The sequence below is a fragment of the Microbacterium longlingense genome (assembly GCF_058349825.2).
The window spans coordinates 505,944-563,614 of record NZ_JBYRJA020000001.1; the positions used below are offsets into that span (position 1 = coordinate 505,944).

The 57,671-nt window shown below is 71.3% G+C and carries 46 protein-coding genes (2 of these 46 cut by a window edge); 15 read left to right on the plus strand and 31 right to left on the minus strand.

Annotated elements, in window-relative coordinates:
- Both AC3RXY_RS02395 and AC3RXY_RS02400 read right to left on the minus strand, forming a co-directional pair.
- Positions 1-128: the 5' portion of a serine hydrolase gene (locus AC3RXY_RS02395; protein WP_491509277.1), read on the minus strand. The gene continues 790 nt to the left of window position 1, outside the view; only the first 128 of its 918 coding nucleotides appear in the window; the start codon lies at positions 126-128; its stop codon lies off the left edge, out of view.
- Between the two features lie 210 nt (positions 129-338).
- The gene (locus tag AC3RXY_RS02400) at positions 339-2,327 is read right to left on the minus strand and encodes a M13 family metallopeptidase (RefSeq protein ID WP_491509278.1); all 1,989 of its coding nucleotides are present in this window, start codon (positions 2,325-2,327) and stop codon (positions 339-341) included.
- 190 nt (positions 2,328-2,517) lie between these two features.
- Here AC3RXY_RS02400 and AC3RXY_RS02405 point away from each other — a divergent pair, with 190 nt between their 5' ends.
- The 6 genes from AC3RXY_RS02405 (at position 2,518) to AC3RXY_RS02430 (ending at position 8,379) form a co-directional block, all read left to right on the plus strand.
- Complete coding sequence (locus AC3RXY_RS02405; protein WP_491509279.1) at positions 2,518-3,864, plus strand: MATE family efflux transporter; 1,347 nt, start codon at positions 2,518-2,520, stop codon at positions 3,862-3,864.
- Positions 3,865-4,058: 194 nt separating this feature from the next.
- Entirely contained in the window at positions 4,059-4,313 is a 255-nt protein-coding gene (locus tag AC3RXY_RS02410; protein WP_491509280.1) for a hypothetical protein, read from the plus strand.
- A complete protein-coding gene (locus tag AC3RXY_RS02415; protein WP_491509281.1) occupies positions 4,310-4,651 on the plus strand; it encodes a DUF1801 domain-containing protein in 342 nt (113 codons plus the stop codon). The genes AC3RXY_RS02410 and AC3RXY_RS02415 overlap by 4 nt, the downstream gene beginning before the upstream one ends.
- A 578-nt stretch (positions 4,652-5,229) precedes the next feature.
- Positions 5,230-5,433, plus strand: coding sequence for a cold-shock protein (locus AC3RXY_RS02420; RefSeq protein ID WP_491509403.1), 204 nt, complete (start codon positions 5,230-5,232; stop codon positions 5,431-5,433).
- A 186-nt stretch (positions 5,434-5,619) separates the two neighbouring features.
- Entirely contained in the window at positions 5,620-6,699 is a 1,080-nt protein-coding gene (locus tag AC3RXY_RS02425; RefSeq protein ID WP_491509282.1) for a fatty acid desaturase family protein, read from the plus strand.
- Between the two features lie 177 nt (positions 6,700-6,876).
- Positions 6,877-8,379: a CoA-acylating methylmalonate-semialdehyde dehydrogenase gene (locus AC3RXY_RS02430; RefSeq protein WP_491509283.1), complete on the plus strand. Its 1,503-nt coding sequence runs from the start codon at positions 6,877-6,879 to the stop codon at positions 8,377-8,379.
- Positions 8,380-8,422: 43 nt separating this feature from the next.
- On the opposite strand, the gene AC3RXY_RS02435 is transcribed toward AC3RXY_RS02430, so the two are convergent.
- The gene (locus AC3RXY_RS02435) at positions 8,423-9,961 is read right to left on the minus strand and encodes a PucR family transcriptional regulator (RefSeq protein WP_491509284.1); all 1,539 of its coding nucleotides are present in this window, start codon (positions 9,959-9,961) and stop codon (positions 8,423-8,425) included.
- Positions 9,962-10,102: 141 nt separating this feature from the next.
- On the opposite strand from AC3RXY_RS02435, the gene AC3RXY_RS02440 reads away from it, so the two are divergent.
- Together AC3RXY_RS02440 and AC3RXY_RS02445 are read left to right on the plus strand one after the other, a co-directional pair.
- Positions 10,103-11,410 (plus strand): aspartate aminotransferase family protein, encoded by a 1,308-nt coding sequence (locus AC3RXY_RS02440; RefSeq protein WP_491509285.1) that lies wholly within the window; start codon positions 10,103-10,105, stop codon positions 11,408-11,410.
- A gap of 56 nt (positions 11,411-11,466) precedes the next feature.
- On the plus strand, positions 11,467-12,615 hold the full coding sequence (locus tag AC3RXY_RS02445) for a polysaccharide deacetylase family protein (RefSeq protein ID WP_491509286.1): 1,149 nt from the start codon (positions 11,467-11,469) through the stop codon (positions 12,613-12,615).
- Between the two features lie 18 nt (positions 12,616-12,633).
- Here the strand turns inward: AC3RXY_RS02445 and AC3RXY_RS02450 are convergent, their stop codons facing one another.
- On the minus strand, positions 12,634-13,785 hold the full coding sequence (locus tag AC3RXY_RS02450; protein WP_491509287.1) for a glycosyltransferase: 1,152 nt from the start codon (positions 13,783-13,785) through the stop codon (positions 12,634-12,636).
- Between the two features lie 152 nt (positions 13,786-13,937).
- Here AC3RXY_RS02450 and AC3RXY_RS02455 point away from each other — a divergent pair, with 152 nt between their 5' ends.
- Together AC3RXY_RS02455 and AC3RXY_RS02460 are read left to right on the plus strand one after the other, a co-directional pair.
- Complete coding sequence (locus AC3RXY_RS02455) at positions 13,938-14,201, plus strand: glutaredoxin family protein (RefSeq protein ID WP_491509288.1); 264 nt, start codon at positions 13,938-13,940, stop codon at positions 14,199-14,201.
- A gap of 28 nt (positions 14,202-14,229) precedes the next feature.
- Positions 14,230-15,969 (plus strand): aldehyde dehydrogenase family protein, encoded by a 1,740-nt coding sequence (locus AC3RXY_RS02460; protein ID WP_491509289.1) that lies wholly within the window; start codon positions 14,230-14,232, stop codon positions 15,967-15,969.
- A 118-nt stretch (positions 15,970-16,087) separates the two neighbouring features.
- On the opposite strand, the gene fdhA is transcribed toward AC3RXY_RS02460, so the two are convergent.
- Entirely contained in the window at positions 16,088-17,308 is a 1,221-nt protein-coding gene (gene fdhA, locus AC3RXY_RS02465) for a formaldehyde dehydrogenase, glutathione-independent (RefSeq protein WP_491509290.1), read from the minus strand.
- A gap of 150 nt (positions 17,309-17,458) precedes the next feature.
- On the opposite strand from fdhA, the gene AC3RXY_RS02470 reads away from it, so the two are divergent.
- Positions 17,459-18,721, plus strand: coding sequence for a helix-turn-helix transcriptional regulator (locus AC3RXY_RS02470; protein WP_491509291.1), 1,263 nt, complete (start codon positions 17,459-17,461; stop codon positions 18,719-18,721).
- Between the two features lie 51 nt (positions 18,722-18,772).
- Here AC3RXY_RS02470 and AC3RXY_RS02475 read toward each other — a convergent pair whose 3' ends face one another.
- From AC3RXY_RS02475 to ypfJ, 8 genes are all read right to left on the minus strand, one after another.
- The gene (locus AC3RXY_RS02475; RefSeq protein WP_491509292.1) at positions 18,773-19,585 is read right to left on the minus strand and encodes an ABC transporter ATP-binding protein; all 813 of its coding nucleotides are present in this window, start codon (positions 19,583-19,585) and stop codon (positions 18,773-18,775) included.
- The gene (locus AC3RXY_RS02480; RefSeq protein ID WP_491509293.1) at positions 19,582-20,640 is read right to left on the minus strand and encodes a FecCD family ABC transporter permease; all 1,059 of its coding nucleotides are present in this window, start codon (positions 20,638-20,640) and stop codon (positions 19,582-19,584) included. Before AC3RXY_RS02480 ends, AC3RXY_RS02475 begins: the two co-directional genes overlap by 4 nt.
- Positions 20,637-21,686: an iron chelate uptake ABC transporter family permease subunit gene (locus AC3RXY_RS02485; RefSeq protein ID WP_491509294.1), complete on the minus strand. Its 1,050-nt coding sequence runs from the start codon at positions 21,684-21,686 to the stop codon at positions 20,637-20,639. Before AC3RXY_RS02485 ends, AC3RXY_RS02480 begins: the two co-directional genes overlap by 4 nt.
- Positions 21,686-22,447: a siderophore-interacting protein gene (locus AC3RXY_RS02490; protein WP_491509295.1), complete on the minus strand. Its 762-nt coding sequence runs from the start codon at positions 22,445-22,447 to the stop codon at positions 21,686-21,688. The genes AC3RXY_RS02485 and AC3RXY_RS02490 overlap by 1 nt, the downstream gene beginning before the upstream one ends.
- A gap of 30 nt (positions 22,448-22,477) precedes the next feature.
- A complete protein-coding gene (locus AC3RXY_RS02495) occupies positions 22,478-23,467 on the minus strand; it encodes an ABC transporter substrate-binding protein (protein ID WP_491509296.1) in 990 nt (329 codons plus the stop codon).
- A 268-nt stretch (positions 23,468-23,735) separates the two neighbouring features.
- On the minus strand, positions 23,736-24,512 hold the full coding sequence (locus tag AC3RXY_RS02500; RefSeq protein ID WP_491509297.1) for an AraC family transcriptional regulator: 777 nt from the start codon (positions 24,510-24,512) through the stop codon (positions 23,736-23,738).
- 21 nt (positions 24,513-24,533) lie between these two features.
- Complete coding sequence (gene pip / locus AC3RXY_RS02505) at positions 24,534-25,499, minus strand: prolyl aminopeptidase (RefSeq protein ID WP_491509298.1); 966 nt, start codon at positions 25,497-25,499, stop codon at positions 24,534-24,536.
- Between the two features lie 121 nt (positions 25,500-25,620).
- Complete coding sequence (gene ypfJ, locus AC3RXY_RS02510; protein WP_491509299.1) at positions 25,621-26,502, minus strand: KPN_02809 family neutral zinc metallopeptidase; 882 nt, start codon at positions 26,500-26,502, stop codon at positions 25,621-25,623.
- Positions 26,503-26,638: 136 nt separating this feature from the next.
- On the opposite strand from ypfJ, the gene AC3RXY_RS02515 reads away from it, so the two are divergent.
- Both AC3RXY_RS02515 and AC3RXY_RS02520 read left to right on the plus strand, forming a co-directional pair.
- Complete coding sequence (locus AC3RXY_RS02515) at positions 26,639-27,649, plus strand: malate dehydrogenase (RefSeq protein WP_491509300.1); 1,011 nt, start codon at positions 26,639-26,641, stop codon at positions 27,647-27,649.
- Between the two features lie 126 nt (positions 27,650-27,775).
- Positions 27,776-28,255 carry a recombinase family protein gene (locus tag AC3RXY_RS02520; RefSeq protein WP_491509301.1) on the plus strand — a complete coding sequence of 160 codons (480 nt, stop codon included), beginning with the start codon at positions 27,776-27,778 and terminating at the stop codon, positions 28,253-28,255.
- A gap of 22 nt (positions 28,256-28,277) precedes the next feature.
- Here AC3RXY_RS02520 and AC3RXY_RS02525 read toward each other — a convergent pair whose 3' ends face one another.
- The 5 genes from AC3RXY_RS02525 to AC3RXY_RS02545 form a co-directional block, all read right to left on the minus strand.
- Complete coding sequence (locus AC3RXY_RS02525; protein ID WP_491509302.1) at positions 28,278-28,457, minus strand: hypothetical protein; 180 nt, start codon at positions 28,455-28,457, stop codon at positions 28,278-28,280.
- A gap of 59 nt (positions 28,458-28,516) precedes the next feature.
- Positions 28,517-29,170: an IMPACT family protein gene (locus AC3RXY_RS02530; RefSeq protein ID WP_491509303.1), complete on the minus strand. Its 654-nt coding sequence runs from the start codon at positions 29,168-29,170 to the stop codon at positions 28,517-28,519.
- Positions 29,171-29,251: 81 nt separating this feature from the next.
- Positions 29,252-29,824, minus strand: a complete 573-nt coding sequence (locus AC3RXY_RS02535; RefSeq protein ID WP_491509304.1) for a DNA-3-methyladenine glycosylase I — start codon at positions 29,822-29,824, stop codon at positions 29,252-29,254.
- Positions 29,825-29,848: 24 nt separating this feature from the next.
- Positions 29,849-31,207: an O-acetylhomoserine aminocarboxypropyltransferase/cysteine synthase family protein gene (locus tag AC3RXY_RS02540; protein ID WP_491509305.1), complete on the minus strand. Its 1,359-nt coding sequence runs from the start codon at positions 31,205-31,207 to the stop codon at positions 29,849-29,851.
- Positions 31,204-32,181 (minus strand): LLM class oxidoreductase, encoded by a 978-nt coding sequence (locus AC3RXY_RS02545; RefSeq protein ID WP_491509306.1) that lies wholly within the window; start codon positions 32,179-32,181, stop codon positions 31,204-31,206. The genes AC3RXY_RS02540 and AC3RXY_RS02545 overlap by 4 nt, the downstream gene beginning before the upstream one ends.
- A 236-nt stretch (positions 32,182-32,417) precedes the next feature.
- Here AC3RXY_RS02545 and AC3RXY_RS02550 point away from each other — a divergent pair, with 236 nt between their 5' ends.
- Entirely contained in the window at positions 32,418-33,719 is a 1,302-nt protein-coding gene (locus tag AC3RXY_RS02550) for an NtaA/DmoA family FMN-dependent monooxygenase (protein WP_491509307.1), read from the plus strand.
- A gap of 87 nt (positions 33,720-33,806) precedes the next feature.
- On the opposite strand, the gene AC3RXY_RS02555 is transcribed toward AC3RXY_RS02550, so the two are convergent.
- Genes AC3RXY_RS02555 through AC3RXY_RS02570 form a run of 4 tightly spaced genes read right to left on the minus strand, consistent with a single transcriptional unit; the run spans position 33,807 to position 39,040 of the window.
- A complete protein-coding gene (locus AC3RXY_RS02555) occupies positions 33,807-35,558 on the minus strand; it encodes a dipeptide ABC transporter ATP-binding protein (protein ID WP_491509308.1) in 1,752 nt (583 codons plus the stop codon).
- The gene (locus AC3RXY_RS02560) at positions 35,555-36,460 is read right to left on the minus strand and encodes an ABC transporter permease (RefSeq protein ID WP_491509309.1); all 906 of its coding nucleotides are present in this window, start codon (positions 36,458-36,460) and stop codon (positions 35,555-35,557) included. Before AC3RXY_RS02560 ends, AC3RXY_RS02555 begins: the two co-directional genes overlap by 4 nt.
- Positions 36,457-37,410: an ABC transporter permease gene (locus AC3RXY_RS02565; RefSeq protein WP_491509310.1), complete on the minus strand. Its 954-nt coding sequence runs from the start codon at positions 37,408-37,410 to the stop codon at positions 36,457-36,459. Before AC3RXY_RS02565 ends, AC3RXY_RS02560 begins: the two co-directional genes overlap by 4 nt.
- Before the next feature lie 10 nt (positions 37,411-37,420).
- Positions 37,421-39,040 (minus strand): ABC transporter substrate-binding protein, encoded by a 1,620-nt coding sequence (locus tag AC3RXY_RS02570; protein ID WP_491509311.1) that lies wholly within the window; start codon positions 39,038-39,040, stop codon positions 37,421-37,423.
- A gap of 289 nt (positions 39,041-39,329) precedes the next feature.
- On the opposite strand from AC3RXY_RS02570, the gene AC3RXY_RS02575 reads away from it, so the two are divergent.
- Complete coding sequence (locus tag AC3RXY_RS02575) at positions 39,330-40,451, plus strand: LLM class flavin-dependent oxidoreductase (RefSeq protein ID WP_491509312.1); 1,122 nt, start codon at positions 39,330-39,332, stop codon at positions 40,449-40,451.
- Positions 40,452-40,677: 226 nt separating this feature from the next.
- Here the strand turns inward: AC3RXY_RS02575 and AC3RXY_RS02580 are convergent, their stop codons facing one another.
- The 9 genes from AC3RXY_RS02580 to AC3RXY_RS02620 form a co-directional block, all read right to left on the minus strand.
- Positions 40,678-41,937: an acyl-CoA dehydrogenase family protein gene (locus tag AC3RXY_RS02580; RefSeq protein WP_491509313.1), complete on the minus strand. Its 1,260-nt coding sequence runs from the start codon at positions 41,935-41,937 to the stop codon at positions 40,678-40,680.
- Positions 41,938-42,086: 149 nt separating this feature from the next.
- Positions 42,087-42,803 carry an FHA domain-containing protein gene (locus tag AC3RXY_RS02585; protein WP_491509314.1) on the minus strand — a complete coding sequence of 239 codons (717 nt, stop codon included), beginning with the start codon at positions 42,801-42,803 and terminating at the stop codon, positions 42,087-42,089.
- Positions 42,800-44,638: a serine/threonine-protein kinase gene (locus AC3RXY_RS02590; RefSeq protein WP_491509315.1), complete on the minus strand. Its 1,839-nt coding sequence runs from the start codon at positions 44,636-44,638 to the stop codon at positions 42,800-42,802. The genes AC3RXY_RS02585 and AC3RXY_RS02590 overlap by 4 nt, the downstream gene beginning before the upstream one ends.
- Positions 44,635-46,086 carry an FHA domain-containing protein gene (locus AC3RXY_RS02595; protein ID WP_491509316.1) on the minus strand — a complete coding sequence of 484 codons (1,452 nt, stop codon included), beginning with the start codon at positions 46,084-46,086 and terminating at the stop codon, positions 44,635-44,637. Before AC3RXY_RS02595 ends, AC3RXY_RS02590 begins: the two co-directional genes overlap by 4 nt.
- On the minus strand, positions 46,086-46,937 hold the full coding sequence (locus tag AC3RXY_RS02600) for a PP2C family protein-serine/threonine phosphatase (RefSeq protein WP_491509317.1): 852 nt from the start codon (positions 46,935-46,937) through the stop codon (positions 46,086-46,088). Before AC3RXY_RS02600 ends, AC3RXY_RS02595 begins: the two co-directional genes overlap by 1 nt.
- 151 nt (positions 46,938-47,088) lie before the next feature.
- Positions 47,089-49,410: a transglutaminase-like domain-containing protein gene (locus tag AC3RXY_RS02605; protein WP_491509318.1), complete on the minus strand. Its 2,322-nt coding sequence runs from the start codon at positions 49,408-49,410 to the stop codon at positions 47,089-47,091.
- A complete protein-coding gene (locus AC3RXY_RS02610; protein ID WP_491509404.1) occupies positions 49,407-50,735 on the minus strand; it encodes a DUF58 domain-containing protein in 1,329 nt (442 codons plus the stop codon). Before AC3RXY_RS02610 ends, AC3RXY_RS02605 begins: the two co-directional genes overlap by 4 nt.
- Entirely contained in the window at positions 50,735-51,706 is a 972-nt protein-coding gene (locus tag AC3RXY_RS02615) for an AAA family ATPase (protein ID WP_491509319.1), read from the minus strand. Before AC3RXY_RS02615 ends, AC3RXY_RS02610 begins: the two co-directional genes overlap by 1 nt.
- A gap of 53 nt (positions 51,707-51,759) precedes the next feature.
- Positions 51,760-57,671, minus strand: partial view of an Ig-like domain-containing protein gene (locus AC3RXY_RS02620; RefSeq protein ID WP_498224357.1) — the 3' portion only. The gene runs 139 nt beyond the window's last position; 5,912 of the gene's 6,051 nt are visible here — the last part of the coding sequence; its start codon lies off the right edge, out of view — the gene reads right to left on this strand; it ends in the stop codon at positions 51,760-51,762.

The window sequence follows — 57,671 nt, forward strand, 5'->3', positions numbered from 1 at the left end:
CGCTGCAGCGTGCGCAGGGTCGCGGGGAAGGAACGACGGTCGTCGTCCGCGCGCGGCGAGAGCTGGCGCCGCGGTGTCGCGGAACGCCGGCGCGCAAGACGCGTCGACGGCTCAGACGATCTGGCCACGCGAGCACCCCTCGAGAAGAGACGGACTTCGAGCGAGTCCACTGATGGTGTAGGCCCATCGTAGCGGTGCGCGGAGGCCTCCGCGCACCGCGCGAACCGCGGAACGTGCCGGGGCGACCGCCGGCTACGGGCACGCCGGGCGGGGTGGCGCCGCGGCGCCCTCCCGGCCGGCTGCGCGGAAGACCGCCGTCGGCGGCCGGGACGGCAGGATCACCAGATCTCGACGCGCTCCGCGGGGTCGATCCAGAGGGCGTCGCCCTCTGCGACGTCGAAGACCCGGTAGAAGTCACCGATGTTGCGCACGATCTGGTTGCACCGGAACTCGTTCGGCGAGTGCGGATCGATCGTGAGCAGCCGGATGGCCTCTTCCTCGCGGCTCTTCTGCTGCCACACCTGCGCCCACGACAGGAACACCCGCTGCACCCCTGTGTAGCCGTCGATCACCGGGCCGTCCTCCTGCCCAGGGCCGTCCTGCCCGGTGGCCTGGAGGTGCAGCCGGTACGCCTGGAGCGCGATGCCGAGGCCACCGAGGTCGCCGATGTTCTCGCCGATCGTCAGCGCGCCGTTCACATGGTGCTCCTCGCCGAGACCGGCGGGGACGAGCGCGTCGTACTGGGCGATGAGCGAGGCAGTGCGCTCCTCGAACGCCGCGCGGTCGGCATCGGTCCACCAGTCCTGGAGACGGCCGTCGCCGTCATAGCGGCTGCCCTGGTCGTCGAAGCCGTGGCCGATCTCGTGGCCGATCACCGCGCCGATGCCGCCGTAGTTGGCCGCGGCGTCGCGGCCGGCGTCGAAGAACGGGTACTGCAGGATCGCCGCGGGGAAGACGATCTCGTTCATGAGCGGGTTGTAGTAGGCGTTGACCATCTGAGGCGGCATGAGCCATTCCTCCCGGTCGATCGGCGCACCGACCTTGGCCAGGTGCCGGTCGTGCTCGAACGCGTTCGCCCGGCGCACGTTGCCGATCAGATCGGTCGGGTCGATCTCGAGCCCGCCGTAGTCGCGCCACACGCGGGGGTGACCGATCTTCGGGGTGAACGCATCGAGCTTGGCGAGGGCACGCTCGCGCGTCTCGGGACTCATCCATTCCAGCGTCGTGATGCTCTGCCGGTACGCCTCGATGAGATTGGCGACGAGCTCGTCCATCGACTCCTTCGCCGCGGAGGGGAAGTGCCGCTCGACGTAGACGCGCCCGATGGCCTCGCCCAGCGCGCCCTCGGTGACGGACACGCCGCGCTTCCAGCGCTCGCGGATGGTGGGCACGCCGCTGAGCTCCGTGCCGTAGAACGAGAAGTTCTCGGCGACGATGTCGTCGGTGAGGTACGGCGCGAGCGCGTGCACCGCGTGGCTGCGCAGCCAGGCCTTCCAGTCGTCGAGCCGCTCGGGAGCGAGCAGCTCGCCGAGCCCCGTCACAGAGCTCGGCTGGCACACCACGACCTCGGCGAAGGCATCGGGGTGACCGGGCGCCACGCCGTCGAGCCACGGGGAGAGGTCGAGGCCGATCAGCGTGTTCAGCTCGGCCCAGGTGAGCAGGTTATAGGTCTTCACCGCATCGCGGGAGGCCACGTTGTCCCAGTGGTGGCCGGCGATCTCGGTCTCCAGACCCATCGTGCGCTCCGCCACCTCAGCGGCGTCCGCCCGACCGGCCAGCGCGAGCAGGCGCTCGAGGTGCGCACGGAACGCGGTGCGGGTGCTCTCGAAGCCCTCCTGCCGGTAGTAGCTCTCGTCGGGAAGGGAGAGCCCGGCCTGCAGGATGAACGGCACCGCGCGCTCCGGGTTGCCCGGATCCGGCTCGACGAACATGCCGAGCAGCGCGAGCAGACCCTCCCGCTCGAGCTCGCCGATCAGGCGGAGCAGAGCGGGGATGTCATCGACCGCATCGATCCGCGCGAGCACGGCTTCCAGCGGAGCGAGACCGAGCGCGGCGATGCGCTCGGTGTCCATGAAGCTCGCGTACAGATCGCCGATCCGGCGCGCCGGGTCAGCCTCCGGCGCCCCCTGCGACTCCTCGATGATGGCTCGCACGTGCTTCTCGGCCTGCTCTGCGAGCAGAGAGAACGACCCCCAGCGGGCCTTGTCGCCCGGGATATCGGTGCGGGCGATCCAGGCGCCGTTCACGTGACGGAAGAGGTCGTCCTGCGGGCGGACAGCCTGGTCGATCTCGTCGAGGGCAAGGCCGGAAGGGAGCAGATCGGTCATGCGTTCCAGGATAGGTGCGGCGTCCGACATCTCGGCCCGTCCGAACCGTGATTCCCAACTCAGGCACGGGGGCGCCCTGCACCCCCGACACGCCGCGGCGCGGCCCGCCAGCCGTGGTCTCTCCTGAGTTCGGTCGCCGCGATCGCGGCGACCGAACCCCAAAGCCGGACGTCGACCATAGGCTCGTGGGGTGCCCGATGCCGCCTCCCGCCCCGCGCGCCGACCGCCGTCGCTGAACCGCGAGATCCTGCGCCTCGCCGTGCCCGCGCTCGGCTCCCTCATCGTCGAGCCCGCTTTCCTGCTGGTGGACGCCGCACTCGTGGGCCACCTCGGGACCGTTCCGCTCGCCGGCCTGGGCATCGCCTCTGCCGTGCTCCAGACGATCGTCGGCCTCATGGTCTTCCTCGCCTATTCGACGACCCCGGCCGTCGCACGCCGCTTCGGTGCGGGAAAGACCGGCGACGCCGTCTCGGTCGGGATCGACGGGATGTGGCTGGCAGTGGGCCTCGGGGCGATCCTCGCCGTCGCCGGTGTGCTCACCACGCCGTGGCTCGTCTCTCTCTTCGGGGCAACGCCCGAGGTCGCGGAGCAGGCCGAGATCTACCTCACGATCTCGATGTGGGGCCTGCCGGCGATGCTCGTCGTGTTCGCGGCGACCGGGCTGCTGCGCGGGATGCAGGACACCATGACACCGCTGTGGATCGCCGGGCTGGGCTTCGGGGCGAACGCCCTGCTCAACGCGGTGTTCATCTACGGCGTCGGGTGGGGCATCGCCGGCTCCGCCGTCGGCACCGTCGTCGCCCAGTGGGGCATGGTCGCCGCCTATGTGCTGGTGATCGGGCGCCTCGCGCGCCGGCACGGGGCGTCGGTCACAGCGCAGCGCGCGGGTATCCGCGGTTCCGCGCGCTCGGGCGGCTGGCTCTTCCTTCGCACCGTGAGCCTGCGCTTCGCGCTCCTGATCACGGTCGCCGTGGCCACCGGGCTCGGCACCACAGAGCTCGCGGGCTGGCAGGTGGTCTTCACCCTGTTCTCGACGGCCGCCTTCGCTCTCGACGCGCTCGCGATCGCGGCGCAGGCGCTGATCGGCAAGAGCCTCGGCGCCGGAGATCCCGCAGAAGCGCGGCACGTGCTCGGCCGCACGGTGCGCTGGGGACTGTGGTTCGGCGCGGCGGTCGGGGTCGTGCTGGGCGCACTGTCCGGGCTCGTCGGCCTGGTCATCACGGGCGATCCGGAGCTGGCCGCCCTCATCCAGCCCGCGATGATCGTGCTCGCCGTCTCGCAGCCCATCGCCGCGGTGGTGTTCGTCTTCGACGGTGTGCTCATCGGCGCGGGCGATGCCCGCTATCTCGCGCTGGCCGGCGTGCTGAACCTCGTCGCGTATCTTCCGGCGGTGTGGATCGTCGCCGCGGCCGCCGTACCGGGCGCCGCAGGGCTGGCCTGGCTGGCCACCGCCTTCTTCGGCGTCTATATGATCGCCCGCCTGGTGACGCTGGGCCTGCGCATCCGAACCGGCCGCTGGATCTTCGTCGGCGGCTGAGCACGACAACGCCGCCCGCGGTGTGGCTCTGGTCCGCGTGCCGCCGCGCCTGCCGCCGGCGCGTTCCGGTCCCGCCCGCTCTCCGCAACCGGCCCGCCGGTGACGTTATCCCCCTCTTCCGGCGACGGCCGGAACGAAGCGCAACACCTCTGGAAGCGTGGACAGGACGACGGCAGAATAGAGGAGTGTTGACGATGAACGAACCGCACGTATGGGTGCTGATCGGCGTCTTCGCCGCGGCGCTGTTCGGGATCCTGACCCTCATGTCGACGATGTTCGTGCGCGTCGTCCGTGCGGAGATCAGCGGCGTTCGGGGCGAGATCAGCGCGGAGATCAGCAGCCTGCGCGGCGAGGTCCGCGCAGTGCACACCCGGATCGACAGCCTCGACCGCGATGTCAGCGCGATCACCAAGCACATCTTCGGACTCGACAGAGGAGAGGGGGCATGACCACCGACTGGCGGGCGGAGCGCGTCGCGGCGGTTCGGGCCCTCATCCTGCGGGCGGCGCCCGACATCGTCGAAGAGGTCAAGTGGCGCAAGCCCTCGAATCCGGGCGGCGTGCCCACCTTCTCCCGGAACGGGCTGATCTGCACCGTCGAGACCTACCGCGAGAAGGTCAAGATCACCTTTGCCGCCGGAGCAGCACTCGACGATCCTCATGGCGTCTTCAACGCCAGCCTGGACGCCGGAACGCGTCGCGCCGTCGATCTGCGCGAGAACGACGATCTCGCGGAGGACGCCTTCGTCGACCTCGTCGCCCAGGCCGCTGCCCGCGGCGAAGAATAGCCCCAGGGCCACCCTCCGGAGAAAACAACCTCCCAGACCGGCCAGCGATCCTGTAAGGTAGGAGCACCGGTCGCGATCGCATCGCCATCTCCGGTTGTTCCCCGCTCATCTCGCCACACGATGCCCTTCTCGCGCATCAGGCCCGCTTCACCAGCTCAACGAGATCGCCAACGAAGGCATCTCCCCAGACGAATCGATTAGTCATCTCCCCAGCTCAACCCCCGCGGCTCGCCTCCTCGCTCCCCTGCGGGATCGCATGCGCAGCACCGCACCACCAGCGCAACCCGACCCTTCAGTGGCGTCAGGCCGCTGACGACGTGTTCACCGCCACGATGGACGGCGAGTACGGCGGTCACATCGTGGTCGCCGATGCGGACACACACACGGCCTTCGGGCCGACCGGACGCCCCCTCGGCGACCACCCCACCCTCGATGAGGCGCAGCGCGTCCTCGAGGACGCGCTGCTCGCGCCGGCCATCGCGGTCGACCCGCGCGCCGCCCACCGAACTCCCCGTCGCCGTCCGCGGCGGGGCCGCAAGGATCACAGCCGTGGTCCACGACACAGAAGGAATGACGTCATGGCCACTGGCACCGTCAAATGGTTCAACTCCGAAAAGGGCTACGGATTCATCGCCCCCGACGACGGCTCTGCCGACCTGTTCGCGCACTTCAGCGCGATCACCGGCAACGGCTACCGCAACCTCGAAGAGAACCAGAAGGTCGAGTTCGACACCGAGGCAGGCCAGAAGGGCCCGCAGGCGACGAACATCCGCGCTCTCTGAGAACGCAACCCGGAAGGGCCTGGACCACTCGGTCCGGGCCCTTCTGCATACCCGGCGCGGCATATGGATATCGGTAGCGTGAGGTAAGCGAACGGCACCCGCCCTTGGCTCCATCCCGACGAAGACGTCCCGCCGAGAACAGGTGCCATCATCGCCGCTTCTGCAACAACCGTTCCCGCCTCCCGGATGGGTCCGGTCCGCCAGACCTACGCCAGCAAAGACTCCTTCCCGCCGATCGGGCGGGCCTACACCCAGCTTTCGCAGGTCGTCCGGGAAACGGGCCTGCTCGGCCGGACTCCCTGGTTCTATGCGCTCGTCGGCGCAGCGATCGCCGGGGCGTTCGGCGGCGCGATCACCGGTTTCGTGCTGCTGGGCGACAGCTGGTTCCAGCTGCTGATCGCCGCCGCGCTCGGCGTGCTCTTCACCCAGGTCGCCTTCCTGGCCCATGAGGCCGCACACCGTCAGATCCTCCGCTCCGCGGGCGCGAGCGACCGACTGGCCAGAGTGCTGGCGTGCGGCGTGGTCGGCATGAGCTACTCGTGGTGGGATTCCAAGCACTCCCGCCACCACGCGAACCCCAACAGGGTCGGCAAGGACCCGGACATCGAGGTCGACACGATCTCGTTCCTCGAGACGGACGCGGCAGAGGCGCGCGGTCTGCGACGGCTGATCACCCGCAAACAGGGCTGGCTGTTCTTCCCGCTGCTCACGCTCGAGGGCCTGAACCTGCACTACATCAGCATCCGTCACCTGTTCAGCCGCGAGCCCGTGAAGGGACGGTGGATCGAGCTCGCGATGATCGTCACGCGCTTCGCCGTGGTGCTCACGCCGATCTTCCTGCTGCTCCCGCTCGGGATGGCCTTCGCGTTCCTGGGGGTGCAGCTGGCGGTCTTCGGTGTGTACATGGGCGCGTCCTTCGCCCCCAACCACAAGGGGATGCCGGTGATCGCACCGGACGCACGGCTCGACTTCTTCTCGAAGCAGGTGCGCACCTCGCGCAACATCCGCGGCGGATGGTGGGCGACCTGGCTGATGGGCGGATTGAACTACCAGATCGAGCACCACCTGTTCCCGAGCATGGCGCGACCGCACCTGGCCCGGACCCGCGAGATCGTGCGCGAGTACTGCCGCACGCTCGATGTGCCCTACACGGAGACGTCCCTCGGGCGGTCGTACCTGATCGTGATGCGCTATCTGAACGAGGTCGGCCTGGCCGCTCGCGATCCCTTCGACTGCCCGATGGTGGCGCAGTACCGGCGGGTGTGATCCGAACCCGCAGCGCACGAGCGGGATCGGCGGCCACTGCTCGGATCGGATTCGCCCGACGCAGAAGCCGCGACCGGCTGCCTCGATCCACCCGTGACTGACAGAATGGTGGCCCCGACGGCGAAGGATGCCATATTGGCACAGCGGTGGGATGCCGTTGCGCGCTTGACTTCCCCCATGACCGACGCTTCGCTCCCCCTCGTCCCGCACTGGATCTCCGGCGCAGAGCACCCGGGCGCCTCGACACGCCGTGGCCCGGTTTTCGACCCGGCGCTGGGTGTCCAGACCGCCGAGGTGCCGCTGGCCGACGCCGCCGACATCGACCTGGCCATCAGCACCGCCGCCGCGGCGTTCCCCGCCTGGCGCGACACCTCGATCGCCAAGCGGCAGGCGATCGTCTTCGCGTTCCGCGAGCTGCTCAACGCCCGCAAGGATGAGCTCGCCGCGATCATCACTGCTGAGCACGGCAAGGTGCTCTCGGACGCGGCCGGGGAGATCGCGCGCGGCTTGGAGGTCGTCGACCTCGCCTGCGGCTTCGCGCAGTTCCTCAAGGGCGAGTACAGCGAGCAGGTCTCCACCGGCGTCGACGTGTACTCGCTGCGGCAGCCGCTGGGCGTGGTCGGCATCATCTCGCCGTTCAACTTCCCGGCGATGGTGCCGATGTGGTTCTTCCCCATCGCGATCGCCTCCGGCAACGCCGTCGTCCTCAAGCCGAGCGAGAAGGACCCGTCCGCCGCCCTCTGGATCGGCCGGCTCTGGAAGGAGGCGGGTCTGCCCGATGGCGTGTTCACGGTGCTGAACGGCGACAAGGAGGCCGTCGACGGGCTCATCGAGGATCCCCGAGTGGCGTCGATCAGCTTTGTGGGGTCCACTCCGATCGCTCAGGCCATCTACGAGGGGGCCGCCCGGCACGGCAAGCGCGTGCAGGCCCTCGGCGGCGCCAAGAACCACATGCTGGTGCTCCCCGACGCCGACCTTGACCTCGTGGCGGACTCGGCGATCAACGCCGGGTTCGGTTCGGCAGGCGAGCGGTGCATGGCGGTCTCCGTCGTCATCGCCGTCGACCCGGTCGCCGACGCCCTGATCGAGAAGATCACCGACCGGATGGCCGCTCTGACCGTCGGCGACGGGCGCCGCGAGAGCGACATGGGCCCGCTCATCACGCGCGAGCACCGCGACAAGGTCGCCGGCTACATCGATGTCGCCGCGGCGGACGGCGCTGACGTCGTCGTCGACGGGCGCGGCGTCGCGGCCGACGGCGACGAGAACGGTTTCTGGCTGGGCCCGACACTGCTCGACGCTGTTCCCACCACCAGTCGCGCCTACACCGAGGAGATCTTCGGGCCGGTGCTCTCGATCGTTCGCGTGAACAGCTACGACGAGGGCCTGGACCTGATCAACTCCGGTGCGTTCGGCAACGGCACCGCGATCTTCACCAACGACGGCGGGGCTGCCCGTCGCTTCCAGCGCGAGGTCCAGGTCGGAATGGTGGGCATCAACGTGCCGATCCCGGTACCGGTCGCCACCCACAGCTTCGGCGGGTGGAAGGCCTCGCTGTTCGGGTCGAGCAAGGCGTATGGCAGGGCCGGCTTCGAGTTCTTCACGCAGGAGAAGGCGATCACCTCGCGCTGGCTCGACCCGATTCACGCCGGCATCAACCTGGGCTTCCCCCAAAACTGACCCCGCCCGCGAGCGGCCAGGGTGTGTCGTCATTTCACGAAAATTACGACACACCCTGGCCGCTCGCGCGGGTGAGTTCGAGGGCGGACCAGAGCTCGGAGCGCGCGCCGAAGGTCGACAGGTCCAGGTTCAGCACGTCGCCCAGGGTCTCGATGCGCGCGCGCAGCGTGTGCCGGTGGATGCCGAGACTCCGCGCCGCCGGGTCCCAGGCGCCGTTGGCATCGAGCCAGGTGCGCGCCGCCGCGAGGAGCCGTGATCGCTCCGGCTCATCGACGGTGTCGAGGGGCGTGAGCAGTCGTCGCGCGACGAGCTCTCCCCCGTTCGCGCGTGCGGCGCCGAGGATGCCCGCCTGCGCGGCGTCCTCGAAGCGGGCGAACGCGCCGGTATCCGCGGTGGCGGCCGTCTGCTGAGCCTCGGCCAGGGCGCGGCCGAAATCGGCCCAGCCCGCCGGCGCCGACAGGCCGACGGCGAGCCGGTGCCGCTGCAGCACCGGCTCCAGCGCGGCCATGCCCTCGTCGTCGGCGATCAGGATGAGGTCGCCGTCTCGCTCGGCGAAGAACAACCGACCACGGGCGCTCTCCGCCCGCCACTCCAGCTCGTCCAGGAGCGACTGCCCCGGCACGGGGCCCGCCGCGAGCGCGACACGGAACGGCTCGGCGGGCAGCTCCCCCCACACCGCCCGCGCAGACCGACGCGCGACGGCATCGGCACCCGCTGCGATGAGCTCGAGGATGCCGGTGCGCAGCCGGCGGCGTGAGGCGTCCAGGTTGCGCTGCTGCTCCAGGGCGATGCTGGCGAGCGCGATCACGCTGCCCACCAGGTCGTTCTCGGCCGGGCCCAGGGGCGCGTGAGCGCCGACCGCGAGAACGCCGCGCAGCCGACCACCCTGCCCGATGGTCTGCAGGGTCGCCTCCGACGCACCGCGCACCCGAACCGCCGCGGGCATTCCGCGGGCCAGGAGCGTGGCGACCTCCGCATCGACCTCCGCGGCGAGCGCCGCCGGCGGCGACACGAGCCCCGGCACCCGCACGCGGCCGCCGACCGCGTCGTAGAGGACCACCCAGGCATCCATGCGCCGGGCGAGCGTGCGCAGGATCTGCCGCAGCCCGTCGTCGCGCACCGCGGCGCGCGCGACCGCCCGCTGCGCTTCGAGCGACCAGGAGAGCCGGGCGCTGCGCTCCCCGGCGATCACATCGGCCACATGACGTGCGATGCCCATGAAGGGGATGCTGCCGCCCACCTCGAAGAGGGCGAGCCCGGCGTCGCGGCAGGCGGTGATCACCGTGTCCGGCACCTCGGGGTGGATGACCTCGCGCGACATGCCGAGCCCCACCGCACCGTGCGCACGGAGGCGGGCGACGTAGGCGAGCGGATCCGTCCCGCCGCGGCTGTCTGCGGCGCCGGCGAACTGTGCGCCATCGGTGAGGAGGAGCTGGCCCGGTTCCATCCAGGGGGTGGGGTCGGCGTGGTCAGAGCTGTGCACCCAGGAGATGGCTCGGTCGAGGGCGTCGTCGTCCGGAGTGTGCAGCAGGCGCAGCCCGAGCTGCCGTTCGGCGAGAAGGGCTCGCAGGGTGGCAGGCATGGAGCCTCCTTCCGGCGCAACGGGGTGTTCTGCCAGACCGGCGCGATCACCGGGGTGACTCGCCAGTCTGTCGATCCATCTCCGACAATATCGACAATTGCGCCAGCGCGACATCATCGCTGCGGGGCGCACACTGGGCCCATGACCGCTCCCACGAATGCCTCCGTCAGCGAACGCGACCGCCGCAGCGTCTTCCACTCCTGGTCGGCCCAGGGGGCGCTCAACCCCATGCCGTTCGCCGGTGGCGAGGGCAGCGAGCTGTGGGACGTCGACGGGCGCCGCTACCTGGACTTCTCGAGCCAGCTGGTCAACACCAACATCGGGCACGCGCACCCGAAGGTCGTCGAGGCGATCCAGCGGCAGGCCGCGACCCTCGCCACGATCGCCCCGGCCAACGCCAACGAGACCCGCGCACACGCGGCAGAGCTCATCCTCGAACGAGCGCCGGAAGGCTTCACCAAGGTCTTCTTCACCAACGGCGGCGCCGATGCGATCGAGAACGCCATTCGCCTGGCGCGCATGACCACGGGACGCGACAAGGTGATCTCGCGCTACCGCTCGTACCACGGCAATACCGGGGCGGCGATTGTGGCGACCGGCGACTGGCGCCGCATCGAGAACGAGTACGCGACCGGTCACGTACACGTGTTCGGTCCGTACCTGTACCGCACCGAGTTCTGGGCCGCCTCGGAGCAGGAGGAGTCCGAGCGGGCGCTGCGCCACCTCGAACGCACCATCCAGGCCGAAGGCCCCGAGACGATCGCGGCGATCCTCCTCGAGACCATCCCCGGCACCGCCGGGGTGCTCGTGCCGCCGCCCGGATACCTCCGCGGGGTGCGCGAGATCGCCGACCGGTACGGCATCGTGTTCATCCTCGATGAGGTCATGGCGGGCTTCGCCCGCACCGGAAACTGGCTCGCGCTGGATGCGTTCGACGTGCGCCCCGATCTGATCACCTTCGCGAAGGGGGTGAACTCCGGGTACGTACCGGTGGGCGGCGTGATGATCTCGGAGGCGATCGCCTCGCAGTTCGAGGACCGCGTCTTCCGCGGCGGCCTGACATACTCCGGCCACCCGCTCGCGATGGCGAGCATCGTCGCATCGATCACCGCGATGGCCGAGGAAGGCATCGTGGAGAATGCCGCGCGGATCGGCGCAGAGGTCATCGGCCCCCGTCTCACGGCGATCGCGGAGAGCGAGCCGCTGGTCGGCGAAGTGCGCGGTTCCGGCGTGTTCTGGGCCGTCGAGCTCGTGACGGACCGGGAGACCCGCGAGCCGCTGCCCGCGTCGGGGATCGCGGCGCTGAAGAGCGCGATGCTCGAACGCGGTGTGGTGGGCTTCTTCGCGGAGAACCGCCTGCATGTCGTGCCGCCCGCGATCATCACACCGGAGGAGGCCGGCCGGGGGCTCGATGTGATCGCGGAGTCGCTCGCCCTCATCCCGCGCTGATCAGGACAATGCGCCGGGTCAGGGTCGGCATCGGGTGCGGCATTTAGACTTCGCCCATGCCAGATCCCTCACCCCGCCGCGCCCGGCGCCGTGTCCAGCGGCGTCGGCAGGTCGCGCTGGGCACGGCCATCCTGCTGGTGGTCGGAGCGCTCGTCGCCGCGGCGATGTATGTCGCGACGCGCGCCGATGCACCGGACTCGCAACCAGCGCCGGCGGCGGGCTCGACCTCGCCGACGCCCACCGCATCCGCTGCACCGCTGACGCCCGCAGAGGAGCTCCTGGCGACGACGGACGACCCGGCAGCGTGCGCGGTGTCGTTCCAAGGCGAGGGGATCGACCTGCCGCCGCAGCTGCAGACCGGCGGCGGGCTGTTCACGGCGCTGCCGATTCCGGATCGGGACGGACGGGTGTTCAACGGCTGGTATCCCAGCGCGGATGCCGCAGCCGACGCCGCTTCCGACGCCCGCGTGAACGGCGCGGACATCGTCGCCTGCGACGACCAGCGCCTCACGCTCCACGGCGCCTGGCTCACCGCCGACGCCGCCGCGGGGCTCGGCACCGAGGTCCCGATCCTGATGTACCACCAGTTCACGACGCGACCGGAGGGCGAGGACGGCTGGCTGCGCGGCAACTACGCCTACATCGGCGACGTCGAGGCCCAGATGGCGTACATCGCGCAGGAGCGCTTCTACCTGCCGACCTGGGATGAGCTCGAGGCCTTCATCGACGGCCGCCTCGCCCTGCCGCCGCGGTCGGTCATCATCACAGACGACGACGCGGACCACACCTGGTTCGAGCTGGCGGTGCCGGTCATCAACCGCTATCAGCTGCTGGCGACCTCCTTCGTCATCACCTCGGCACGACAGGCCCCGACGCCGTCGGTATGGGTGCTGCAGCGCTCGCATACGCACGACATGCACCGCGCGGGCGCCGACGGGAACGGGCTGCTGGTCAACGCCTCGGCCGCTGAGATCGCCGCAGACCTCGCGCGGTCGGCGGAGATCCTCGGTGCCGCCGAAGTGGTGGCGTACCCCTTCGGTCACTACAACGACACGACAAGAGACGGGGTGACGCAGGCCGGGTTCACCCTGGGGCGCACGATCGAGCCGGGAACCGTCGTGCCAGGCACCGACAAGCTGGCGCTGCCCGTGGTGCGCATCGACTACGGCACGACGGTCGACGACCTGATCGCCGCGATCGGGTGACGCCGGGCGGCTCTGCCGCTATCTCCGACGGCGGTAGACCACCAGGGAGTGGAAAAGATAGCGCACCACGAACGCCGCAGCGAGGGTGATCGCCGCGGCGAGGATGCTGGACAGATGCCACGCTTCGACCAGGATCGCCAGCACCGGGATGCGCAGGGCGGCCTCGATGTTGTTGAACGTGAAGGACGCCGCGAAACGCGCAGGGAGACCGGCCGCCGTGCCCGTCATATCGGCGAAGACGAAGCGTTCCTGCAGGATGAAGTTGCCGATGATCGTCGCCTCAGCCGCCACGATGGCCGCGGCGATGTAGCCCACCCCGGCCGTGGTCAGCGCCCACATGATCGCGAGGTTCGCCACCGCGCCGATCGCGCCGATGAGCGCGAAGAGCGACATCTTCCCGAAGCGCAGCCGGGCGAGCTGCGCGAGGAAGGCACGCCCCTGGCGCATGCTCGCCTTGGAGACCCCGCTGCGACGCGGCGCGAACTCCATCGGCACCTCGGCGATGCGCAGGTCGGAACGCACCAGGACCTCGAGCAGGATCTTGAAGCCGCTGGGGCGCAGCGCGTCACGGTCGACGGCCCGCAGGTCCACCAGGAAGAACCCGGTCATCGGATCGGTGCAGGCCGCGAGCCGGTGCGGGAACATCGCGCGGGTGAGCCACGTCGATGCCCGGGAGACGCGGAACCGCAGCGCGGTGCCCAGGCCCGTCCAGTCGCCGCCGCCGATGTAGCGCGACGCGATCACGGCGTCGGCATCGCCAGCCGCGAAGCGATCGAGCATGACCGGAAGCAGCTCCGGCGGATGCTGCAGGTCGCCGTCCATCACGATGCACACGTGTCCGCGCGCCTCAGCCATGCCGCGGGTCACCGCGCCGCTCAGCCCGCCCGTCGCCTCGGCCCGGTGGATGACGCGGACCGGCAGCGGCGCCGTCTCCGCGACACGGCGCACCTCGTCGTCCGTGCCGTCCGTGCTGTCGTCGACGAAGAGGATCTCCGCTGCGCGACCGTCGAGGGCTGCCGCACAGCGTGCCACGAGCTCGGCGACATTCTCGCGCTCGTTGAAGGTCGGTACGACGACGGTCACCGCCAGGGCGGTGGGCGCCTGCTCCGCGACGGGGTCGTCGGCGAGCGCCTCGTCCATGCGTTGTCCTCCGGCATCCGTCGCTGACATGCACGGTCATCGCACATGCCCGTCCATCGTCGCACGCGGGAGCCAGGAGAACGCCGCGACGGAAACCGTGGCGGCGGATCTCTGGCCCGACGACCACGGGTGGGGTCGCCCGCGCGGCCCGGGCGACGCCACGACGGCGGTACGCTCGTCGCATGAGCACTCCTGAAGCGGGCAGCCTGACCATGTTCGGTGCAGAGTGGTGTGGCGACTGCCGTCGCACCAAGCGTCAGCTCGATGAGCTGGGCGTCGCGTACACCTACATCGACCTCGAGGCCGATCCGTCGGCCGCCGACGTCGCGCGCGAGATCTCGGGCCGCACCAACATCCCCGTCGTGGTCTACCCCGACGCCACCCACCACGTCGAGCCGACCAACGACGACGTCGAGGCGAAGCTCCGCGAGCTGTCGCTGCTCTGAGCTCCCCTCCCCGAGCCTCCGCGCCGCGATGAACACCTCCCCCGCCGCCCCGGCCGCAGCCCTGCTCGACACGGCTCGGCTCGACGGCGAGATCGCCCGCCTCGAGCAGGGCGCGCAGACCTGGCGCGCCCTCACCCTCGAGCAGCGGGCGCGCCTGCTGCGGGCAACACGCAGCACCGTCGCGGGGGCGATGGACGACTGGGCGCGCATCGCCGCCGCATCGAAGGGGCTCGAGCCGCGCCACCGGCTGCGCGGCGAGGAATGGCTCAGCGGCCCGTACGCCGTGCTCACCGCGCTGGACGCGTACGCGGACACCCTGGACGCGCTGGCTGCGGGGCGCACCCCGCTCGACCGCGTTCGGATCACCCACGCCCCGGGCGGCCGGGCGCGGGTCAACGCCTTTCCCCTCAGCGCCGGCGACGCCTTCCTGCTCTCCGGCTTCACGGGTGAGGTGTGGCTCGAACCGGGCGTGACTCGCGGAGAGGCGCGGGCGCGCGCCGGCCTCGCCCAGCGCACGCCGGGCGCATCCGGTGGCGTCGGTCTCGTCCTGGGCGCCGGCAACATCACCGCGATCCCGGTGCTCGACGTGCTCACCGAGCTGCTCGCGCACAACAGGGTGAGCCTGCTCAAGGTCAACCCGACGCAGGATGCCCTCGTGCCCGTCTTCGCACGCGCCCTCGCCCCGCTGATCGGGGCCGGCCTGGTGGGCATCGTGCAGGGCGGCGCGGACGCCGGCTCCTTCCTCACCGGACATCCGGCGTTCTCGCACGTGCACGTGACCGGCTCCGAACAGACGTTCGACGCGATCGTCTGGGGCACCGGAGCGGAGGCAGAGCGCCGGCGCCGCGACGACGACCCCCGGCTCCGGGTGCCCATCTCCGGCGAGCTGGGCGGCGTCGCCCCGGTCATCGTCGTGCCCGGCCCGTGGACGGAGGAGGACCTGCGGTTCCAGGCCGGTCATATCGCGACGATGCGCCTGCACAACAACGGCCACAACTGCCTCGCCGGGCAGGTCGTGATCGTCTCGGAGGACTGGCCGCAGCGGGAGCAGTTCGTCGCCGAGCTGCGGCACGCGTACGCCACCGCTCCCGAACGCCCGCAGTGGTATCCGGGAACCGCCGCCCGCGTGCAGCAGGCGGCGTCCGCCTACCCCGGAGCGCAGGAGCTCGGCGACCGCCTGCTCATCGAGATCGGCGAGGACGACGACGCCACCCTCCTCGAGCAGACCGAGAGCTTCGCCCCGGTGCTGGGAGTCGTGACGCTGCGGGGAACGGGCCGTTCCTTCCTCGACGCCGCGATCGCGCACGCCAACGAGGCCCTCGCCGGGACGCTCGCCGCCAACGTGCTCGTCGACCCCGAGACCGAGCGGGCCCTGGGCGACGATCTGGACAGATCGCTCGCCGAGCTGCGGTACGGCTCGATCGCGGTCAACACCTGGACCGCGTTCGCGTTCCTCATCCCGACGCTCACGTGGGGCGCGTTCCCCGGCGGCACCCGTGCCGCGGTCAGCAGCGGCATCGGCACGGTGCACAATGCGCTGTTGCTCGACGGCGTCGAGCGCACGATCGTGCGCGGCCCCTTCCGTCCCTTCCCGCGCTCGTGGCGGGGCTTGCTGGGCGGAAAGGACCGCGCGACGATCCTGCCGACGCCGCCGTGGTTCGTGACGTCGCGCACGGGCGCTCAGGTCAGCGAAGGCCTCACCCGGTTCCGTGCGCACGGCCGCCTCGGCGACCTCGTCCGCACCCTGTTCCACGCACTGCGCTCCTGAGCCCACCGCGCGCGGCTCGCACATGCACGCCTCGCTTGCACCGCCTGCGCGGATGGGTGCGCGGCAAGCGCACATGTGCGAGCGAACCGGCGGAGCGAACCGGCGGGCGGCCGCCCGGTCAGATGGCCGGGATATAGCCGTTGGGATTGAGCACGTACTTCTTGGCGGCCCCCTGGTCGAACGCGGCGTACCCCTGCGGGGCGTCGTCGAGCGAGATCGGGGTGGCGTTCACGGCGCGCGCGATCTGGACCTTGTCGTGCAGGATGGCCTGCATGAGCTGCCGGTTGTACTTCATGACCGGACACTGACCCGTCGTGAACGCCAGCGACTTCGCCCAGCCGAGACCGAGCCGGATCGAGAGGGAGCCGACCTGGGCCGCCTCGTCGATGCCGCCGGGGTCTCCTGTCACGTACAGACCGGGGATGCCGAGCGCGCCGCCGGCCTCCGTGATGTCCATGAGCGCGTTGAGCACCGTCGCCGGGGCCTCGTGCCCGGCGTCAGAGCCGTGCCCGCGCGCCTCGAAGCCGACAGCGTCGACGCCGCACTCGACCTCCGGGACCCCCAGGATCTGCTCGATCTGATCGCGCGGATCGCCCTGCGACACGTCGACCGTCTCGCATCCGAACGAGCGCGCCTGGGCGAGCCGATCCGCGTTGAGGTCGCCGACGATCACCACCGCCGCGCCCAGGAGCTGCGCTCCCACCGCTGCGGCGAGCCCGACGGGGCCCGCTCCGGCGATGTACACCGTGGACCCGGGGCGGACGCCGGCGGTGTAGGCGCCGTGGAAGCCGGTGGGGAAGATGTCCGAGAGCATCGTCAGGTCGAGGATCTTCTCCAGTGCCTGATCGCGATCGGGGAAGACCAGGAGGTTCCAGTCGGCGTACGGCACGAGCACGTACTCGGCCTGCCCGCCGACCCATCCGCCCATGTCGACGTACCCGTAGGCGCTGCCCGGTCGATCGGGGTTGACGTTCAGGCAGATGCCGGTCTTGCCCTCCTTGCAGTTGCGACAGCGCCCGCACGCGATGTTGAACGGGACGGAGACGATGTCGCCGACCTTGACGAACTCCACGTCCGGACCGACCTCGACCACCTCGCCGGTGATCTCGTGCCCGAGGATGAGACCCTCCGGCGCCGTCGTGCGCCCGCGCACCATGTGCTGATCGGATCCGCAGATGTTCGTCGACACGGTTCGCAGGATCGCCCCGTGCGGCACCTTGCGTCCGATGTTGGCCGGGTTCACGCCCGGCCCGTCTTTGAGCTCGAACTCCGGGTAGGGGGTGTCCACGACCGCCACGACTCCGGGTCCCTGATATGCCACCGCTCGATTGCCAGACATCTTCGTCCTCTCCGCCGTTGGATGGGTGCGGCGCCGCGCGCCGCACCTCCAGCGTCGCTCACGGGCCCGGAGGGGTCGATCCCGCCCCTGGGCCGTTCCTCCCACCCGAACGGGTAGGCAGCGAGAGCCGTTGCGGCTATGCTGCCGCGCATGCCGGACAATGGCCCGCTGTGCACAGAGCACATGCTCCGCGATCTCGTCGAGGTCGTCACGGCGCCCGGCCCCGAGGTGCCGCGTCTGCTGTCCGACCTGCTGTTTCCCTTCGTCGCTCACAGCGCGCTGCTCATGCTCGCCGCCGATGCCACGGGTGCATCGACATCGGGCGCCGGGGAGGCAGCGTTCGTCTCCGGGGTGCGATTCCTCGATCTCGAGGATCTGCGGCGGGCGATCCCGGCCGGCACCATGCGCCCCGGCTACCGCGAGATCGACGGAGCGCCGGTGCCCACCCTCGACGCCCTGTCGCGCAACGGCGCCCTGCTGGTGATCGCCCGGCCGCGCGCGCAACCGGAGACGGAGCCGACGATCCTGCAGATCTGGAACGTCGTCGCGTTACGCGTGCAGGAGCTGGCCGACGAGGCGCCCCCCAGCTATCTGCAGGTCGCCCGGGCAGCGTCCGGCGTGCGAATGGAGGGGCTGGCCGAGCTCGCCGACCAGTACGCGACGACGCTCGAGACCGTGCTCGGAGCGCTGCGCTCCCCAGCCCTGGACGACCGGTCTGCACGCGCGATGGCCACCGCCGCCGCCGCGGCCGGCATGGTGCATCTGCGCACCGCGAGCGATCGGGTGCGCACGGCTGCGGAGGAGGCCGTGACAACGGCGTTCTCGCGCCTGCAGGACGACCTGCGCCCGCTGGTGCGATTCCACGATCTGGCGGTCGAGTTCGTCGAGCCGCCGGTGGACGGACGCCCGCTGCCCAGCGAGATCGCCCACGGAGCGCGTGCGGTGGTGCGGGGATTCATCCTCGGCCTGGCCGACACCCCCGGCGTGCGCCGGGTGCGGGTGCAGTGGGGGTGCGACGGGACGAACCTCCTGGTGGACCTGCGCGACGACGGCCCCGGCGAGGACCAGGGCGATTCGACGCGGTTCCAGCTGCTGCGTCAGCGGGTGCACGCGATGCACGGACGGCTCACCACTGATGCGACGCCCGGCTGGGGTACCGAGATCTCGATCGTGATCCCGCTCGATCCGCCCCACGTCAGCTCGGACTCGGTGGCCGCGTGGGGCCTGAGCACCCGGGAGATGGACGTGCTGCGCCTGCTCGCCGCCGGCCGCCGCAACCGCGAGATCGCCGCGGAGCTGGGCATCAGCGAGAACACCGTGAAGTTCCACCTGGCCCGGGTCTTCGGCAAGCTCGGTGTCTCGTCGCGCACGGAGGCCACGGCGCTGTTCCTCGAACAGGCGGCGCTGCTCTGACACCGCCCCTGGCTCGCACATGTGCGAGCGAAGCGCGGGGACGGCTCGAGATCAGCGGGGGCGGCGGACGATCAGCGGCGTGCCGCTGAGCGGGTCCGGTATCACGATGCTGTCGATCCCGAAGACCGCGGCGACGAGCTCGGCGGTCAACACCGCGGCGGGCGGGCCCTCGGCGACGATCGCCCCCTCCTTCATCACGATCAAGCGGGTGGCATAGCGCGCGGCCTGATTGAGATCGTGCAACACGGCGACCAGGGTGCGCCCATGCTGCTGGTGCAGCTCGTCGAACAGGTCGAGCAGCTCGTACTGGTGGGCGATGTCGAGGAAGCTCGTCGGCTCGTCGAGCAGCATGATCCCGGTCTCCTGGGCGAGCACCATGGCCACCCACACGCGCTGACGCTGACCCCCGGAGAGCTCGTCGACCAGCCGCGTGGAAAGGTCCGCGGTGCGTGTGGCCGCCAGCGCTGCCGCCACGGCATCCGCATCGACGTCACGCCACTGGCGCATCAGCGTCTGATGCGGGAAGCGACCGCGGGCGACGAGCTCGGCCACGGTGATGCCGTCCGGCGCGAGCGACGACTGCGGGAGCAGACCCAGTCTGCGGGCGAGCTCCTTCCCCCGGAACGAGGCGACATCCGCGCCGTCCAGCAGCACCCGGCCGGTGCGGGTGGGGATCAGGTGGGCCAGGGTCCGCAGCAGCGTCGACTTGCCGCACGCATTGGGGCCGATGATCACCGTGAAACCGCCATCGGGGATGCTCACGCTGAGATCATGCGCGATGACCCGCTCGTCATAACCGACGGTCACCCCCTGCGCGCACAGCCGGGCTGGCGTGGTCTGGCCGGAACCGGGCACGTCGTTCATCCTCTCCTCGCCTCTCGCACGAGAAGCCAGACGAAATAGAAGCCGCCGAGCGAAACGGTCATGATGCCGACCGGCAGCGGTGTCGGCGCGAACAGGCGCTGGGCGGCGAGGTCTGCGGCCAGCAGCAGCACGGCCCCCACGAACGCGGACGCCGTGATCGTGGGGGACGCGGCCCGAGTGAGCCGGCGCGCGATCTGGGGCGCCACGAGAGCCACGAAGGCGATGGGCCCGGCCGCCGCGGTGACCAGCGCGGTCAGCGCGACGCCGAGGAGCATGAGCAGCATCCGGTCGCGCTCGGCGCGGCTGCCGAGCGCGCGAGCCGCATCGTCGCCGAGTTCGAGCTGACGCAGCGTCGGGCCGGCGGCGACCGCGAGCGGCAGCAGCGCCATGCACAGCACCACGACCGGCAGCAGCTGGTCGTACCCGAGACCGGACAGCGTGCCAGCGCCCCACACCGCAGCGCGCATGGCCACGTCGAGCTCTGCGCGGATGATCAGCAGCGTGTTGATCGCCGCAAGGGTGGCGGAGACGCCGATGCCGACGATGATGAGCCGGAAGCCCTGCACCCCGCGTCGATAGGCCAGCAGATACACGGCGGCGGCGGTGATCACCCCGCCGAGGAGAGAACCGGCCGCGGTGAGCAGATACCCGCCCCCGCTGAGCACGATCGTCACGAGCGCCCCCGTGTACGCACCGGTGGAGAAGCCGATGATGTCGGGTGAGCCCAGCGGATTGCGGGTGAGCGACTGGAAGATCGCTCCGCTCACCGCCAGGCACGCACCGAGCAGCAACGCCAGCAGGATGCGCGGCAGCCGCCACTGCACCACGACGATCCTGGCCCGCTCCGGGCCGCCGCCCCCGAGCGCCGCAAGCACGTCACCGAGGGGGACAGCGGCGTCGCCGGTGGCGAGCGAGACCAGCATCAGCACCAGGCACAACGCGAGCGCGATGAGCGCGACGACGACCGTGCGGATGTTCACCCGCCACGCTCCGCCGGCCAGCCGAATCCGCACGCCCTGCTCGCGGAAGAGCACCGGTTCTGCGCGGCCGCTCACAGCCCGCTCACCTTCGTGCGCCGTGCCAGCACCACGAGCACCGGCGCCCCGATGAGCGCGGTGACGATGCCGGCCTGCACCTCCTGCGGGGCGACGACGACGCGGCCGAGCACATCGGCCGCCGTCACCAGCACCGGCGACAGCACGAGCGTGAACACCAGGATCCACCGTTGATCCGGCCCGACGAACCACCGGCAGATGTGAGGCACCATCAGGCCGACGAAGCCGATCGGCCCGGCTGCGGCCGTGGCGGAGCCCGCGAGCAGCGTCACCGCGACGATCACGAGGATGCGGGTGCGCAGGATGCGCGCGCCGAGGGCGCCAGCCAGTTCGTCGCCGAGGGCGATGATGTTCAGCGACGGCGAGAGGACGAGGGCGAGGACCGTGGCGGCCAGGATGAACGGCGCGACCGCCGCGATGATGTCCCATCCGCGCCCGGACAGCGAGCCGGCGCCCCAGTCGCGCATCTGGTCGAACGCCCCGGGGTTGAGCAGGGTGATGCCCGACGTGATGCCGCCCAGCAGCGCGCCGACGGCGACGCCGACGAGGGTCAGCTGGAGCGGCGACACGCTCCCGCGCCCTGTGCTGCCGAGAAGATAGACCACGACGGTCACGACCGCGGCGCCGGCGAAGGCGAACCACACGTAGCCGTGGATCGAGGAGACCCCGAAGAACGCGATGCCGATGGTCACTGCGAAGGCCGCCCCGGCGTTGACGCCGAGGATGCCGGGGTCGGCGAGCGGGTTGCGCGTGAACGCCTGGATGAGGGCACCCGCGATGCCCAGCGCGACACCCACGACGATGCCGAGCACCGCACGGGGCACCCGCGTCTCGCGCACGATGTAGGCGTCGTTGTCGTCGCGCGCTCCCGTCAGCGCATCGACGACGACCTCGGGCGGGATGGGCTTGGCGCCGAGGGCCAGACTCGCGGCGACCACCAGCACGAGAGCGAGGAGGGCGAGGGCGAGCCACAGCAGTCGCCGGCCCCCGGAACGCGCGATGACGCCCCGCGCTGCGGGGGCAGCGATGGCCTGATCGGTCGCCATCAGCCGAGGTCGGCGGGCCGGTCGCCCGTGCGGTCCTGCGACCAGTACCCGATCGCGTGGTGACGGTCGCGGGCCAGACCCAGGCGGTTCCGCAGATCACGTCGGATGGCGCGGCTCGCCGACGCCTCGCATGCGACCCACGCGTACCAGGGCACACCCGGATCGCCGATGCGCTCGACCTCCGCGGCCAGCTTGCTCGGCGCGATCCCGTTGCCGGTTCCGGTGCACCAGACGGAACGTACATCCGCCGCGCTCGTCAGCGGCGGCACGTCGGCGGGATCTGGCACCTCGCCGATCACCACCGCACTGATGCCCGCGTCGAGTCCCTCGACGATCCGGCACAGCCCCGGCACGCCGGTCGCATCGGCGACGAGGAGCTGGAAGCGCGCGTCGGAGGGCGGGGCATAGTACGACGACGAGCGCTCCTCATCGAAGACGCCGATGATGTGGCCCTGCTCCGCCCGCTCGGCCCAGCTCGACGCGAGGCCGCCCTCGTGCACGACGAAGTCGATGTCGAACCGGCGCCCCTCGTCGTGCACAGCGCGCACGGTGTAGTGCCGCCACGGCGGCTCCTCGCCCGTCCAGCCCCGCCCGTACTCGGGTGCGTTGAACACGTCGATGTCGGCCACGGTCTCGCCGGGGCGGGGAAGGGCGATGTCGATCCGCTCATCGCCGAGGCCGTCGACGTGCCAGCGCCACCCGCCCACGGCCTCGAGGCGAACGCGCACCAGGTGCGGGGAGAGGCGGAGCGTGCTGATCACGCGCGCGGGGGAACAGGGAATGGCCATCGATCAGAACCGGGTGACCTGCTGGAGGATCTCCTCGATCGCGTCGAGGTTCGTCATCCCCCACTCGAACGACGAGGTCGCGGGCGCCTCGAAGCCGGTGAAGACGTTGCCGGCCTGCACCGCCGGGAGGGTCTCCCAGATCCGGTTGCCCTCCAGCCGCGCGAGCTGCGCGGCTTCGAGGATGATCAGGAAGCCCGCGTTGGCGAGCTTCTCCAGTTCCTCGTCGGAGATCCACGCCCACTCGCTGGTGGTCTTCGCCTCGCCGTCGGTGGGCTCGCGGAAGACCGCGTCGATGTCGACCCACGCCGGGGTGGGCCACCAGCCGGGTGTGTAGCTGGCCCAGGTGGCGTCATTGGTGTTGAGCGAGACGATACCCAGTGGCATCGCGTCGAGCAGATCGCGGTACTGTGCGGAAACCTCGGCGGCGCGCGCGTCGTAGACGGCCTTCTGCTGCTCTGCGGCATCGAGGCGCCCCACCGCGTCTGCGACGCTCAGCGCCCGCTCGGCCCACGGGCCGGACAGGTCGACGCGGAACACCGGTGCGATGGTCTCGAGGCGTTCGAGGGTCTCCGGCTCGGGGAAGGCCGCGTCGACGATGATGAGATCGGGCTCGAGCTCGAGCACCTTCTCGACGTTGATCTCCGCATACGTGCTCACCTGCGCGACGTCGCCCAGCGCGTCGATGTACTTCTGGGGCCGGCTCCCCGGCTCCTCGATGCCCTGCATGACCCCCACCGGGACGATGCCGACGTCGACGAGGAGGCTCGAGGAGAAGAAGTCGGTCGCGACGACCCGCTGCGGGTCGGCCGGCACGGTGACCTCGCCGACGGCGTCGGTGACGACCCGGGCGTCTGCGGCAGCGGCGTCGGGAGCGGCAGCGTCGTCGGACGCGGTCGGCGCGCACGCGGCGAGCGCCCCGCCGGCGAGGAGGAGCGCAACGGCCGCGGTCAGCGCGCGGCGCGTGGCGAGAAGAGGTCGGGATGATGACTGCACGGTCGTCCTCACGTGGTGGAACAGCGAACGGAGAGTTTAGGCATGCCTTGCCTAAACGAACGCTACCGGTGACAAATACCGCAATCCGTCTCGATCAGACTGGTTTTTGTCATGCTCGCCGCATCGTCCGGCCGGTCCGGCCGCCCCCGCCGCGCTCCGCGCGTTCCCCAACTCAGGCAGAACCCGCCCCGCACCCCGAAAATCCCCCGCTACGCGCCTGCGGCGCGGGTTCTGCCTGAGTTGGGAACGGGCGCGCAGCGCCGGTCGCTCAGCGGGCGGCGGAGCGGTCAGGGTCCATACCCGAGAAATATCCCGTGGGCGTGGTCCCGACGATCGCGCGGAAGTGATCGATGAATGTGCTGGTGCTGGCGTAGCCCAGCCGGCGGGCGGTCGCCGCAACCGGGAGCCCGGACCCGAGCAGCACCAGCGAGGCCCGCACCCGGGCGCGGATGCGCCACTGGGTGAGCGTCAGCCCGGTCTCCGCCGCGAAGGCCCTGGCCAGCACCCGGGGCGGGAGGCCGACGCGGTCGGCCCACTGCTCGGTGGTGTGCGTCGCATCGAGGTCTGCGAGGATGCGCTCGGCGATCAGCAGCAGCCGCGGGCTCTCCGGCATCCGCAGGTCGACCTGGGCCTGCGGCGCAGGGCGCAGCAACTCGATCACCAGCGCCTGCAGGCGCATCCGGGTGTCGTCCGGCATCGCCTCTGCGGCGTTGAGGAGCAGCAGCTCACGGATCGCCGGCAACAGCTCAACGATCGCCACGTCGCGCGGCAGCCGCGCGACGGCGTCTCGCGCGAAGAACGTCGCATACAGGATCGTGTCGGCCGACGCCTCGATCGTGTGCGCGACCCCCTCCGGTACCCAGATGCCCCGGTGGGCTGGCACCGTCCACACCGCACCGGCGGCGCGCACGTTCATGACCCCGGCGGTGCTCCAGATCAGCTCGTCGCGGCGGTGCGTCTCGGCGACCCAGGAGCGTGCACTCTGCGTGGTGTGCCGCTCGGTGGTGAGAAGGAAGACCCGCCGCTCTGCGCGGGATGCGGACACCGGGGGCACAGCGCTGCGCTGCTAGTGCGCGGCAAACCGGTCGGTCGCCGCACGCAGCGCCCGGGCGATACCCGGCTCCAGCGCCGAGTGGCCGGCGTCGTCGACCACCACGAACTCGGCTGACGGGAGCGCACGGCTCAGCTGCCAGGCGGTCATCATCGGCGTGCACATGTCATAGCGCCCCTGCACGATGACGGTCGGGATGTCGCGGATGGCGCCGGCATCGCGCAGCAGCTGGTCCTGGCGGAGCCATCCGCCGTGCACGAAGTAGTGGTTCTCGATGCGGGCGAAGGCCGTCGCCGCCGCCGGGTCGGACATCGCGTCGATCTGCGCCTGGTTGCGGCGCAGGGTGACGGTCGACGCCTCCCAGCGCGACCACGCGATCGCCGCGGGCACGTGCACCGCGGGGTCCGGGTCGAAGAGTCGCCGATGATAGGCGTCGATCATGCGATTGCGCTCGATCGGCGGGATCGGGGCGACGTACTCCTCCCATGCATCGGGGTGCACCGCTGCCGCACCGCCCTCGTAGAACCACTCCAGCTCCTCGCGACGGAGAGTGAAGATGCCCCGCAGCACGAGCTCGCTCACCCGCTCCGGGCGGCTCTGCGCGTACGCGAGCGCCAGCGCGCTGCCCCATGACCCGCCGAAGACCTGCCAGCGGTCCACGCCGAGGTTGCGCCGCAGCAGCTCCATGTCTGCCACCAGATGCCACGTGGTGTTGTGGCGCAGATCCGCATCCGGCTCGGACGCGTGCGGCGTGCTCCGCCCGCATCCACGCTGGTCGAAGAGGATGATGCGGTACTTCTCCGGGTCGAAGAATCGCCGGTGCACGGGCGATGTGCCCCCGCCGGGCCCGCCGTGCAGGAAGACGACCGGCTTGCCGTCGGGGTTGCCGCTGGTCTCCCAATAGACCCGGTGCCCCTCGCCCACGAGGAGGTGGTCGCTCGCGTAGGGTTCGATGGGCGGGTACAGGATGTCGTCGAGCAACGCCGCCCCCTCCGTGATGATCGCACCCCGCGACCACGGGGCTACCGACTACCGTACTGCGATCCGGCGAAATGCCGCGGAGCGCGGCGGTGTCTCGGCCAACCTGCCCGGCGTCGCAGGGTCAGAGGCGGTCCCCGGCGACGGAGAACACGTCGCACTGCTCGAGACCGTACTGGTAGCCGGTGGCGAACCAGCGCTGCCGCTGCTCGCTCGACCCGTGCGTCCAGCTCTCCGGATTGACGAAACCGGACTGCTCCTGAATGTGGTCGTCGCCCACGGTGGCCGCGGCGTTGAGGGCATCGACGATCTCCGCCTCCGTCGGCGGGTTCAGCAGCGGCACGCCGTGGGAGTCGAGCTGTTCCGTCATCTCACCGACCCAGGCGCCCGCATAGCAGTCGGCCTGGAGCTCCATCCGCACGCCGTTGCTGGTCGGGCCCGTGCCGTTGTTCGGGTGGTCGCGCATCGTGCCGGTGATGTTCTGGACGTGGTGCCCGTATTCGTGGGCCACGATGTAGAGCTGGGCGAGACGATCCGCCGATGCCCCGAACTGCTGCCGGAGGATCTGGAAGAACGTCGGGTCGAGGTACACGCCCTCATCGGCGGGGCAGTAGAACGGCCCGACGGCGTTGGACGCCGTGCCGCACGGCGTGGAGGTGGAGCCGTCGACGATCGTGAGCGACGGCGGCCGGTAGCCCTGCACATTGTCGGCCCAGAACTCGTCCAGCGCGAGCTGGACGCCGGCCACCCGGCAGTCGTCGTTCTCGTTGGCGTCGGTTCCGGTGCGGCAGTGGTCCAGCCCCGCGCCCTCCGCCGCGACCTGCTCCTGACCGCCGGGGTCTGCTCCGGCGCCGAGGAACCCGGTGAGGTCGGTGCCGGTGAGCATACTGATCAGCAGCACCACGACCGCGCCGATGCCCACCACGCCACCGCCGGCCACCGCCGCGGTGCGGCCGCGGCGACGCGCGGTGTTCCCGCTGATGTCGGCGTTCGGATTGAAGGTCATCTCCCGAGGGTACCGCCGGGGAGGTTTCCCTCGCCCGCCGGACGCCGGCGATCGGGTCGGCGATCCCGCACATGTGTGCGGGATTCTCCGGCTCCGTCCCCTCGGCATCCGTCACCGTGCGTTCTAGGCTCGAAGCATGGCGACCACCATCACGATCACCGGAGCCGGCGGACAGATCGGATACGCGCTGCTGTTCCGGATCGCCGCAGGCGACATGCTCGGCTCGGACGAGCCGGTGCGGCTGCGGCTGCTGGAGATACCGCAGGCGGTGCGCGCCGCCGAGGGCGCGGCCCTGGAGCTGCAGGACGGCGCTTTCCCGCTGCTGGAACATGTCGAGGTCACCGACGACCCCGCGGTGGGCTTCGCCGGGTGCGACCATGCGCTGCTCGTCGGCGCGCGACCCCGCGGCCCCGGGATGGAGCGCGGCGACCTGCTCGCGGCGAACGCCGGGATCTTCGGACCCCAGGGCGCGGCGATCGCAGCGAACGCGGCGCCGGGTGTTCGGGTGACGGTGGTCGGCAACCCCGCCAACACCAACGCGCTGATCGCCGCGGCATCCGCCGACGGCGTGCCCGCTGAGCGGTTCAGCGCCCTCACCCGCCTCGACGAGGGCCGTGCCCGCGCGCAGCTCTCCCGCGTGCTCGACGAACCGGTGGGCACGGTGCACGGGGTCACCATCTGGGGCAACCATTCCGCGACGCAGTTCCCCGACATCGCCCACGCGACCGTCGGCGCCGACGCGCGTCCGGCCGAGCGCGCCCTCGCCGAACGCGTCGGCGATGTGCGCCGCTGGCTCGAGGAGACCTTCATCCCGCGGGTCGCCAAGCGCGGCGCGGAGATCATCGAGGTGCGCGGATCGTCGTCTGTGGCCTCGGCCGCCGGGGCGGCGATCGATCACGTCCGCGACTGGGTCGTCGGCACCCACGAGCGCACCGGCGGCTCATGGACCAGCGCGGCCGTGGTCTCCCACGGCGAGTACGGCGTCCCGGAGGGACTGCTGAGCTCCTTCCCGGTGCGGTCGGTCGACGGCGAGTGGCGGATCGTCGATGGTCTCTCCGTCGACGCCTGGGCTCGCGCGCGCATCGATGCATCGGTGGACGAGCTCGTCGCCGAGCGAGACGCGGTGCGCGCTCTCGGGCTGCTCTGACATCCGCCGCGTGAGAACAGGCGAACAGCACCAGAACAGGCTGTTTCCGCCGGCCGCCGCCTGTTCTGGTGCTGTTCGCCTGTTCTCGCGCGCGAAGCAGGGCAGAATAGACCGCGGAGGTGCGCGATGACCGACGCGACGAGGCGTTCCGACGATGCCAGCGCTGCAGCAGACCATGTCGCCGGGCCGGAGACGAGCCCGCTTCATCTGCCGCACGCGGCTTCGGAGTGCCCCAAGTGCTTCACCCAGATGCAGGCGAACCGCAACTGGTGGCAGGCCCGGCCGGAGGGCTCGCGGCTGGTGGGCCTGGTGGTGTCCCGTGAGGGCATGCCGCCGGTGGTCGAACAGCGCGACGACCTCACCCGCTTCGGGGTGCCGATCGAGGGGTTCCGCCACCCGGCGCCCGAGATCCTGGAGAGCTGGAGCACCCGGCTGGCGCGCTTCATCGGCACGCTCAAGCAGGGGGATGTGCTCGTCGTGAGCGACGTGCGCGCCCTCGGCGAGACCGCTGATGAGAGCAGCCGGACCGTCTCTGAGCTCTACCGCCAGGGCATCGTGGTGAAGGTGCTCGACCACGGCGCCCGCCACCTCGCCGACGCCCGCTGAGCGGGCGTCGCGCGCAGGGCGCTCAGTCGTCCGTGCCGCGGAAGACCGAGCGCAGCGCCGCGTACACGGCCACGGCCACCAGCGCGACGATCCCGAGCTTGGCCACGAACCACAGCACGGAGAAGAGCGCGCTCACCAGCCACCAGGCGATCACGACCGCGACGATGACTCCCAGGACCGTCCACACGCTGCTCTTGGTCATGCCACCAGCCTACGGTCTGCGCGGTGGACGCAGCGAGACCTCCCCGGCGGATGCCGTGGTCATTCCGCCGGCACGTCGACGACCCGCTCCTCGCCCAGCGTCGCATCGACCAGACCGCCCGATGCGGCGGCCAGCTCCGCCCGGAGCAGGCCGAGCGCGTCTTCCGGCGCCCACACCTCGAGCAACGCAGACGCCCCGTACGAGGGGTCGCCGAGCACCGCACCGTGTCGCGCCGTCCACTCGTGGAGCAGATTGCTGAACCGCCCGGCGTCGGCGTGCGGCACATCCACGAGCGCCTGGCGCAGCACCGCACGATTGACGATCCCTGCCCCGTCCAGCGCATCGGCGACGGCCGCCGAGTAGGCGCGCACGAGCCCGCCGGCACCGAGCTTCACGCCGCCCCAGTAGCGGGTGACGATCGCGACGATGTCGGTGAGGCCGCGGTGGCGGAGCACCTGGAGCATCGGCATGCCGGCGGTCCCCGACGGCTCGCCGTCGTCGGAGGAGCGCGCCTGGTCCCCGAGCAGGCCCGTGACCATCGCGGTGCAGTTGTGCGCGGCGTCCCAGGCGCGTTTCCGGACGTCGGCGATGATCTCGTCCGCCTGTCCCGGCCCCGCGACGGGCGCGACGAGGGCGATGAACCGTGACTTCTTGATGACCAGCTCCGTCGTCACCGGCGCCGCGATCGTGGCCGGGTAGCGGGAAGCGGTCATCATCCGAGCGTATCCGGCGGCGCGGAGCCCATCCGCCTGCCTCGCACATGTGCGAGGCAGGGACATGCGCGCGGCGCGGCGTCAGACCGCGCGCCAGCACCCCGCGACGTGATCGTCGACGAGCCCGGCCGACTGCATCAGCGCATACATCGTGGTCGGTCCGACGAAGCGGAACCCCCGCGCGCGCAGGGCCGTGCTGAGCGCCTCGGACTCCGGGGTCGTCGCCGGCACGTCCGCGAGCACCCGCGGACGGGGTCGTCCAGCGGCGGGCGGCGCGAAGGACCAGATCAGCTCGTCGAGCTCGCCATCGGCCATGTCGAGCGCGATACGCGCATTGGAGATCGCCGCGGCGATCTTGGCGCGGTTGCGCACGATCCCGGCGTCCGCCATGAGCCGGTCCACATCGTCGGCGTCGAAGGCCGCGACGAGCGCGGGATCGAAGCCCGCGAACGCCTCGCGAAAGCCCGGCCGCTTGCGCAGGATCGTGATCCACGAGAGACCAGCCTGGAACCCCTCCAGCGTCATCTTCTCGAACAGCGCCCGGTCGCCGTGCAGCGGGGCACCCCACTCCTCGTCGTGATACCGGCGGTACTCGTCGTCGTCACCGACCCAGCCGCAGCGGTGGCGTCCGTCGTGCAGGGTGAGATCGAGCATGAAGCCATGCTACGGCGGGCACGGTCATCCTCGAACGCGGCGGTCGACCTCCGCGAGCGCCCCCGCCAGGTCGACGATGAGGTCGTCGACGGTCTCGATGCCGATCGACAGGCGGATCAGCCCCGGTCCGACACCCAGTCGTTCACGGCGCTCCGGCGTGAACGACAGGTGCGTCGACGTGGCGGGGTGGATCGCGAGCGAGCGCGTGTCCCCGATGTTCGTCATCCGGGAGAACACCCGCAGACTGTCGATGAACGTCTGCGCTCCTGCGAGGCCTCCGACGACGGTGAAGGCGAACACCGAGCCGCTCCGCCCGCCGTAGAGCCGCGTGGCGAGATCGTAGTCGGGGCTGGAGGGGAGACCGGCATAGTCGACGCTCTCGACCGCGGGATGCTCTGCCAGCCAACGGGCGATGATCGATGCGTTCTCCACGTGCCGTTCGATGCGCAACGACAGCGTCTCGAGCCCCTGCTGGAGCAGGAAGCCGTTGAAGGGTGAGAGCGCCGGCCCGAAGTCGTTCACGGCGGTGAGCCGCAGATAGCGCTCGAACGCGTGCGCTGTGCCGAATCTCTCCAGGAATGAGGGCACGTCGGGGCTCTGCCGCTCGGTGATGAGCGGGTATCGGCGCGACGTCGTCCCCCAGTCGAATCGTCCGCCGTCGATGACGAGTCCGGACAGGCCCGCCCCGTGACCGCCGAGGAACTTCGTGGCGGAGTGCACGACGATGTCCGCGCCGTGCTCGATGGGCCGGATCAGATACGGAGTCGCGACGGTGTTGTCGACGATGAGGGGGATGCCATCGGCGTGGGCGATCGCGGCGATCGCGGCGACATCGGTGATGTCGTTCTTGGGGTTGGGGATCGTCTCGGTGAAGATCGCCTTGGTGGTCGGGCGGATCAGCCGCCGCCACTCGTCCTCGTCGCGCCAGTCCCAGACATAGTCGACCTCGATGCCGAGCCGGCCCAGGGCACGATCGAAAAGCACCTGCGTGCCGCTGTAGATGCTGGCCGTCGAGAGGAAATGGTCGCCCGCCTCCAGCAGGCCGAGCAGCGTCGCGCTGATCGCCGCGGTGCCGGACGCCACCGATACGGCCCCGGTACCCCCTTCGAGGAGGGCGATGCGCCGCTCGGCGATCTGATTCGTCGGGTTGAGGTGGCGCGAGTAGAGCTGACCATCGTCGACGCCCGCGAACCGGTCCCACGTCTGCTGGAACGAGTCGAACCGGAAGGCGTTGGACACGTGGATGGGCACGACGCGCGAACCGTGCCCGGGCTCCGGCGTCTCGCCGGCGTGCACCTGACGGGTGTCGAAGCCGTAGCCGTGCCAGTCGTATTCCGGCTCGACGATCGGGGCGGCGGGCTGCACCTGCTCGACGGCGCTCATCGCGTTGCCAGAGCGGGCGGGAAGGCCGGCACGACCTCGACGGACTGCTGCAGCGCGTCCGGCTTGGGAACCCCGAGTCGTTCCCGGAATGTCCCGCCGCGGGCGGGCAGGAAAGCGCCCTGCTGTGCTGCCTCCTCGACCTGCGCCACCAGCTGGGCCAACGAGGTCTCCCCGAGCAACAACGCGCTGCGACCGGCGGCGGCCTGCCTGGCCACGGCGGCGGCGACACCGCCCTCTGCATCGAAGGCGGCCAGGACGAACACGGGCGCCCCCGTACCGCCGGCCTCCACCGGAACATCCTCCGCGACAACGAGCAGGTCGGCGATCCCGGACGCGGCGGCGACATCTGCCGCATCAGCGGCGAAGAACCCCAGCACCGGGGCGCCCTGCGGGGTGGTCGGCACGGTCAGCGGCCCTGCCGTGCGGAAGACCCCCTCATGCGAGATGCGGAAGATGCCGTCGGAATGCGCGTAGATACCCGTCGCGCGATCGGCGACGATCGTGTCGGCTGGCCAACTGAGCCACAGCTTGCGAATCGCTACCCCAGCGTCCCGCGTCGTCTCAGGGCTCAGCGGGGATCCGCCGCTGAGCCGCGCACCACCCCACGCCCGTGCCCGGCCGCGGTCGGTCGGGGCGCCACGGTCCGAACGACCGAGCAGCAGCCCGGTGCGGCCACGCGCCAGGTGGTCCGTCGACGCGATGCGGCGCGCCAGGTTGTAGGGGTGGTCGCGGTGGGCCGCCGCCGCGACCAGCACGGCTCCCGGAGCCCCGTCGCCGCCCAGGTAGGCTGCGGCGACGGATGCGTCGACGTCGTCACTCAGCTCGGCGCCGGTGAACCGATCGATGCCGAGCACCACGAACGCCACACCGGTGGCGTGCAGCCGGCTCCAGAGGTCCGGCTGCCCGATGGCCTCAAGGGTCTGCGCCCCGGTGAGGGCGATGGCAGCCGCACCGCCGCGGATGATGTCGCTCATAGACCCTCCCTGGATCGAATGTTGCCCTGGGGTCACCGTAGCCGCGCAGCCGCGTGTCGCCGCGGCGATGGCGTCACAGGTCGAAACAGACGATGACGACGACCCGCCGTGTTGAGGAATGTGTCGGGTCACGGGCGCACCCGGCTCGGCCGAGGCATACCGTGACGGACATCTCCGGGTCCCTCCCCGCGCGAAACCCGGACGGGCACGGCCCGGACGGAGAACAGGAGTCCTCGATGTCTGAACGCAGCGGCCACGTCATCCTCGGGATCAACGTCCTCGTGCTGGGCTACCTACCCGCAGCCTGGCAGACGGATCTGCTGACCAAGGACGCCCCGGTGGATCCGGAGTACTGGACGCGTATCGGCCAACTCGCAGAGCGTGGCACGCTTGACGCGATCTTTCTTGCCGACGGCCCGGCCCTCGGGAGCCCGGCCAACGACGCCAACGCCGCCCGTCTCGACCCCACGATCGCGTGGGCGCACGTCGCGCGCACCACCAGCAATATCGGCCTGATCGCTACCGCGTCGACCACCTTCAACGACCCGTGGGAGCTGGCCCGTCGTCTGCTGTCGCTCGATGTGCTCTCCGGAGGACGCGCCGGGTGGAACATCGTCACGTCGCGTCATGCTGCTGCGGCGGCCAACTTCGGTGTGAATGGTCTCCTCGGCCGAGAAGAGCGCTATGCGCGCGGCAGCGAGTTCACCGATGTGGTGACCGCACTGTGGGACTCGGCGCGCACCGGGCAGGCGATCTCGCATCACGGACGCCATTTCGACATCGACGGGTCCCTCGCCGTACCGGCATCTCCACAGGGACGGCCGGTGCTGTTTCAGGCGGGCGGCTCTCCACAGGGGCGAGAGCTGGCAGGCCGGGTCGCAGACGGCGTGTTCGCCGCCGAGCTGACGAAGGAGGGGGCCATCGCCCACTACCGGGAGGTGAAAGGACATGCCCAGCGGTTCGGTCGTTCCCCCGATGACGTCAAGATCGTTCCCGGCCTCCTGCTCACCCTGGGCAGTACCGAGGAGGAAGCCCGTCGCCGCAGCGATGAGTTGCACGACCTCGGCCCGGTGGAGTATTCGGCGGGCTGGCTCTCCCAGTCGATCGGCTTCGACGTCACAACCCTGGACCTCGACGCGCCTTTCCCTGACGAGGTGCTCAACGCCGAGATCGATCCGACCACGTTCCCCGGCAGCATCGGCTTCCGGCAATCGATCTTCGAGCGGATCCGTCAGACGCGACCGACGGTGCGCGAGTACCTGCGCGAGACACGGTACGTCGGATCCGGACACGCCGGGTTCGCCGGCACGCCCGAGCAACTGGTCGACCGGATCGAGGACTGGTACCGCTCTGGCGCGGTCGACGGCTTCAACCTCCAGCCGGATCGCCTGATCGACGGGCTCGAGGTGATCGCCGAGGAGGTGGTTCCGCTGCTACGTCAGCGTGGACTGTACCGGCACGCCTACGAGACCGACACCCTCCGCGGTCACTTTCAGGCCGCGTCCCGTGTGCCGTCGGCCGGCACGATCGCCGGCTGACGCCACACCTCAACTCAGGCAGGCTCTCGCCGCGGCGGCCGGATCCGGCCGCCGCGGCGAGAGCCGCGCGATTTGTCCTGAGTTGGGTCAGCGTGCCGGGCGAGACGCGGTGACCGGCAGGATCGCATCCACCAACGACCGCGTCACGGGATGGCGGTCGTCATCGAACAGATCACGCGCCGCGAACAGGTCGACCAGTCGCCCCGCATCCAGCACACCCACACGGTCGCAGAGAAAGTCAATGACGCTGATGTTGTGACCGATGAGGATGTAGGTCAGGCCGAGCTCGTCGCGCAGGTCCAGAAGCAGATTCAGCACGGTGGCCTGGGTCGAGACGTCCAGGGCCGAGGTGGGCTCATCGAGGATCAGCAGCTCAGGCTCGAGCGCGAGCGCGCGGGCGATACCGATCCTCTGGCGCTGACCACCGGACAGTTCGTGCGGATACCGCCGCGCGAACGACGCCGGTAGCGCCACGAGGTCGAGCACCCGTTCCACGCTCGCCCTGGCCTGCGCAGCCGACGCCGCCTTGCCGAAACGCCGAAGAGGACGGGAGATCTGTTCCCCCACCGGGACACGCGGGTTGAGTGAACTGGTCGCGTCCTGGAAGACGAACTGGAATCGCGGCCGCAACCGACGCAGTGCAGAGCCGGCGAGCGCAGTGATCTCCGCCCCGTCGAGTTCGACGGTGCCGCCGGTCACGGGGAGCAGTCCACCGATGAGCCGAGCGAGCGTCGACTTGCCGGATCCGGACGCCCCGATCAGACCGAAGATCTCGCCGCGGCCGACATCGAAGGACACGTCGTCGACCGCACGGAACCGGCGTCGGGGGATCCCGGTGCCGACACCGCCGACGCGGAACTCCCGACTCACCCCGCGCAGACGCAGCAGGGCGGGAGGCGCACCATCACCGAGCGGCGGCGTGCGAGCGGCCCCACCGGCCACGGTCTCTGCGGGCACACCCAGGCGGACCGGCAGTCCGGCGTTCTCGAGCACAAGCCGCGCCCCGACACTGGGCACCGCGTCGATCAGCGACCTGGTGTACGCGTGCCGGGGACGTTCCAGGATCTCCGATCGTGCTCCGATCTCGACGATCTGGCCGTCCTTCATGACGGCGATCCGGTCGGCGACGTAGGACACGACGCCGAAATCGTGCGTGATGATCAGCAGCGACCCGCCGGAGACCGAGACCACGCTCTGCAACAGATCAAGGATCTGTTTCTGCACGACGGCGTCGAGCGCCGTTGTGGGCTCGTCGGCGATGAGGACCGCTGGCTCCGACAGGCTCGCCAGAGCGATCATCACGCGCTGCCGCATGCCCCCAGAAAGCTCGTGCGGATAGGAGCGGAGCACCCGTTCTGGATCGCCGATGCCGACATTCGCAAGCCACGCGCGGGCGATCTCGTTCTGCTGCTGCGACCGCGTTCCCGGCCGATGGCGGAACACGATCTCGCGCAGCTGCGTCCCGATGCGGAACGACGGGTCCAGCGACGACAGCGGGTTCTGGAAGATCATGCCGACGTGCGAGCCGCGGAAGCGACGCAGCCGGGCCTCGCTCGCTCCGGCGATCTCCTCCCCGCCCAGCCGGATCGACCCCGACGCGATGCGCGCGGAGGGCGGGAGCAGCCCGAGCACGCTCGACGCCGTGATCGATTTGCCGGATCCCGACTCCCCGACCAGAGCGAAGGTCTCCCCCGCTCGCACCTCGAGGTCGATGCCATCGACGACGCGCTGGGCGTGCGCCCCTTCGCCGAACTCGACGATCAGCCCTTCGATGCCCAGGGCGGGCACGGCGGGCGGCTCTTCCACCTCGGCGGCGGTTCGTGCGAGCAGATCCGTCATGGCCGGCTCCTCCTTCTGTGCGGGTCGAGAACGTCGCGCAGCCCGTCGCCGAGCCAGTTGAAGCCGAGCGCGACGGCCAGGACGACGAGGCCGGGGAGCAGGGCAGGGATGACATTGCCGGAGATGATGACCTTCGCGCCCTCGGAGATCATCCGGCCCCAGTCGGCTGTCGGCGGCTGCACACCGATGCCGAGCGCCGACAGGCTCGACGAGAAGACGACCATCACGCCCACCAGGCTCGTGGCGTAGACGAGGAGGGGCGCGACGATGGTGGGGAGCACCTCGCGGAACAGCACAGACCAGAAGCCGGCGCCGAGCGACACCGCTGCCTCGACGTACTCGCGACCGCGCTGCAGCTTCACCTCGGCGAACACGATGCGCGCGACGTACGGCGTCGCCGAGAAGACGATCGCCGCGATGACGACCGGCGTGCCGGGCCCCAGGACGGCGGCGAGTGCGACAGCGGCGATGATCACGGGGAACGCGAACAACACGTCGACGCCGCGCATGATGATTCCGGCGACATTGTCGTTCGAGAAGCCGGCGATGAGCGCGAGCACCGATCCAAGCGCGGTCGACACGATTACCGCGGCGAGCGCGACAAGCAACGAGGTCCGCCCGCCCCAGATGAGCCGACTCAGCAGGTCTCTGCCCTGGTCGTCTGTGCCGAGCAGATGATCGGGAGACCCGACCGGCAGATACTTCAGCGCACCATTGGCCGCGATCGGGTCGTGCGGCGCGATCCACGGCGCGAGGACGGTGGCGGTGATGATGACTGCCAGAAGGATCACCGCGACGACGAGCTGCGCGTGCACGCGCCCGGGCGATCGCCGTCGGCGCGCGCCGATGCCGCGCGCGACGGTCAGGGCGGTCCCGGTGGCGCTCTGCAGGACCATACTCATCCCCTCCTCAACCGCGGGTTGAGCGCGTCGACCGCCACATCGGTGACGAGGTTGACGACCAGGTAGCACAGCGCAACGAGCACCACGCCACCCTGGATCAGGGGGTAGTCCTTGCCATTGACGGCGTTGAGCACCTGCGTGCCGATCCCGGGCCAGTTGAAGACGGACTCGACGAAGACGACGCCGGTGATCAGCGTGCCGATCTCGAGCCCGATGATGTTGATCACGGGGGGCAGGATGTTGCGGCCCACGTGTCTGCCGTACAGCCGCAGCGGACCGATGCCCTGCGATCGGAATGTGCGGACGTGCTCCGAGCTGCGCTCCTGGATGATGCCGATGCGCGTGAACCGCGCCAGCACCAGCATGGAGATCAGCGCAGCCGAGATAGCCGGCAGGATCAGGTGGGCAAGCAGGTCGCCGAGCCCTCCCCCTCCGCGGGACTGCATCCCGCTCGCGGGCAGCCAGCGCAGCTGGAGCGCGAAGATCCAGATCAGCACGAGACCGAACCAGTAGACGGAGAGGTTGCTGCCGATCTGGACGACGAGCATCGAGACGCGGTCGATCAGCCCGCCGTGTCCCAATCCTGCGACCGCGCCGATCAGGACGCCGAAGACCGCGCAGACGACCACGCCGGCGGCGGTGAGGATCAGGGTGTTGACGAAGTTCGGCCAGAGGATGTCGAACACCGGTTGATTCTGCACGATCGACAGCCCACCACCCCGGGTGAACAGATCGCCGAGCCACGTCAGGTACTGCTGCCACAGGGGCAGATCGAGACCGTATGCGGCGCGGATGGCCTCGATCTGCTCCGGTGTGTGGGTCCGCGCGTACTGGGCCTGGATCGGGTCGCCCTGGGTGAACCGACCGATCGCGAAGGTCAACAGCGAGACGATGATCAGCACAGGGACCAGGTTGACCAGTCGCCGACCGACATGCGCGAGCGTTCCCATGAGCGCCCTCTCAGCGATCGAACCAGACCGTCGACAGGTCGTACCAGTTCGTGGCCGGCCACACGAACCCGCGGACGTCCGGCCCGACGGCGTAGTACCGGGTGAGATTCACCAGGGGGATCACGACCGCCTCCTCGCGCAGCTGCTCCTCGGCGGCCTTCCACAGGTCGATTCGGGTGTCGGGGTCTGTGGCACCCAGGGCAGCCTGGAGCGCGGCCTCGATCTCAGGGAAGTCGGCTCCGTCGAGTCCCTTGTTCTTCAGGCCGGTGTAGCCCTGGTGCAGCCATTCGGCGTAGGTTCCGCCGTACTCGTCGAAGGTGAGGCCGTCGCTGGGCTCCGCGCCGGCGTAGGCCCGCGCGATGTAGCTGGTCCGGTCGAGCGAGACGATATCGGTCTCGACGCCGATCTCCTTGTAGTGCGCCTGTAGCCACTCGGCGGCGTTCTGGTTGGCGACGTCGATGACGATCGTGAACCGCAGCGGATCGGCCGCGGAGTACCCGGCCTCGGCGAGCAGTTCCTTCGCCCGCGCCGGGTCGTACGCGAAATCGCGCACGTCGGGATCGTAGGCCTCATTGCCCGGGGGCTGGAAGGTGTACTGCGGCTGGGCATAGCCGTTGTAGACCTCGGCGGCGAGCCGTTCACGATCCAGGCCGTGGATCAGCGCCTGGCGCACCCGCGCGTCGGCGAGCTCGGGGTTGCGGAAGTTGTACGAGAGGTACAGCAGCCCCGATCCCGTCCCCTCCGGCACCGAGAAGCCCTGCGCTTCGAGCGTTTCGACGTCGTCCGGCTGAACGTAGCTGATGTGATCCACCTCGCCGCTGAGCAGCGCCGCCAGACGGGTCTGGTTGTTCGGGATGATGCGGAAGGTCAGCGAGTCCAGCAGCGGAGCCGCGCCCCAGTAGCCGTCATACCGCTCGAGCACGATCTTGTCGCCGATCGTGCGCGACTCGAAACGGTAGGGGCCGGTGCCCTCGGGGTGATCGGCGAATCCGTCGTTGCCGTACTCCTCCCACACGGCAGGGTTGCCGATGCTCAGCGTGGCCATCGACTGCGCGAGGACCCGCGGGAAGCCGAGGAAGGGCTTGTCGAACGTGAACCGGTAGTGGGTGTCGTCCACGATCTCACCGGAGACCAGACCGGAGAACCAGACGGCGAGGCTTCCGGCACCGGTCTCGTCATAGAACTCATAGGTCGGGTCGCTGATACGCCGGACGTTCTTGTCCAGCGCCTCAGCGTCGAAGGGCGATCCATCGTGGAAGCTGACCCCCTCGCGTAGGGTGAAGTCCCAGACGCGGCCGCTCTCGTCAACGCTCCATTCCGTGGCGAGGGCGGGGAGCACATCGGTCGGGTCTGTCGCCCCAGAGGTGTCCTCCTGGGTGAGCCCCTCGAAGATGTGCCGCGACGCGCGGTAGGTCTCCCAGAAGCCTTGACGATGCGGGTCGAGCGCGCGCGGCTCGAGGTAGAAGCCGGCGACGAAGTCGCCGCCCGCCACCGCTTCGCTCTCGGGTGCCGACGACCCGGAGCCTCCGGAACCCTGCGTCGGGCCGCCCGCGGCGCAAGCGCTGGCCACCAGGGTCGCGGCGAGCGCGAGGGCGCCTGCCGCTGCCCATCTTCTGAATCGGAATGCCATGTGCGTGGGTTCTCTCTTGGTCGTCGGATCGTCGAGGGGTGCCGGTGCGGTACCGGAGCGGATTCGATTGGGTCGCCAGCGTATTGTTCGGCGTCTCAGGCCCCGCAGCACAGGCGTCATAAGCCGTAGCGATATGACGCGATACGACGGTGGGGCTCGCGCCACCCCCGGATGACGCACGAGCATGAGCGCCAGCCGCCGTCGACCTGGCGGAGCGCTGCCCCGCCCCCGTCGGCCGATCACCCGCGCCCGCATCCGGCCGGCGCCCGTCCAGCCTTCGGAGACCCTCATGACATCCGCTTCCCCCGCCCTGTCCGCCGACGCTGTCCCGACCGGCCTCCTCACCGGCTCCGACGGTGCGGGAGCATCCGCCGCCGGCGTGCCACAGGTCGGCAGGATCGGGGTGTTCTCACAGGTGCACGGACGCACCGAGCAGAAGATCTCCGAGGTCTACGCGCAGCTGCTGGACGCGATCGTCGCCGCGGACGAGCTCGGCGTCGACACCTTCTGGGTCGGCCAACACCACGTCGACAGCACCAGCGGCCGTCTCCCCTCGCCGTTGCCCCTCCTCGCGGTCGCCGCCGAGCGCACCCGCCGCATCCGGCTCGGCACCGCGATCGTGATCCTGCCCCTGGAGGACCCGCTGCGCCTGGCCGAGGACGCGGCGGTCGTCGACGCGCTCTCCGGCGGTCGCCTCGAGCTCGGGCTGGGCGGGGGCGGGGGTGCCGATGCCGCGTATGCGGCGTTCGGGCGCGACGGCTCACCAGAGGGACGGCGCAACGCCTTCGACCGTCATCTGGACCGCCTGCTCGAGGTGCTGGCAGGAGCTCCGCTCACGGCAGAAGCCGATGCGCCCGTGCTGGTGCCCTCCGGGGAGGCGCTGCGCGACCGCATCTGGATCGCGGCGTCCACCGTCGAGCGCGCGGCACGCGCGGGAGAGCGGGGCCTGCGGCTGCTCACCGGGACCTTCTCCGACTCGCCCGCGGTGCAGCGCGCGAAGATCGACGCACACACCGCCGCCTTCCGCGGCGCAGGTCACGAGGAGAGCCGGCGTCGGGTCTCGGCCGGGCGGTTCGTCTACACCGGCTCCTCGCGCCGCGAGATCGAGGACGAGGTGAGGGATGGACTGGCTCGACACCAAGAGCGGATCCGGGCGTTCGCCCCCGAGCTGGCCCGCCTGTCCACTGCCGACTACCTGGAGCGGACCACCCGCTATGGCGAGGTGGACGACGTCATCGCGCAGCTGCGTCGCGACGCCGGCATCGCGGACGTCGCTACCGACTTCCATACGATCCTCAGCCTCTACCCCGCGGCCGGCGACGTGACGCCGGCCGCGGACATCGACGTTCGCCGCATCGAGGAGCTGGTCACGACCATCGCACCCGCGCTGGGTTGGCGGCGCCGGGACTGAACACGGACTGCGATCGCGGCTCCGCGTCCGGGCACATCCGCGGCGCGGAGGGGCCCTCAAGCCATCGACCTCCAGAAAAGGCACGGACCGATCCACCCCAACGCAGCAAGACCCGGGTCCGGGGGACGGATGGCCGAGCCCTGCCCGCGGACGAAGCTGTGCCCCACAGCACGACGCCGCGCCGAAGGTCATCCTCCGCCGCGGCGCCGTCCTCTCCGTCGTCCGGTCAGCCAGCCCCCTGACCGGCCGCGACGCGGGAGTCGAGCTCACCATAGATCTTCGTCGGATCCGTCCCGCGCACCAGCCAGTCGCCGATGATGCGCTCCTTGTAGACGCGCGGGTTGTGCGAGGCGAGTGTACGGGCGTTGCGCCAGTGACGGTCGAGCTGGAGATCGCGGGATGCCCCGGAGGAACCGAGCGCGTCGAACACGATCGTCGTCGCCTCGAGCGCAGACTGGATCGCGACGAGCTGGGCCTGGTCGGTCTCGATGGTCGCGAGCACGAGCGCCTCGCGCTCGGCATCGGGAGCACCGGCGGCGTGCGCGTGCGCGACCAGGTCGAGCGATGCCGACGAACGCTGCACCGCCGCTTCTGCCGCGTATGCCTGGGCCGAGACGCGTCCGATGACCTGCAGCAGCTGAGGGTCATCGGCGGGCTCGGGAGCCAGCGCGTGCGCATAGCTGCGCGTGCGCGCCCGCAGTGCCGCGATCCCGTCGCGGCGCGCGGCACGCGCGATCCCCGCGAGAATCGCCAGCAGCGAGGTCTGGTAGAACAGACCCTGGTAGCTGAACCTCTCGGAGACAGGGAACACGTCGTCTGCGGCGACGTGCGCTCCGTGGTAACGGGCACTGCCGCTCGCGGTCGTCTGCTGGCCGAACCCTGGCCAGTCGTCGATCAGCTCGACCCCCGGCTGGTCGCGGCGCACCAGAGCGGTGAGAATCCTGCCGTCCTCTGTGCGCCCCAGCACGTCGAGCCAGTCGGCGTACAGGCTGCCGGTGGCGTAGAACTTCGCCCCGCTGATCAGCCACCCCGGCCCGTCGGGCGCGGGAGTCAGGATGGTCTTCAGGTCGGCGAGCGTACCGTTGTTCGCCTCCGTCCAGCCCCCGCCCACGAACGCCCCGGCGATGAAGCGGTCGATCCATCGCGTCGTGGCCTCGGAGGGCGCGGCGTTGAGACGATCCTCCACGAAGGCGAGGTGATTGCGCCAGACGTGCGAGACGTTCGGGTCGGCCTCGCCCAGGTCGGTGAGCAGTTGGAAGGTCTGCCGCAGCGATGCTCCCCATCCCCCGAGTTCCCGCGGGATGCGGACGGTCCCGAGCCCGGCTTCGATCAGCCAGCGCACCTGCTCATAGGGAAAGGTCCGAGTCTGCTCACGGTACAGATTCCCTTCGGCGATGCGATCGAACACCGGCTGGAAGTGCGCGAAGAGCTCGGCGTCGGTCGCGGTCGCGGGCGCGAGCTGAGCGGAGACGGCAGTGACGGTCATGGGTGTCCTCCTCGTCGCGACGTCCGGGCGGATCCCGTGCGATGGTGCGTGCGGCCAGGCTAGGGAAATGGCACGTCTGAGCGATCGACGGCGCGTCATGCGCGGTCATCCACGGTCACGCCGGGTTATCCCGCATCGCGGCGGCGCGGTCAGCCGCCGGCCTCGTCTGCCGCGTCGCCGAGCGCCCGGTCGAGCAGCGCCAGGTCTTCACGCGTGACCAGACGCGAGGCGATCGCGTGCTCCACCAGGCGCGCCCGCCGGTTGGTCGCCGAGCCAGCGTGGCCGCCGCGCATGCCCGGGACCCCGACCCGATCGAGCTTGTCGCACACGTTGTCGAGCTTGCGGTTGAACCGGGTGGTCGTCCACCCCAGGCGCTGAGCGGCCTGCGCGGACGCGGGGATCTCGCTCATGCCGGTGCCCTCCCGCCGCAGGCGCGGCTCGGCGAGGGCGAGGATCAGCAGCTTCTGGCTCTCGGTGAGCGGCACGTCGCCGATCGTCGAGTCTCCGCCGGGCTCGCTCTCCCGGCGCACCGATCGGAACGGCGGTGCGGCGGCGTGCACCACGAGCTCATACGTCGTCGGACCGGCGCTGAACACCACGGTGGTGCGCTCGAACACCAGCGGCAGACGGGCTCCCGGTGCGAGCCACGCCTGCATCCCGCCGCTGCTGTCCGTGATCATGGCGCTGAGCCGGGAGCCCACGTTGGTGAGCCACCACAGGCCGTCCGACGCCTCGATCACGAGGAAGTGCCGGTGCAGGAACAGATTGTCGTCGAGGGCGAGACTGCCCTCTCGCCCCACCGTGAACAGACGCCCCGGCTCGACAGGGAAGTACTCCCCCGCGAACTCCACCGTGACCGCGCTCACGGCACGCACCCCCGCACCGGCTCGGACACCCGGCCGTCGCCGCGCCGGAGCGTGACCTCCACGCACGTGCGGCCATCGGGGCCGGCGGGTATCGTCACGGTCGGCTCGGAGACCAGCAGCGGTGCCGCTTCGCCGTCGAGGGTGATGGTGCGCCACAGATAGCCGTCGCCGGCCTGGGGGTCCGGGTTCGCCCAGCGGAAGACCACGTCCGCGCCGCGCACCTCGCCCTCGAGATCCTCGACCGGCTGCGGCCGGCTGACCAGCGCATCCTGGGGGAACGGCTCCGCGGAGGGGGCGACGGGCTCCGCGGCCCGGTCGCCCGCCGCCATCACGAGCCCGGCGATGCCGACCCCCAGCACCACCGCCGCCGCGAGCGCGCCGACGCCCCATCGCACGCCGCGGCGGACGCGTGCGGTGTTGCGGTCAGCAGAACCGGGCGCCGCCAGGCCGATCCCCTGCGCCGGGAACGGGTCCCCCGACGCGTCTCCCGGCGCGGGAGCGGCGGCGGGCGCCGGTGCGCGTTCGACCGCGGGATGCGGCGGGCGCACCAGACCGGGCACGGCACTGTCGAGCGCCGCGGAAGACAAGGCCAGGACATCCTCCTGACCGATGGGCCGCGTCGTGTGCGGCAACGCGCCGGACGACACGGGAGCGGTGCCTCCCGCCGGCACTGTCTGGATCAGGCTCTGGTCCGGATCCGCTGGGAACGGTGCCCGCCCGTCCGACCGTCGGTCTTCGCCGGCCGGCGGGCCGGCGTGCGCAGCTAGATCGCGGGCCCGGGGAGCGGACCCGGGAGCACCCGTCTTCCGTTCCCCGGGGGGCACGGGCGGCGTCGGCCGTGTGCCCGCCGAGGGATGCGTCGGCGGGGATGCAGGGTCGATGCTCGTGATCTGGCGGACCCTGGTGCGCTCCCCGTCATCGTCGGCAGCGCGTTCCTCTGCCGGATGATCGTCGACGATGTCGATCGGCGTGATCGTATGGGACAGTTCGATCTGCACCTTCTGCAGCGCCCTGGCGAAGGCGACGGCGCTCGGGAACCGCACGGCGGGGTCCTTCGCCATCGCCCGGTCGAGCACACGATGCAGGCTGGCGGGCATATCGGCGCGCGCGATGCGCGGCAGCGGCGCGTTCTCGATGCGATCGACGAGCTCGGCGGCGGTGTTGCGCGCACCCGGCCGCTCGAACGGCGAGCGCCCGGCGAGGAGCGTGTAGGTCGTGGCGCCGAGCGCATAGACGTCGGAGCGGGGGTTGCTGCGCGGCGGGTCGGCGAAGGCCTCCGGTGGAGACCACGGGATCGACATGCCGGCGGTCACCGCATCACCGCCGACCGTCGAGGCGATACCGAAGTCGGTCAGGGCCGGGCGATTGTACTCGGTGACCAGGATGTTCGCCGGCTTGATGTCGCGGTGCAGCACCCCGGCGCGGTGGGCGGTCTCGACCGCCCCCGCCACCTGCACACCCACGCGCAGCGCCTCGGCGACCGAGAAAGGTTCCCGGCGGACCCGGATCTGCAGGTTCGGCCGCGGGCAGTACTCCATCACGAGATACGGCCGCCCGTCGTCCGCGACTCCGGCCTGGTGGATGGTCACGATCGACGGATGCGTGGAGAGCATCGCCATGACGTTCGCCTCATCGGTGAACTCCTGCGCCGTGCCCTGCACGAGCTTGGATGCGACGCCGCCGCCCAGGCGATCCGGCAGCAGCACCTTCACCGCGACCTGGCGCCGCGGCATCTCCTGCTCGTACAGGAAGACGTCGGCGAAACCGCCGGCGCCGAGCGGGCCGAGGTAGGAGAACCCCTCGAGGATCGGGGGCGGAGAGGGCGATCGGGTCACGTGAGCCCTTCGAACGAGACGATGATGCCCTCGCCGATGTCGACGGCGTCTCCGTTGACCACGACGGTCGGCTCGCCCGGGTGCAGGCGAACCGGGTCGGATCCGCCGCGCAGCAGGGTCGACCCGTTGGTCGTGTGGAGGTCGACGACCACCACAGCGCCGGTCTCCGGGCGGATCTCGATGTGGCTGCGGGAGATGTCCTGTTGCGGGCTCTCGACCGCGACGAGGTGGGCGAGGTTCGCGCCGCTGGACCGCGGCGAACGCGGCCGTCGGCCGACGATCACGGTGCGGTCCAGAGCCACGGTCTGACCGGACGACAGCCGGACGCGCGCGCCGGAGGCGCCGCCCGCCCTGCCCTTGGCCTCGGCAGCGGCGGCGACGCGTTCGATGTCACGGAACACCCTGTCCAGGCGATACGGGGCTTCGCCGGTGACGTTCTCCGCCGTCTCGGCTCCGATCACCCGCGGGACCGCGTCGATCGCGCGGTCCCCGCCGATGATCGACAGCACCCCGTCGTCCGGCCCGTCCCCCTCCGGGCGGGGCACCAGGCTCAGCCGGGGCAGCGGATCCTGGCCGGGGGCGAGGTCGGCGGTGAGGAGGGGAACCGGAGACCGCACGCCCACCCCGCGCAGCGGCGCTGACGGCCGCCGCTCGATCATCACGGTCTCCTCCAGCACGCGAGCATCATCGTCGGCCTGCGCCGGAGCGTCGGCGACGTCGTCCCGTTCGACAGATCCGTCGCCCTCGTCGCCGGATCTCCCCGGCGCCGGGAGCTCGGGCACCGCCGCACTCCCGGTCGTCTCCTCCGGCCGTCCGCCCGGCTCTGCGGACACCGTCGTGTCGACGGGGATGAGCGTGTGCTCCGTATTCGGCGGCTCGGATCTCGGGTGTTCCGGCCGGGCATCTGCCGGCCGGGGTGACGGCGTCGGTCCGCGGGATCCGGCGGCCTCCGCCGGGGCGCTCTCCTGCTCGGCTTCCCCGCCGGATCCGGTCGCGTCTGCGAGGTCGATCGCCACGACCTCCGCCCGCACCGCCCCGGTGCGCACCGGCAGGGCGTCGTCGGCCGAGACCGTGGTCCCCGCTGGGGGCACCGCGATGACGGCAGAGCGGGCGTCGGCGACGTAGCGTTCTGTCCAGGTCATCACGTCGGCACCCAGGACCGTCTCGACGCCCAGCGCCGAGCGCACCTCCACGCAGGGGATGCCCCGCACCGCCACGCGCACCCAGCGTTCGCCGCGCACGACCGCCGCGAACGGAGACAACGCCGTCACCGATCCGCCCGCGTGCGCCGTGAGCACGTCGATGAGGGCGCCGAGGTCGGCGAGCCCGTCGTCGATCCGGCTCCACAGCGTGCGCTGCAGCATCCGATCCGCGTCCGGCGGCAGCAGCACCACCGCCTGTGGTGCGACCAGCGCCAGCCACGGTCCCGAGTTGTACTCCACGCGCATCAGCGCCCTCCCCCCATCGGGCCGGCGTCGTGCCGGCCATCCGAAATCCTCGTGCCGTCGCCGACGACCCGGCGAGGAACGGTGTCGGTCGCCTCGGCCGCGGGGCGCCGCGCCTCGTCCCCCGCGACCCGGATCGCATCGACGACCACCACCGTGATGTTGTCCCGGCCTCCGGCCACGAGAGCGTGCCCGACGAGCGCCTCGGCGGCGCGCTGCGGGTCCTCCTCTGCGGCGAGAACCGCGAGCACCTCGGAGTCGGGAACCTCACTGGTCAGGCCGTCGGAGCAGATCAGGATGCGATCCCCCGTCACCGCCGGGAGCATCCAGTAGTCCACATCGCCGGGATCGCCGGCGCCGATCGCGCGGGTGATGATGTTGCGCCGCGGGTCGTCGCGGGCCGAGGCCGCGGTGATCTCGCCGGCCTCGATGAGCTCCTGCACGACGGAGTGGTCGACGCTGACCTGCTCGAAGGCGCCGTGCACGAGACGGTACACGCGGGAGTCGCCGATGTTGCACACCAGCCAGTACCCGATGCCGTCGACCGCCGCGATGGCGACGCCGGCGATCGTCGTTCCGGCCTGCGCGCCGGCACCGGAGGCGACCGCCGCCACCCGGTGGGCGGCGAGCGCGATCGCCTGCGCGAACTCGTCGGCCGCGACGTGGGGCCGGCCAATGAGCGATGTGAAGGCGGCGAGCGCTGCGCTGCTCGCCCGGTCCCCTGCCGCGTGCCCGCCCATGCCGTCTGCCACCAGGAACAGCGGCGGAGAGGCCAGCAGCGAGTCCTCGTTGAGCCCTCGCCGCAGCCCGACATGGGTTGCAGCGCCGCTGCGCACGACGATCGGCGCGCTCATGCCGCACCTCCGTGAGCGGCCGGGCGCCCGGTCGTCCTGTCGCGCCACGGGGGTACCGGCTCGCCCGTGTCGCGCCCGGGCGCCCGGATCGGGATGGTCACGGCGTCCGGCCGGCGACCGCTCCGCCTGATCGAGGTTGTTCCTGCGCTGTTCATGAGCCAACACTCCTGCCCTCGTCCTCCGCGGCCGGGCTCGTCGGGCGCCGCCTCGCACCCTTCCCGCTGCGCATTCGCAGCGAGCGCAGGCTCAGCCGCGCCCGCATGCGGCTGAGCCTGCCGGCGTCGGCATCGAAGCCGGCCACCACCGCTTCTGCCTCACGCCAGAACGCCGCGACGTCGTCGTCAGACGGCTCGCCCGGTCCGAACACCGCGGCATCGGCCCGTACCGCCAGCGCCACCGCCGGTGCCGCGGTGAGGCTCGCGCTCACCGTCGCCGCCTGTTCCGCGCGGGTGGCGCCCCCGCCGATCGGCGCTCCGTAGTCCGCCGCCCGGTCTGCCACTTCGTCCCATCCGCCGCTGATGCGGTCCGACGGCTGCGCGGCCGCACGGCGTCGGCGTCGGCGCAGCACCTTGGCCCCGGCGATCGCGACGAACGGCGCGAGCACGAGGGCGAGAACGCCGATCCCGGTGCCGGCGACGACGAGGATCGTGCCGAGCAGCGCGAACCTGTCGCCCTCGGCGTCCTCGGACTCCCGCTCGTCTGCGAGGGTCGGCGGCAGGTCGACGGGCTCCTGGGGCGGAGGGGGCGGCTGGAGGACCTGCGGCTTCGGATCGGCCTGGGGCCTGGTCGCCTGGTCGCTCGGGATCCGGTCCTCGTCCGGCGTGGGGTCGAAGGGGACCCAGCCATGCCCCTGGAAGGCGACCTCGACCCAGGCGTGCACATCGTCGCCGGTGGCCGTGAACGCGCCGCCATCGTCGACGTCGGGGTAGAACCCCATCGCGACTCTCGCCGGGATGCCGAGCTCCCGCGCCAGCAGCGCCATCGTCACCGCGTACTGTTCGTCGTCGCCGACCAGCTGGATGCCGTCGAGGAACGCGGCGATGCGCTCACTGCCGTGGCCGGCACGGGAGGGCGGGCCACCCTCGAGACCGTGGCTGAAGAAACCGTCCTCCCGCAGGAAGGCCTCCAAAGCACGCACCCGCTCGATCGGCGTCTCGGCGCCGGCGACGAGATCGGCGGCGAGAGATGAGAGCGCCTCCGGCACGCCGGTCTGCCGCGTCTGCTGGACGGCGGCGAAGCCGACACCGGCCAGCTCGGCGTCGTCGACGGCACGGGGGATCGTCGTGTCGACGGTGTACGCGTCGCCTGGCGCGACCCGCGCTGTCACGATCGCCGTACCGGTCGCATCGTTGACGAAGGCGCTGCGCTGGAGCTCGTCGGCGCGGTCTCCGGCGAAGACGATCCGGTGCGGCTGCCCTGCGAGCGGCAGCCACACGGCGCGATAGGCCCCGATCTCGACCGTCAGCTCGACCCGCGATCCGTCTGCGGCGTCCGGGGCCATGTCGCTGCGCAGCGGCACGAAGCCCCCCGACAGCCCCGGGGCCGCACCCCCGACGTCGTAGACCACCCCGTCGTACTCATCCATCACCCCGATGCGCACCCGCCCTCCCTCCGGGAGCCCGTGCACGGTGAACAGCTCGGTGTCAGCGGCGTCCGCGACATAGCCGCGGAACGCCTGCAGCGGGCTGGGATACTCCCGCACGTCGAAGGGTGGCAGGACCACGTCGCGCAGCACGTACCGGGGGCCGGCCGATGCCGCCGAGAGCGCGAGTCCGCCGACGACCGCGACCGCCACGACCCCGGCGCCCAGCACCGCCCGCCGCGCGGCCAGGCCGCGCACGGCACTCGCCGCGAGCGCGACCGCACCGGTCTGCGGCGCGCGCGCCTGACGCAGCGCCAGCCACACCACCGCTGTCACGAGGAAGACCGCGCCCTGCGCGAGCGGCAGGAAGGGCTGGGGAAGCCCGAACAGGATCCCCGCGGCCAGGGCGACGACGGCCGGGACGAGAGCCCACACCGGCCGGGACAGCCGCAGCGCGAACGATGCGCACAGCACCCCGCCGATGAGACCGACCAGCAACGGCACGATCAGGTGCCCGTCACGCGCCGCCACCGGGGCGAACGTGGTGAGCAGCTCTTTCCAGCTGGTCACCAGGCCGAGCGCCAGATCGCGCAGGGTCTGCGGGGTGGGCACGACGCCCAGCAGCGTCGACCGCAGCCGGGCGAGCGCGCCGCCGAAGACCAGATAAGCCACGAGCGTCACCCCCGCGACGCGCAGCGGCCCCCAGCGCAGACGCGCACCGAGGATCGCGGTGCCGATGCCCAGCAGGATGCCGCCGAACCCCGCCACCAGCACGAGCGGCGACGCGAACGTGGGCCAGAACCCGACCACAGCAGTGCCAACGAGCAGCAGGGTGGCCGTTGCGTCCAGCGCGACCGCAACCGGTCCCGTTCCCGTCGCGCCGGTCCTCATGTCAGCCCCCGGCCGAGCACGACGGGGAGCTGGTCGAGGGCGCCGACGGTGAGCACCGCGGCCTCGCCGATGCCCTGTCGCGCGGGCCGCGCATCGGTCCGCGCGACGAGGACGACCGCTCTGGCCCCGAACGGCAATCGCGCGCACGCCCGCCGAAGCTCCTCGGCCGGCACCGGGGAGCCGCACACGAGGACGACGACGCTGGCGAAGGGGCTGCTCGCCGCGATCGCCCCCGCCAGGGCGGCAAGCCCCGGCCCACGCCGCCGGGTCACGGCAGACAGCGCGTCGAGCAGCTGCCGGTCCGCCGCGACGGGCAGATCGCCCGCGGCGGTGTGCAGCATCACCTCCTCGGCGTCGCGCAGGGCACGCAGGCCCACCGAACCGGCGAGCGAGACCGCCAGCTCGAAGTCCTCCGCAGACGCATACGCACCGGGCGTCGTACACAGGCCCACGACGAAGCGCGAGCGGCGGCTCTCCTCGAACTGGCGCACCATCATCACCCCGGTGCGGGCGGTCGAGCGCCAGTGCACGTGCCGCAGATCATCACCCGGGCGGTACTCGCTCAGCGCGTGGAACGACACGTCGTCACGCGAGAGGTCGGCCGCGGGCAGCCCCTCCAGATCGCGGCGGACACCCAGCGACTGACCGCCGAAGCGGATCGTGCGCGGGTGCACATGCAGCAGCACAGGCTCCTCGCGGCGGGCGGCGCGCTCGAACAGCCCGAGCGGATCGCCCCGGACGATGCTGACCGGGCCCACCGCCATGACCCCGCGGCGGCTCGTGGGGATCGCGAACAGCTCCTCCGCGCCCTCGCCCGGCGCCAGACGGCGGATGCCGAACACGCCCCGCCCCGCCCCCACGGGCAGCACCACCCGCGATGCCAGGATCGTCCGCGGTCCCGGGTTCGCCAACCGCAGAGTGCCGAGCGCCCGCTCCCCCGCCACCACCCGCGTGCGCGCCAGCTCGACGCTCACCCGGTACGAGGTGCGGCCGATCAGGAACAGCGCGCACACCACCAGCAGCACCCCGCCCACGGCGCCCGCGGCGACCATCTCCCGCCACCCGCCGGTGTGCCCGAGAGCGAGCAGCACCCCGGTGAGCCCGACCACGGCCCACCCGGCCGGGCGCACGGTGCGCGCCACCACCCCGGCGCCGGAGCGCATCCGTCCCCCGACGCGCTGCGCGGCTGCGACCGCCCCGGCGCCGGCTTCGCGGAGCGCACCAGCACCGGCCACCGGCGCACGCTGCGCTCCCGCATCACCGCGCCCCGGCAGGCCCCCGCCGGGCGGGGGCGGGGCGAGGGTCGGCGCGGGGACGGTCATCATCACGCCGCGACGCGCGCCTGGGGGGCGGTGACGGAATCGACGACCCGCGAGATCGCGGCCGCCGGGGTGTCGCCCGCGAACTCCGCCTCCGGGTCCAGCAGCAGGCGGTGCGACCACACCGGCTGCGCGAGCGCCTTGATATCGTCCGGGAGCACATAGTGCCGGCCCTGCGCGGCCGCCCACACCTTGGCCATGCGGATCATCGCGAGCGCGCCGCGCACCGAGACGCCCAGCCGGACAGCGGCGTCGGCGCGGGTCGCCTCCGCCAGCTCGGCGGTGTAGCGGAGCACAGCGGGGTCGGCGTGCACGGATGCGGCCAGGTCGGCCATGTCAGCGACGGCGCCCGTGGTGATCGCCGCCGTCAGCCGCGACACCGGGTCGCGCTCCGCCGCACCCGCCAGCACCGCCGCCGTGACGTCGACGCTCGGGTACCCGATCGATGTCTTGATCAGGAAACGATCCAGCTGCGCCTCCGGAAGGCGATACGTGCCGGCCTGCTCGATCGGGTTCTGCGTCGCGATCACCAGGAACGGACGCCCCGTCTCATGCGCGACCCCGTCGATCGTCACGCTCGACTCCTCCATGACCTCCAGCAGCGCGGACTGGGTCTTGGGGGATGCGCGATTGATCTCGTCCGCCAGTACGATCGACGCGAAGATCGGTCCGGGATGGAACTCGAAGCGCTGATGCCGCTGGTCGTAGAACGTGACACCGGTCACGTCGGACGGCAGCAGGTCCGGGGTGAACTGGATCCGGCTGCTCGTGCCCTGCACGGTGGCCGCGAGCGCCTTCGCCAGGCTGGTCTTGCCGGTGCCAGGGGCGTCCTCCAGGAGCACGTGCCCCTCGGCGAGCATCGCCGCGACCACCAGGCTCACGACCTCCGGCTTGCCCTGCAGCACGCCGTCGATGTTCGCCACGAGGCGTTGGAAGGCATTCTGGAACCAGGTGGCCTGTTCGGCAGTCATGCTCATGGGGGTCGGCTTTCCTCTGCGGTGCTCTGTGCGGGGGGCGGGGGCTTGCGTCGTCACCAGGTCACCGTCTCGTATCTCGTGCCGCCGATGGTCAGGAAGACCTCTTGCCCGGCACGGCCGAACACGTACTGGCTCGACGAGTCGCGGAACGGGAACGCGACGGTGCCGTTGGCCGGGAGCCAGACAGCGCTCGTCTCGCTCCCGCCGGGGAAGGTGAAGGTGACGGTGTAGGTGCCGGGCGAGAAATCCCTGGTGCTGATGTTCACCAGCTGGCACTCGGGGGACTCGCAGCCGCTCACCGCGCTATGGCCGCCGCGCGTCGGCCACGCCCGCGGGTGCGGCTCGGGTGCCGAGACCTCGGTTGCCGACATGGTGCGCGACCACTGCCCTGCCGCATCCTGCGCACGGACCTCGATCGTGTGACGCTGACCGTAGCCGTCGCCGACACGGCGCTCCCCCGACGCGCTCACACTCTCCCACGCACCCCCGTCGACGCGGATCTGGGTGAGAGTGATGTCACGGCCGTTCGGAGCGGGCGACGACCACCGCAGCAGCACAGACCGCGCCTCGCTCACCGCGCTGGCTCCCGGGTCGCGCACGGCGCCGTAGGGCACGAGCGCCGCCGAAGGGGCGGAGGCCGGGCCGGGCGCCGACTCTGCGCCCGCGACGACCGCGTACGCGCGCACCTGCACGGTGGTGCGGGCGCCGTTGGGCACCGCGATGTCTGTGCCGTTCCACGAGCGGCTCCATGCTCCGCCGTTGAGGGAGTACTCGTAGCGCACCTCCGCGGGTGCCGCTCCATTGAGGTCGGTCAGCGCATACGCCACCCGGATGGTGCCGTCGCCCTCCGACGCCGAGTGGATCACCGGCGCTCCGGGGGCGCCGAACGCCCGCTGCGGCTCGGACGGCGCACTCCACGGCCCCCACCCCGCGCGGTTCATCGCGCGCACACGGAAGGTGTAGTCGGTGTGGGAGGCGGGGACGGCGATCGTCTGCGTCGCGTCGTCTCCTGCGGCCACCGTCCGCACCGGCGATCCCCCCTGCAGGACCTGCACCTCATAGGCGCTCACCGGAGCGCCGTTCAGCGCGGGGGCTGACCAGGCGACCGTCATCTGCGCCTGGCCGCCCACCGAAGCCGCGGCGCGCACCGCAGGGGCGTCTGGTGCTCCTGGCGGTGCCGCCGGCGTCTCGCCCCGCGACCACCCGCTCCAGCTGGAGGGCTCCGGCGCGCCGTTGTGGGCCTGAATGCGCACCTGATACGCGGTGCCGTTCTGCAGCCCGTCCCAGACCATCGCGTTGCCGGTCACTCCGGTGCGCTGCGCGGGTCCCGCGGGAGGAGCCGGGGAGATCTCGAGCGTGTAGCCGGTCACGGCCGACCCGCCGGACGGCACACCGGGAGTCGCCCAGCTGACCGCGAGCGAACGGTCGCCGAACACCACCGCCGGGGCGGCGGGGGCGTCGGGGCGCGCATCCGGCCGGACCGGCGGGCTCAGCGGCGGGGACGGGTGCGACGACCCGACCCTGTTGTGGGCCACGACCTCGAAGGAGTACTCGACATCGTTGGTGAGCCCGTCCAGCGTGCACGTCGTGGCCGGGCAGTCCTTGGTGTATGTGCCGCCCTGCACCGCACGGACGACGTACCCGGTGATCGGCGCACCGTTGTCGGCCGGCGGCGACCACGAGAGCACCACCGTGCGGTCCTGCACACTCGTGGCCACCGGGGTTCCCGGGGCGTCCGGCACGCCCTGCACGGTCACCTCGACGCGCCCCTCCACCTCGCGGTCCGGGTCGGCCGTGGCGTCCTGGATGCGGTAGCGCACCACCATCGTCCCCACGTAGCCGTCCGCGGGGGTGATCCCGACCCGGTCCGTCTCGAACGACACCGACCCCTGGCCGGCCTCGACGACCGCCGCCACCAGCCGCAGGGGCGTGTCGGGGAACGGGTTCACGTCGTTCTCGAGCACCGCAACCGACACCGTGCGGGCCTGGTCGGTCCGCGCCAGGTCGGTGTTGGCGGTCGCGAGCGGCCGTGTCGATGCGGTGGCCAGCACGCTCACCGTGCCGTCGACGCGGTGTCCGGCACCGTCATCGACGCGCACCGTCATCGTTCCGCCGGTGCCGGGCGGCGTGCCCGGACGGGTCTCGACGACGAGCCGGGCGCCATCGACGCTGGCCACGAACCCGTCGCCCGGTCCTGACACGATCGACCAGGCGAGCGCGTCGCCGGGGTCCGGATCATCGGTGAGAGCGGCGAGGTCGAGCACGGCAGGCCCTTCGCCGGGCGCCACCCGCACCTCGGCACCGGTGAACACCGGCGGCTGATTGTCCGGCGCGGTCACGGTGACCGGGATGGTGAGGGTCGCTCGGCGCCCGTCCGGGTCGTCGGGGCCCGCCCCGTCGGTGACCTCGAACGTGACGGCGTCCGCCCCGTGGTATCCGGGCGCCGACCGGTACACGAGCGTGCGCTCGTCCTTGACCAGGGAAGACCCGTCGGCGTGGAGCGCGCTGACCCGCCCGGCCTCGGTGACGCGCACCGCACCCCCGCCCGCGACCGTGACATGGTCGGCGAGCGGGATGGTCACCGTCTCGCCGCTCTTGACGGTCACGCCCGCGCTCGACGTGAGCACGGGGCGGAGGCCGGAGAGGGCCGGGACGAAGATGAACGCCGACGTCGAGAGGCCGTCGCGGTCGGTGATCGTGTAGCGCACGAGCTGACGTTCCTCGCCGATCGTCACACGCACCCGCCGATCTGGCAGCACGACGGCGCCGTCGCCGACGGTCAGCACGAGCGCGTCGACCGTGCCGTCCGGATCGCTGTCGTTCTCGAGCACGGGCACATCGACCACGAGGCCGTCGACCGCGTCGGAGGCACGCACCCGGTCGTCACGCGCAACCGGGGCGAGCAGAGGCACCTCTTCGTCGACGGTGATCAGCACCGGTGCGATCGCCGTGGCTCCGCGCTCGTCGCGGATCGTGTACTGGATCGAGGTCTGCATCGGCTCATCCGGCACGGTGATGTCGATGCGATCACCGCTCACCCTGGCCGACAGGCCCGCGACGTCAGGCACCTCCAGCCCGTCCTCGAGCAGGCTGATGCGATCGCCCTCCGGATCGGAGTCGTTCGCCAACACCGGTACCGTCACCGTGCGCCCCGGCCGCACCACGATCGTGTCCTTCACGGCGTAGGGCGCCTGGTTGCGCATCTCGGGGGGCGCGACGCCCACGCGCACGGCTCCGGTGCCCTCCGTGCCGAGGCGATCGACCACACGGTAGGAGAACACGTCGAGACCGGCGGCGCCGGGCAGCGCCTCGTACACGAGGAAGTCCTGCCCCACCTCGACCACCCGGCCCTGGGCCGGAGCATCGGCCACCCCGAGCAGCTCGACGGAGTCGCCGTCCGCGTCGATGCCGTCCAGCGGCACCGGGATGCGCACGGTCGACCCGGACAACGCGCGCGCCTCGATGTCATGCGGTCGCGGCGCCGCGTTGCTCTCCTCGTCGACGGGCAGGATCTGCACCGTCACGTATCCAGCGTCCCGCTGCCCGCGGGTGTCGACCGCCTCGTACGTGAGGTAGACGGTCTTGGCCTCGTCTCCGGCGCGGAACCGCACCGTGTCCTGTGAGACGAAGGCCTCGCCGTCCGCGGCATCCACGAGGGGTGCCACCAGATCCGGAGCGACCGTGATGGCATCGCCGGTGGGATGGGTGTCGTTGTCGAGCACCGGGATCGTGACCACATCGCCCGCGCGCACCACGACGCTGTCGTCGTTGGCGACCGGCGGACGCAGCTTGTCTGGGGCGGGGATCGGCACCACGACGATGTCGCCCTCGGCGCTGTGCGCTCCGTTGGACATGCGGTAGGTGATGTGCACCTGGTCATCGAGCGCGCCCTGATCGGTGATGCGGATCACCTCGTGGTCGAGCACGGCGACAGAGACCCCGCTGTGGGGCGGCACGGTCACCGACTGCACCACGAGGATGCCGCCGGCGGGGTCGGTGTCGTTGCCCAGCACGCCGACGAGCACCTCGCCGCCGGTCGGCAGCAGTGCCACGTCGCGCACGGCCACCGGCGGAAGGTCGCCGCCGGCCCGGTCGAGCACGTCCACCCGCACCAGGCCCGGCACCGCATGCGGGCCGGCGGAGACCAGATACGGCACGTACCAGGTGCCCGGCCGCTGGGCGGCGAACGAGAAGGTGCGCCGCGGGAAGTCCGGCACGACCTCCGCACCGGCGACATCGTCGACGCGCGCGAGGCGCAGCGGGTCACGACCGGCGCCCGTGTCGTTCACGAGCGGCGAGATCGTCACGGTCTGCCCCACGCGGGCGACGACGTGGTCGGCGTTGGTCGTCGGCAGCGCGGTGCCGGGTGGTCGCACGTCGAGACGCAGCGTTCCCGTTCCCACGTCGCCCCGCGCGTCGGCGACCGCGATCTCGATGTCCACGCGGCCCGGGGCGCTCGCGAGGGCGCGATAGACGATGCGGCCGTCCGTGGTGAAATCGACCTCGTCGCCGGGCGCCGCGGTGACCGCGCGCAGATAGACGTCGTCCCCGTCGGGGTCGAGCCAGTCTGGCAGCGCGTTGTAGGCGACGGTGCCGCCGGCCTCGACCGCGATCGCGCTCGTCCTGCGCTGCGCCGGCGCACGGTTCTGCTCGTCCCAGCCGTGCACGGTCAGGCGGACGGTGGCGGTGGCCGTCCCGCCGCGTCCGTCGTCGACGCGGTAGGAGAAGGAACCGGCGCCCCCGGCGTCCTCCGGCACGGCGATCTGGAGCGCGCCCCCGTTGCGCACCTGCTGGACATCTCCGAGGACCGGCTGCGGACCGTCGAGCACGGCGACGAGCACGTCGCCGTCGGCGTCTGTGTCGTTGTCGAGGACCGGGAGGGCCGTGGTCCGCCCGGGGCGCACGCCGAACACGTCGTCGACCGCGATCGGCGCGGTGTTCTGTTCGCCCCGCTCGGGCAGCGTGGTCTCCGTGGTCTCCTCGGCCGTGCGGTCGTCCTCTTCCGCTTCCCCCTCTGGCGGCGTCAGGTCGTCCCAGTCGTCGACGCGCTGCAGGCTCTCTGTGACCATCCAGGTGGCGCCGCCGGTCACGTCGTTGAGCACGATCACGTCGCGGTTCACCCGGAAGGCCAGCCGGCCGGTCTCGCCGTCGATGCCGGTGGACAGGTCGGCGTCTTCCCCGGCGCAGTCGCGCACGAATCGCCCGGACCCCGCCCACGCTCCGTACACGCACCCGCGCAGTGCGACCGGCTCCGCCGGGCTGCCGTCGCCGGCCCCGGAGGGCACGGAGACCGGAGCGGACCCGTCCAGCGGAACGCGCACCAGCGCGGCCGCGGTGGCGACGACGACCTCGTCTCCTGCATCGGATGGCTGCTGGAGCACCGCGGTCGCGGCGTCCGGGAGCTCTGCCAGGAGACCCCCGGAGCCTCGCAGCGTACCGGAGGCAGGATCGAGCACGACCGCCGTCGCGCCGACGGCGGTGATCGTCGGCTCCGCGCCCTCCTCGAACGCCCCCAGCGTGGCGGAGGTCGGCGCGAGCGGCGCTCCCCGGGCATCGACGGGCACCGTGACCAGCGTTCCGTCGGCGGGCGCGACGGCGTGCACCGTCCCGTCCCGGCCCGCCGTGACGGCGGCGCCCGGCCCGAGCGAGGCCACGGGATCGGCCCCGCGGTGATCGAAGGCGCCGATCTCGGCGGCCGGGACGACCCAGAGATCGCCGCTCTCCCGGTCGAGGACCGCGAGCGTGCGCCCGCCGAGCGCGACGACGCCGCCCGCGGGGATGCGCGCGGACTCTGCCAGGACGACACGGGCGGGGTCGACGGCGACGACCTCCCCCTCCCCGGTGTCTGCGACCAGGACCGTCGCGCCGGACTGCAGGATGTCGAAAGTGTCGCTCCCCGTGCGGAGGCCGCCGTCGAGCACGCGCGACTGCGCGTTGAAGTGACCGACGAGATAGTCGCTCGACC

Coding starts and splice junctions, on each gene's coding strand:
- AC3RXY_RS02400 (WP_491509278.1), bottom strand. CDS start 2,327: ATGACCGATCTGCTCCCTTCCGGCCTTGCCCTCGACGAGATCGACCAG.
- AC3RXY_RS02410 (WP_491509280.1), top strand. CDS start 4,059: ATGAACGAACCGCACGTATGGGTGCTGATCGGCGTCTTCGCCGCGGCG.
- AC3RXY_RS02415 (WP_491509281.1), top strand. CDS start 4,310: ATGACCACCGACTGGCGGGCGGAGCGCGTCGCGGCGGTTCGGGCCCTC.
- AC3RXY_RS02420 (WP_491509403.1), top strand. CDS start 5,230: ATGGCCACTGGCACCGTCAAATGGTTCAACTCCGAAAAGGGCTACGGA.
- AC3RXY_RS02425 (WP_491509282.1), top strand. CDS start 5,620: ATGGGTCCGGTCCGCCAGACCTACGCCAGCAAAGACTCCTTCCCGCCG.
- AC3RXY_RS02430 (WP_491509283.1), top strand. CDS start 6,877: ATGACCGACGCTTCGCTCCCCCTCGTCCCGCACTGGATCTCCGGCGCA.
- AC3RXY_RS02435 (WP_491509284.1), bottom strand. CDS start 9,961: ATGCCTGCCACCCTGCGAGCCCTTCTCGCCGAACGGCAGCTCGGGCTG.
- AC3RXY_RS02440 (WP_491509285.1), top strand. CDS start 10,103: ATGACCGCTCCCACGAATGCCTCCGTCAGCGAACGCGACCGCCGCAGC.
- AC3RXY_RS02445 (WP_491509286.1), top strand. CDS start 11,467: ATGCCAGATCCCTCACCCCGCCGCGCCCGGCGCCGTGTCCAGCGGCGT.
- AC3RXY_RS02450 (WP_491509287.1), bottom strand. CDS start 13,785: ATGTCAGCGACGGATGCCGGAGGACAACGCATGGACGAGGCGCTCGCC.
- AC3RXY_RS02455 (WP_491509288.1), top strand. CDS start 13,938: ATGAGCACTCCTGAAGCGGGCAGCCTGACCATGTTCGGTGCAGAGTGG.
- AC3RXY_RS02460 (WP_491509289.1), top strand. CDS start 14,230: ATGAACACCTCCCCCGCCGCCCCGGCCGCAGCCCTGCTCGACACGGCT.
- fdhA (WP_491509290.1), bottom strand. CDS start 17,308: ATGTCTGGCAATCGAGCGGTGGCATATCAGGGACCCGGAGTCGTGGCG.
- AC3RXY_RS02470 (WP_491509291.1), top strand. CDS start 17,459: ATGCCGGACAATGGCCCGCTGTGCACAGAGCACATGCTCCGCGATCTC.
- AC3RXY_RS02475 (WP_491509292.1), bottom strand. CDS start 19,585: ATGAACGACGTGCCCGGTTCCGGCCAGACCACGCCAGCCCGGCTGTGC.
- AC3RXY_RS02485 (WP_491509294.1), bottom strand. CDS start 21,686: ATGGCGACCGATCAGGCCATCGCTGCCCCCGCAGCGCGGGGCGTCATC.
- ypfJ (WP_491509299.1), bottom strand. CDS start 26,502: ATGACCTTCAATCCGAACGCCGACATCAGCGGGAACACCGCGCGTCGC.
- AC3RXY_RS02515 (WP_491509300.1), top strand. CDS start 26,639: ATGGCGACCACCATCACGATCACCGGAGCCGGCGGACAGATCGGATAC.
- AC3RXY_RS02520 (WP_491509301.1), top strand. CDS start 27,776: ATGACCGACGCGACGAGGCGTTCCGACGATGCCAGCGCTGCAGCAGAC.
- AC3RXY_RS02525 (WP_491509302.1), bottom strand. CDS start 28,457: ATGACCAAGAGCAGCGTGTGGACGGTCCTGGGAGTCATCGTCGCGGTC.
- AC3RXY_RS02530 (WP_491509303.1), bottom strand. CDS start 29,170: ATGACCGCTTCCCGCTACCCGGCCACGATCGCGGCGCCGGTGACGACG.
- AC3RXY_RS02535 (WP_491509304.1), bottom strand. CDS start 29,824: ATGCTCGATCTCACCCTGCACGACGGACGCCACCGCTGCGGCTGGGTC.
- AC3RXY_RS02540 (WP_491509305.1), bottom strand. CDS start 31,207: ATGAGCGCCGTCGAGCAGGTGCAGCCCGCCGCCCCGATCGTCGAGCCG.
- AC3RXY_RS02545 (WP_491509306.1), bottom strand. CDS start 32,181: ATGAGCGACATCATCCGCGGCGGTGCGGCTGCCATCGCCCTCACCGGG.
- AC3RXY_RS02550 (WP_491509307.1), top strand. CDS start 32,418: ATGTCTGAACGCAGCGGCCACGTCATCCTCGGGATCAACGTCCTCGTG.
- AC3RXY_RS02555 (WP_491509308.1), bottom strand. CDS start 35,558: ATGACGGATCTGCTCGCACGAACCGCCGCCGAGGTGGAAGAGCCGCCC.
- AC3RXY_RS02560 (WP_491509309.1), bottom strand. CDS start 36,460: ATGAGTATGGTCCTGCAGAGCGCCACCGGGACCGCCCTGACCGTCGCG.
- AC3RXY_RS02565 (WP_491509310.1), bottom strand. CDS start 37,410: ATGGGAACGCTCGCGCATGTCGGTCGGCGACTGGTCAACCTGGTCCCT.
- AC3RXY_RS02570 (WP_491509311.1), bottom strand. CDS start 39,040: ATGGCATTCCGATTCAGAAGATGGGCAGCGGCAGGCGCCCTCGCGCTC.
- AC3RXY_RS02575 (WP_491509312.1), top strand. CDS start 39,330: ATGACATCCGCTTCCCCCGCCCTGTCCGCCGACGCTGTCCCGACCGGC.
- AC3RXY_RS02580 (WP_491509313.1), bottom strand. CDS start 41,937: ATGACCGTCACTGCCGTCTCCGCTCAGCTCGCGCCCGCGACCGCGACC.
- AC3RXY_RS02595 (WP_491509316.1), bottom strand. CDS start 46,086: ATGCGCGTGGAGTACAACTCGGGACCGTGGCTGGCGCTGGTCGCACCA.
- AC3RXY_RS02600 (WP_491509317.1), bottom strand. CDS start 46,937: ATGAGCGCGCCGATCGTCGTGCGCAGCGGCGCTGCAACCCATGTCGGG.
- AC3RXY_RS02605 (WP_491509318.1), bottom strand. CDS start 49,410: ATGAGGACCGGCGCGACGGGAACGGGACCGGTTGCGGTCGCGCTGGAC.
- AC3RXY_RS02610 (WP_491509404.1), bottom strand. CDS start 50,735: ATGATGACCGTCCCCGCGCCGACCCTCGCCCCGCCCCCGCCCGGCGGG.
- AC3RXY_RS02615 (WP_491509319.1), bottom strand. CDS start 51,706: ATGAGCATGACTGCCGAACAGGCCACCTGGTTCCAGAATGCCTTCCAA.